This window comes from Corynebacterium sp. LK2510 (assembly GCF_040946405.1).
GTDB lineage: Bacteria > Actinomycetota > Actinomycetes > Mycobacteriales > Mycobacteriaceae > Corynebacterium.
On sequence record NZ_JAYWLR010000015.1, the window covers coordinates 1 to 53,974 of the forward strand.

At 65.4% G+C, this 53,974-nt stretch carries 47 protein-coding genes and 1 tRNA gene; 27 read left to right on the forward strand and 21 right to left on the reverse strand.

The features are described 5' to 3' along the window. The first annotated feature begins 206 nt into the window (after nt 1–206). Nucleotides 207–956 (forward strand): NAD-dependent deacylase, encoded by a 750-nt coding sequence (locus tag VVR41_RS08345; protein ID WP_368524369.1) that lies wholly within the window; start codon nt 207–209, stop codon nt 954–956. A 44-nt stretch (nt 957–1,000) separates the two neighbouring features. Then, entirely contained in the window at nt 1,001–2,092 is a 1,092-nt protein-coding gene (locus tag VVR41_RS08350) for an ROK family protein (RefSeq protein WP_368524370.1), read from the forward strand. Here VVR41_RS08350 and VVR41_RS08355 read toward each other — a convergent pair. Beyond that, nucleotides 2,048–2,572 (reverse strand): gamma carbonic anhydrase family protein, encoded by a 525-nt coding sequence (locus tag VVR41_RS08355; protein WP_368524371.1) that lies wholly within the window; start codon nt 2,570–2,572, stop codon nt 2,048–2,050. The two genes, VVR41_RS08350 and VVR41_RS08355, sit on opposite strands and share 45 nt — an antisense overlap. 199 nt (nt 2,573–2,771) lie before the next feature. Here VVR41_RS08355 and VVR41_RS08360 point away from each other — a divergent pair, with 199 nt between their 5' ends. After that, nucleotides 2,772–4,070, forward strand: coding sequence for a dicarboxylate/amino acid:cation symporter (locus tag VVR41_RS08360; protein ID WP_368524372.1), 1,299 nt, complete (start codon nt 2,772–2,774; stop codon nt 4,068–4,070). Nucleotides 4,071–4,079: 9 nt separating this feature from the next. Here VVR41_RS08360 and VVR41_RS08365 read toward each other — a convergent pair whose 3' ends face one another. Together VVR41_RS08365 and amn are read right to left on the reverse strand one after the other, a co-directional pair. Beyond that, complete coding sequence (locus VVR41_RS08365) at nt 4,080–5,024, reverse strand: Sir2 family NAD-dependent protein deacetylase (RefSeq protein WP_321101771.1); 945 nt, start codon at nt 5,022–5,024, stop codon at nt 4,080–4,082. 144 nt (nt 5,025–5,168) lie between these two features. Beyond that, nucleotides 5,169–6,572 (reverse strand): AMP nucleosidase, encoded by a 1,404-nt coding sequence (amn, locus tag VVR41_RS08370; protein WP_368524373.1) that lies wholly within the window; start codon nt 6,570–6,572, stop codon nt 5,169–5,171. A gap of 46 nt (nt 6,573–6,618) precedes the next feature. Here amn and VVR41_RS08375 point away from each other — a divergent pair, with 46 nt between their 5' ends. Further along, nucleotides 6,619–7,611, forward strand: a complete 993-nt coding sequence (locus VVR41_RS08375; RefSeq protein WP_368524374.1) for an App1 family protein — start codon at nt 6,619–6,621, stop codon at nt 7,609–7,611. Between the two features lie 12 nt (nt 7,612–7,623). On the opposite strand, the gene VVR41_RS08380 is transcribed toward VVR41_RS08375, so the two are convergent. From VVR41_RS08380 to VVR41_RS08410, 7 genes are all read right to left on the reverse strand, one after another. After that, nucleotides 7,624–8,430 (reverse strand): pilin N-terminal domain-containing protein, encoded by an 807-nt coding sequence (locus tag VVR41_RS08380; RefSeq protein WP_368524375.1) that lies wholly within the window; start codon nt 8,428–8,430, stop codon nt 7,624–7,626. Beyond that, nucleotides 8,417–9,331 carry a class C sortase gene (locus VVR41_RS08385; protein WP_368524376.1) on the reverse strand — a complete coding sequence of 305 codons (915 nt, stop codon included), beginning with the start codon at nt 9,329–9,331 and terminating at the stop codon, nt 8,417–8,419. The genes VVR41_RS08380 and VVR41_RS08385 overlap by 14 nt, the downstream gene beginning before the upstream one ends. A gap of 119 nt (nt 9,332–9,450) precedes the next feature. Then, a complete protein-coding gene (locus tag VVR41_RS08390) occupies nt 9,451–10,986 on the reverse strand; it encodes a SpaH/EbpB family LPXTG-anchored major pilin (protein ID WP_368524377.1) in 1,536 nt (511 codons plus the stop codon). A gap of 155 nt (nt 10,987–11,141) precedes the next feature. Beyond that, the gene (locus VVR41_RS08395; RefSeq protein WP_368524378.1) at nt 11,142–14,585 is read right to left on the reverse strand and encodes a DUF6923 family protein; all 3,444 of its coding nucleotides are present in this window, start codon (nt 14,583–14,585) and stop codon (nt 11,142–11,144) included. A gap of 939 nt (nt 14,586–15,524) precedes the next feature. Next, on the reverse strand, nt 15,525–15,728 hold the full coding sequence (locus VVR41_RS08400; protein WP_321103541.1) for a hypothetical protein: 204 nt from the start codon (nt 15,726–15,728) through the stop codon (nt 15,525–15,527). 2 nt (nt 15,729–15,730) lie between these two features. Beyond that, complete coding sequence (bioB, locus tag VVR41_RS08405) at nt 15,731–16,771, reverse strand: biotin synthase BioB (protein WP_368524379.1); 1,041 nt, start codon at nt 16,769–16,771, stop codon at nt 15,731–15,733. Between the two features lie 231 nt (nt 16,772–17,002). Next, nucleotides 17,003–17,587 carry a TetR/AcrR family transcriptional regulator gene (locus VVR41_RS08410; protein WP_368524380.1) on the reverse strand — a complete coding sequence of 195 codons (585 nt, stop codon included), beginning with the start codon at nt 17,585–17,587 and terminating at the stop codon, nt 17,003–17,005. Nucleotides 17,588–17,719: 132 nt separating this feature from the next. On the opposite strand from VVR41_RS08410, the gene VVR41_RS08415 reads away from it, so the two are divergent. Continuing rightward, entirely contained in the window at nt 17,720–19,057 is a 1,338-nt protein-coding gene (locus tag VVR41_RS08415; RefSeq protein ID WP_368524381.1) for a M20/M25/M40 family metallo-hydrolase, read from the forward strand. A gap of 5 nt (nt 19,058–19,062) precedes the next feature. Here the strand turns inward: VVR41_RS08415 and VVR41_RS08420 are convergent, their stop codons facing one another. Then, nucleotides 19,063–20,235, reverse strand: coding sequence for an alpha-amylase family protein (locus VVR41_RS08420; RefSeq protein WP_368524382.1), 1,173 nt, complete (start codon nt 20,233–20,235; stop codon nt 19,063–19,065). A 221-nt stretch (nt 20,236–20,456) separates the two neighbouring features. Between VVR41_RS08420 and VVR41_RS08425 the strand changes: the two genes are divergently transcribed. Both VVR41_RS08425 and VVR41_RS08430 read left to right on the forward strand, forming a co-directional pair. Then, nucleotides 20,457–20,648 carry a helix-turn-helix transcriptional regulator gene (locus VVR41_RS08425; protein ID WP_409338301.1) on the forward strand — a complete coding sequence of 64 codons (192 nt, stop codon included), beginning with the start codon at nt 20,457–20,459 and terminating at the stop codon, nt 20,646–20,648. 4 nt (nt 20,649–20,652) lie between these two features. After that, nucleotides 20,653–21,141, forward strand: coding sequence for a hypothetical protein (locus VVR41_RS08430; RefSeq protein WP_368524384.1), 489 nt, complete (start codon nt 20,653–20,655; stop codon nt 21,139–21,141). A 343-nt stretch (nt 21,142–21,484) separates the two neighbouring features. On the opposite strand, the gene VVR41_RS08440 is transcribed toward VVR41_RS08430, so the two are convergent. Continuing rightward, nucleotides 21,485–23,134: a glutaminase gene (locus VVR41_RS08440; protein WP_409338299.1), complete on the reverse strand. Its 1,650-nt coding sequence runs from the start codon at nt 23,132–23,134 to the stop codon at nt 21,485–21,487. Between the two features lie 57 nt (nt 23,135–23,191). Here VVR41_RS08440 and VVR41_RS08445 point away from each other — a divergent pair, with 57 nt between their 5' ends. Both VVR41_RS08445 and VVR41_RS08450 read left to right on the forward strand, forming a co-directional pair. Continuing rightward, nucleotides 23,192–24,775: a hypothetical protein gene (locus VVR41_RS08445; protein ID WP_368524385.1), complete on the forward strand. Its 1,584-nt coding sequence runs from the start codon at nt 23,192–23,194 to the stop codon at nt 24,773–24,775. Between the two features lie 75 nt (nt 24,776–24,850). Next, nucleotides 24,851–25,861, forward strand: coding sequence for a hypothetical protein (locus VVR41_RS08450; protein ID WP_368524386.1), 1,011 nt, complete (start codon nt 24,851–24,853; stop codon nt 25,859–25,861). Here the strand turns inward: VVR41_RS08450 and VVR41_RS08455 are convergent. Continuing rightward, nucleotides 25,830–26,486: a helix-turn-helix transcriptional regulator gene (locus VVR41_RS08455; protein WP_368524387.1), complete on the reverse strand. Its 657-nt coding sequence runs from the start codon at nt 26,484–26,486 to the stop codon at nt 25,830–25,832. The genes VVR41_RS08450 and VVR41_RS08455 overlap by 32 nt on opposite strands. Nucleotides 26,487–26,589: 103 nt before the next feature. Here VVR41_RS08455 and VVR41_RS08460 point away from each other — a divergent pair, with 103 nt between their 5' ends. After that, entirely contained in the window at nt 26,590–26,985 is a 396-nt protein-coding gene (locus VVR41_RS08460; protein WP_368524388.1) for a cupredoxin domain-containing protein, read from the forward strand. Here the strand turns inward: VVR41_RS08460 and VVR41_RS08465 are convergent. Continuing rightward, nucleotides 26,982–28,313 carry a copper oxidase gene (locus VVR41_RS08465; RefSeq protein ID WP_368524389.1) on the reverse strand — a complete coding sequence of 444 codons (1,332 nt, stop codon included), beginning with the start codon at nt 28,311–28,313 and terminating at the stop codon, nt 26,982–26,984. The genes VVR41_RS08460 and VVR41_RS08465 overlap by 4 nt on opposite strands. A gap of 330 nt (nt 28,314–28,643) precedes the next feature. Between VVR41_RS08465 and VVR41_RS08470 the strand changes: the two genes are divergently transcribed. The 5 genes from VVR41_RS08470 (at nt 28,644) to VVR41_RS08490 (ending at nt 32,387) form a co-directional block, all read left to right on the forward strand. After that, nucleotides 28,644–28,766: a hypothetical protein gene (locus VVR41_RS08470; RefSeq protein ID WP_321102209.1), complete on the forward strand. Its 123-nt coding sequence runs from the start codon at nt 28,644–28,646 to the stop codon at nt 28,764–28,766. 369 nt (nt 28,767–29,135) lie between these two features. Next, nucleotides 29,136–29,969, forward strand: a complete 834-nt coding sequence (locus VVR41_RS08475; protein WP_368524390.1) for an ABC transporter ATP-binding protein — start codon at nt 29,136–29,138, stop codon at nt 29,967–29,969. Then, nucleotides 29,966–30,697, forward strand: coding sequence for an ABC transporter permease (locus tag VVR41_RS08480; protein WP_368524391.1), 732 nt, complete (start codon nt 29,966–29,968; stop codon nt 30,695–30,697). Before VVR41_RS08475 ends, VVR41_RS08480 begins: the two co-directional genes overlap by 4 nt. An 11-nt stretch (nt 30,698–30,708) precedes the next feature. Continuing rightward, nucleotides 30,709–31,803 (forward strand): sensor histidine kinase, encoded by a 1,095-nt coding sequence (locus VVR41_RS08485; RefSeq protein ID WP_368524392.1) that lies wholly within the window; start codon nt 30,709–30,711, stop codon nt 31,801–31,803. After that, nucleotides 31,800–32,387: a response regulator transcription factor gene (locus VVR41_RS08490; RefSeq protein ID WP_321102202.1), complete on the forward strand. Its 588-nt coding sequence runs from the start codon at nt 31,800–31,802 to the stop codon at nt 32,385–32,387. The genes VVR41_RS08485 and VVR41_RS08490 overlap by 4 nt, the downstream gene beginning before the upstream one ends. A 74-nt stretch (nt 32,388–32,461) precedes the next feature. On the opposite strand, the gene VVR41_RS08495 is transcribed toward VVR41_RS08490, so the two are convergent. Further along, nucleotides 32,462–32,545, reverse strand: a tRNA-Leu gene (locus VVR41_RS08495). A gap of 187 nt (nt 32,546–32,732) precedes the next feature. Here VVR41_RS08495 and VVR41_RS08500 point away from each other — a divergent pair. The 8 genes from VVR41_RS08500 to crgA all read left to right on the forward strand — a co-directional run bounded on the left by VVR41_RS08500 (nt 32,733) and on the right by crgA (nt 42,209). Then, entirely contained in the window at nt 32,733–33,632 is a 900-nt protein-coding gene (locus VVR41_RS08500; protein ID WP_368524393.1) for a DUF3662 and FHA domain-containing protein, read from the forward strand. A gap of 21 nt (nt 33,633–33,653) precedes the next feature. Next, nucleotides 33,654–34,100, forward strand: coding sequence for an FHA domain-containing protein (locus VVR41_RS08505; RefSeq protein WP_321102198.1), 447 nt, complete (start codon nt 33,654–33,656; stop codon nt 34,098–34,100). Continuing rightward, a complete protein-coding gene (locus tag VVR41_RS08510; protein ID WP_368524394.1) occupies nt 34,097–35,533 on the forward strand; it encodes a protein phosphatase 2C domain-containing protein in 1,437 nt (478 codons plus the stop codon). Before VVR41_RS08505 ends, VVR41_RS08510 begins: the two co-directional genes overlap by 4 nt. A 1-nt stretch (nt 35,534) precedes the next feature. Next, nucleotides 35,535–36,878: an FtsW/RodA/SpoVE family cell cycle protein gene (locus VVR41_RS08515; protein WP_368524395.1), complete on the forward strand. Its 1,344-nt coding sequence runs from the start codon at nt 35,535–35,537 to the stop codon at nt 36,876–36,878. Beyond that, nucleotides 36,875–38,305: a penicillin-binding transpeptidase domain-containing protein gene (locus tag VVR41_RS08520; RefSeq protein ID WP_368524396.1), complete on the forward strand. Its 1,431-nt coding sequence runs from the start codon at nt 36,875–36,877 to the stop codon at nt 38,303–38,305. Before VVR41_RS08515 ends, VVR41_RS08520 begins: the two co-directional genes overlap by 4 nt. Beyond that, nucleotides 38,305–39,855 carry a protein kinase domain-containing protein gene (locus tag VVR41_RS08525; protein ID WP_368524397.1) on the forward strand — a complete coding sequence of 517 codons (1,551 nt, stop codon included), beginning with the start codon at nt 38,305–38,307 and terminating at the stop codon, nt 39,853–39,855. Before VVR41_RS08520 ends, VVR41_RS08525 begins: the two co-directional genes overlap by 1 nt. Next, nucleotides 39,852–41,858 carry a Stk1 family PASTA domain-containing Ser/Thr kinase gene (gene pknB, locus VVR41_RS08530; RefSeq protein ID WP_368524398.1) on the forward strand — a complete coding sequence of 669 codons (2,007 nt, stop codon included), beginning with the start codon at nt 39,852–39,854 and terminating at the stop codon, nt 41,856–41,858. The genes VVR41_RS08525 and pknB overlap by 4 nt, the downstream gene beginning before the upstream one ends. Nucleotides 41,859–41,936: 78 nt before the next feature. Beyond that, nucleotides 41,937–42,209: a cell division protein CrgA gene (crgA, locus tag VVR41_RS08535; RefSeq protein WP_321102567.1), complete on the forward strand. Its 273-nt coding sequence runs from the start codon at nt 41,937–41,939 to the stop codon at nt 42,207–42,209. A gap of 316 nt (nt 42,210–42,525) precedes the next feature. Here the strand turns inward: crgA and VVR41_RS08540 are convergent, their stop codons facing one another. From VVR41_RS08540 to VVR41_RS08555, 4 genes are all read right to left on the reverse strand, one after another. Further along, the gene (locus tag VVR41_RS08540; protein WP_368524399.1) at nt 42,526–43,251 is read right to left on the reverse strand and encodes a rhomboid family intramembrane serine protease; all 726 of its coding nucleotides are present in this window, start codon (nt 43,249–43,251) and stop codon (nt 42,526–42,528) included. A gap of 78 nt (nt 43,252–43,329) precedes the next feature. Beyond that, nucleotides 43,330–43,854: a peptidylprolyl isomerase gene (locus VVR41_RS08545; RefSeq protein WP_321102564.1), complete on the reverse strand. Its 525-nt coding sequence runs from the start codon at nt 43,852–43,854 to the stop codon at nt 43,330–43,332. Between the two features lie 627 nt (nt 43,855–44,481). Continuing rightward, entirely contained in the window at nt 44,482–46,752 is a 2,271-nt protein-coding gene (gene metE, locus VVR41_RS08550) for a 5-methyltetrahydropteroyltriglutamate--homocysteine S-methyltransferase (protein WP_368524400.1), read from the reverse strand. Nucleotides 46,753–46,785: 33 nt separating this feature from the next. Beyond that, nucleotides 46,786–47,805 carry a methylenetetrahydrofolate reductase gene (locus VVR41_RS08555; protein ID WP_368524401.1) on the reverse strand — a complete coding sequence of 340 codons (1,020 nt, stop codon included), beginning with the start codon at nt 47,803–47,805 and terminating at the stop codon, nt 46,786–46,788. 272 nt (nt 47,806–48,077) lie between these two features. Here VVR41_RS08555 and VVR41_RS08560 point away from each other — a divergent pair, with 272 nt between their 5' ends. The 3 genes from VVR41_RS08560 (at nt 48,078) to VVR41_RS08570 (ending at nt 50,049) form a co-directional block, all read left to right on the forward strand. Beyond that, a complete protein-coding gene (locus VVR41_RS08560) occupies nt 48,078–48,740 on the forward strand; it encodes a hypothetical protein (protein ID WP_368524402.1) in 663 nt (220 codons plus the stop codon). Nucleotides 48,741–48,889: 149 nt separating this feature from the next. Continuing rightward, complete coding sequence (locus VVR41_RS08565; RefSeq protein WP_368524403.1) at nt 48,890–49,492, forward strand: YdhK family protein; 603 nt, start codon at nt 48,890–48,892, stop codon at nt 49,490–49,492. 95 nt (nt 49,493–49,587) lie between these two features. Further along, nucleotides 49,588–50,049, forward strand: coding sequence for a hypothetical protein (locus VVR41_RS08570; protein WP_368524404.1), 462 nt, complete (start codon nt 49,588–49,590; stop codon nt 50,047–50,049). A gap of 523 nt (nt 50,050–50,572) precedes the next feature. Here VVR41_RS08570 and VVR41_RS08575 read toward each other — a convergent pair. Further along, a complete protein-coding gene (locus tag VVR41_RS08575) occupies nt 50,573–51,172 on the reverse strand; it encodes a cation transporter (RefSeq protein ID WP_368524405.1) in 600 nt (199 codons plus the stop codon). A gap of 596 nt (nt 51,173–51,768) precedes the next feature. Between VVR41_RS08575 and VVR41_RS08580 the strand changes: the two genes are divergently transcribed. Next, nucleotides 51,769–53,223, forward strand: coding sequence for a YPDG domain-containing protein (locus VVR41_RS08580; protein WP_368524406.1), 1,455 nt, complete (start codon nt 51,769–51,771; stop codon nt 53,221–53,223). A 349-nt stretch (nt 53,224–53,572) separates the two neighbouring features. On the opposite strand, the gene VVR41_RS08585 is transcribed toward VVR41_RS08580, so the two are convergent. Then, on the reverse strand, nt 53,573–53,974 hold a 402-nt coding region (locus VVR41_RS08585; RefSeq protein WP_409338300.1), incomplete at its 5' end, for a type I restriction endonuclease subunit R, EcoR124 family.

Genomic DNA, 53,974 nt, shown 5'->3' on the forward strand with positions numbered 1-53,974 from the left:
CTAGGCGATCCTCGTCGACGATGAGGATGCCCAAGCGCTAGCGCGGGAGAATGACGCTTCTCAGGTAGCGGGCACCAATCTCGTCAAAACAATGGGTCTGGGGTGATCGTCACTGCGGCCCGCATGTCCGAGGAGGTCATTGAGGCAGTTTCCGCGGATCCGGCCAACCCCGTCGACATGTCACCGCAACCTTATATGTTGGAGCTATGTCTGCGACCCAGTTGGAAAAGGCCCGCGAGATCCTCGGTAGCGCTCAGCACATCGAGGTGTTCACGGGTGCCGGCATGTCGGCGGACAGCGGCATCGCCACCTACCGCGACGCGGAGACCGGGGTGTGGGAGAATGTCGACCCTACGGCGATGGCGTCGATAGATGCGTGGGCGCGCCGGCCCGAGGAGATGTACGCCTGGTACCTGTGGCGCGCCAGCCTGGTCAACCGGGCGGAGCCAAACGCGGGCCACCGGGCGTTGGCGCTGTGGCAGCGCCGGGAGGATAAAAAGGTCACCATCACCACGCAGAACATCGACAACCTGCACGAGCGCGCCGGCTCGACCAACGTGGTACACCTGCACGGTTCCTTGTTCGAGTTCCGCTGCGCAATCTGCTCGCGGCCGTGGCGCGGTGAGGTCGATTTCCCCACCGAGCCCGTCGCGGAAATTACTCCGCCCGAGTGCCCGCTGTGCGGCAACCTGATCCGCCCGGGCGTGGTGTGGTTCGGCGAGGCGCTGCCGCACCGTGAGTGGGAAGAAGCGGAGGCGCGCATGGCGACGGCGGATGCCGTGGTGGTTGTGGGGACCTCGGGCGTCGTGTTCCCGGCGGCCGGGCTGCCGCTGATGGCACACGAGCTCGGCACCCCGATCGTGGAAGTGACCCCGCAGCGGACTGATCTGTCTTCCATTGCGGCCGCTGTTGTCGAGGACACCGCGGCAAATGCCCTGCCGAACATGCTTTTGTGACGATTCCGTACAAAGCGGTCTAGTTTGGCGCTAGAGTGTGTGCCATGTATTCACACGCAGCGTTTTCCCGACCGCAGACCCCCGCGGCGAAATGCATGCATGTGATGCGGTTGCGCGAGTTGACGTCGAGAAGCGAGCTCGTAGAGGCGACCGGGCTGTCGCAGCCCACCATCACCCGCGCGGTCGCCGCACTGACCGAGGCCGGCCTGGTCACCGAGCGCACCGACCTGGCGCAGCCGCAGGGCCGCGGCCGGCCGATCATCCCCCTCGGACTTGGCGAGCCGAACACGATCCACGCGGGCGTGTCCGTGGGCACGATGTCTACCTACGTCGCCCTGTTCGACCTGCGCGGGCGCTGCCTGAGCAGCGTCGACATCGACATTCCGGTCTCCGACCTCACCGAGGACGACTTCATCCAACACGTCATGGCCGGGCTGAACCGTCTCACCGCCGGGATCGGGCGCGGGCTGTCCACCATCGGCGTGACCACCTCCGGCACCGTGACCACCTCCGGCACGGTCTACGCCCCGAACCTCGGCTGGCGTGGAGTCGACATCGAAAAGCAGATGCGCGAGCAGTTCGGCGTGCCCGTGGTGGTCACCTCCGCCGCCTCCGCGATCGTGGGCAGCGAGGTCCAATCGCGCGACGACCTGGACACCCGGCGCGTGATGGCACTGTTCGCGGATGACTCCATCGGCTGCGCCATCGCCGACGGCACTACGGTGCGCCCGCTCGCCATCGACCGCGAGGACCTCACCACGCAGGGGCTTATCGACGCGCTCGCCTCACCCGGGGTGGGCACGCTTCACGACGCCGTCGCGACCGCCGCGCGCAACCCCCACACCCGCGAGGTCCTCAACGCCCGCGCCCATGACCTGGGGGTTCTCGCCGCGGAGCTGATCGCCTCGCACAGCCCAGACACTGTGGTGGTGGCCGGCTCGGCGTTTATTGACGACCCAGCCGCACCCGCCGTGTTCGCTCGCGCGGTGCGCTCGTTGCTTCCCGCGCAAACCCCTGCTCAAACTAAGGTCGAGCTGCGCATGATCCCGACCCACCGCGAGGTCGTGCGCGACATCGCCCGCGCGGTCGCCCTAGACCTCGTGCTGCGTGAGCCCCTCGCGGTGGCGTCGGCCTAGCTCAACGTAGGAGGCGGCGTGGGCGATGCGCTCGCTGCGCGTTTCCTCGTCGAGCTCCTTGCGTACCTTCGCCGGTACGCCCGCAGCAACGCTGAAGCGGGGAACCTCCTGGCCCTCCAACACGACGGCGCCGCCGCCGACGATGGAGCCCTCGCCGATACGGGAGCGCGACAGCACGGTCGCGCTCATGCCGATCAGGCAGGCGGATTCGATGTGGCAGCTGTGGATCATGGCCAGGTGGCCAACGGTGACATCGTCCTCGAGCACGGTCTGCCCGCCGGTGTCGACGTGGACGACGGCCCCGTCCTGGATGTTGGTGCGCGCGCCGATGCGGATGCTCCCGACGTCGCCACGGATGACGGCTCCGGGCCAGACGGTTACCTCGGGCCCGATCTCGACATCGCCGATGATGGTGGCCTCCGGCGCGATGTAGGCGCTGGGGTGGATGCGCGGCGCGGTTGACTCGAATGCGTAGATCATGTGTCGGTCCTCCCGTTGTGGTGCCGGTATGTGGGGTCTACTCTAGGCGCGCCGGTGTGACGTGGTAGGACACTGGACTACCCTGTCTATTCTCCTATCCGGGGGTGGATGGGGTTTCTCAAGCCCGTGCGCTGTAGTGTCCTAGTGGAAAGCATTATCAAGTAGACCGCTCGGTCTATCGTTCGATTGAGGAGTCAGCATGACCCTACCTAAGTGGGCAACCGGATTCGGCGCCCAAGTTATCGCCGGTCTCATCGTCGGCCTGATCCTGGGGCTCATCGCCCGCGGCGGCGACATCGAGTGGCTCTCCGCCACCCTTACCTGGATCGGTTCCACCTACGTGCAGCTGCTCAAACTGCTCGTCCCGCCGCTGGTCTTCGCCGCCGTGGTGACGTCTGTGGCCAACCTGCGCCAGGTGACCAACGCCGCGCGCCTGGCCGTCAACACGCTCATCTGGTTCGCGATCACCGCGTTCTTCTCCGTCGTCATCGGCATCCTCGTCGGCGTCGTCATGCAGCCCGGCGTCAACGCTAACGTCGACCAGTCCGCAGCCGCAGAGCCGTCCACCACCGGCTCCTGGATGGCGTTCCTCCAGTCCGTCGTGCCCGCCAACATCCTCGGCCTCAGCGCCGGCACCGGATCCGACGGCTCGGTCTCACTGTCCTTCAACGTCTTGCAGATCCTGGTCATCTCCCTGCTGTTCGGCATCGCGGCCGTCAAGGCTGGTCGCACGGCAGAACCGTTCATCGACTTCACCGCCTCGCTGCTCTCCGTCATCCAGGTCGTGCTGTGGTGGGTCATCCGCCTCGCCCCCATCGGTACCGCCGCGCTCATCGGCCGCGCCGTGGCCAATTACGGCTGGGAAGCACTCGGCTCGCTGGGCAAGTTCGTCGCCGCGATCTACATCGGCCTCGCCCTGGTCATCTTCGTGCTCTACCCGCTGGTGCTGATTGCCAACCGCATCTCCGTGCCCGGCTTCTTCCGCCGCGTCTGGCCGGTGACCACCCTCGGCTTCGCCACCCGCTCCTCCCTCGGCGTGCTGCCGGTCAACCAGCGCACCGTTGAGGAGTCCATGGGCGTGCCGCGCGAGTACGCCTCCTTTGCCATGCCGCTGGGCGCGACTACCAAGATGGACGGCTGCGCCTCGGTCTTCCCGGCGATCGCCGCCATCTTCGTCGCCCAGTTCTACGGCTTGCCGCTGAACATGACCGACTACATCCTTATCGTGCTGGTCTCCGTCCTCGGCTCCGCCGCCACCGCGGGCACCACGGGTGCGACCGTCATGCTCACCCTGACCCTGTCCACTCTCGGTCTGCCGCTGGCCGGCGTGGGTCTGCTCCTCGCCGTCGAGCCGATCGTGGATATGGGCCGCACCGCCGTCAACGTCACCGGCCAAGCGCTCGTCGCCGCCGTTGTGGCCAAGCGCGAGCGCATCATCGACGAGTCCGCGTGGGACGACACCCGCGAGGACACCCCGCACCGCGTGGCAGCGCTGTAAGCCTCCCGCTTACAGCTCGAGGGCGTCGAGCACCGCGTCGAGGGCGTCACCGACGCGGGTGCGCCACAGCGTCGTCGCCTTCGGGTCGCCGCGCCCCGGCCCGCCGTTGATCACAGCGACGGGCTTTTCCTGTTTGACGGCATCGAGCACGAACTTGTATCCACTCATCACCGCCAGCGAGGTTCCCACCGCAATCACGCTTGTCGACGCCCCCAGCCACCGATCCGCCTCAGCCCGGCGCTCCTTCGGCACCGCCTCGCCGAAATACACCACGTCGGGTTTCAGCCTCTCCCCGCCGCAGCGCACGCACTGGATCATGCGGAAGCGCGCCACATCCCCGGAGCGCAGCTCCACGTCACCGTCCGGGTTGATCATCGAACCCTGCACCTGCACCGATTCGAGGTACTCGGGGTTGGCGGCGGTGAGGCGGGCGTCGAAAAGCTCGCGCTTTTCCTCGAACCCGCAGTCCAGGCACACCACGTGCTCCATGTCGCCGTGCAGGGCTATGACCCGCTTCGACCCGGCCGCGGTGTGGAGCCCGTCGACGTTCTGGGTGATGATTCCCGTGACAAGGCCCGCGCGCTCCAACTCCGCGAGCGCAAAGTGCGCCCGGTTCGGCGCCGCGGCGCGCATGAAACGGATGCCAACAAACGCACGCGCCCAGTAACGCCGCACCTGCGCCGGTGAATGCGCGAACTCCTGGTACGTCATCGGGCGGCCCGTGGCCAGGCGCCCGCCCTTCGACCGGTAGTCCGGGATCCCCGACTCCGTGGACACCCCCGCGCCGGTGATCACCAGCACTTTCGGGTTCTTCAGCTGATCGACGACGTTGCGCAACGCCTCCGCCGGTTGCGTCGGAGTGGTCGTCTCCTCAACGACGCGCTGGATCGAGCGCACAGCGCTTTGGTGCGCCAGCGCGATCGCCGGGTTTGAGAAATCGGTTCTGTCCTCCATTGCTGGCGAGAGTAGTGCGTTGGCGGGTCGACTGGTCGCCTGCAGTGACAAATCTGTCCGGCTGGAAAATCTGACCTGGGGAAAGTGACAAATCTCGCGCCTGTGCGGCCACATTTGTCACTGGGTCGCGCTACCTGGGTCGCCCTACCTGAACGGCACCTCGCCGATGGTGCGCCGCAGCTTCCTAGTGCGCAGCCGCTGCGGGTTCTCCGCCAGGCGCTCCATCGCCCGCACCGCGCACATGACGTGCGCCTGCTTAGAGTTGGCGTAGAACGCCTGGGCCCCCGCCGGCAGCTTCGGCACGGCGTGTAGCGGCAGGTCAGACACCGCGAGCAGGGTGCCGTATGGAACCCGGTAGCGATACCCGTTGGCGGCGAGGGTGCACGATTCCATATCGACGGCCACGGCGGTGGACCCGCGGAGCCATTCCCACAGGTCACGCGGTGTCTTCCATTCCCAGTTGCGGTCGTCGGTGGACAGCACGGTGCCGGTGCGCATGAGATCGGACTCCGAACCGTAAATCTCCTCCACCGCTTTCTCCAGGGTGCGCTGGATCTCGGGGACGGCGGGGATGGGCGAGTCGGGGCGGATGTGGTTGTTCAGGACGTGGTCGTGGCGCTCGTAGGCGTTGCCGAGGATGAGATCGCCAATGCGCATGCGCCCGTCGAGGCCGGCGCAGTGGCCGATCATGATCCAGGCTTCGGGGCGCAGCACGGCGAGCGAGTCGGTGATAGTCTTGGCGTTGGAGGGCCCGACGCCGATGTTGATCATGGTGATGCCGTCGCCGTCGGGGGTGATGAGGTCGTAGCGCGGCATTTGGTAGCGCGAGGCGAGGTCGAGGTCCTCGATGGCGACGGTGTCAGAGACGGTTTCGCCGTTGGGCAGGCGCAGCGCGCTGTAACGAGACGCCTCGCGGGCGAGTTCGCGCAGGCCGAACTGGACGAACTCGGTGACGTGCATGGCGTAGTTGGTAAACAGGATGTACTTCTGCAGCGAGTCGACCTCGATGCCGGTGTAGTGCTCGAGGCGCGCGCACGCGAGGTCGAAGCGCTGCGGTGTGAAGTGCAGCAGGGGGCGCTCGGTGGCGTGGAAGGCGTCCCAGGAGCCGTCGACAATTGCGTCGTGGACGGTGTCGAGGGTGGGTCTGGGCACGGCGTCGGTGCGCGCGGCGCCGGCGTCGCTCGGGGCGGGGATGCCGCGGATGTACTCGGGCGGGATGCGCTCGTCGGAGTAGCCGACGGTGATAGTGGCATCGTAGTTGGAACACAGCGCGGCGAGTTGGGTACGCAGGTAGTCGGCCATCAGGTCGGGGCGCGACACCACTGCAGAGTAGGTGCCGGCCTCGTCGACGTAGCCGAAGGGCGCGGTGCGGTCGACGGGGCGCCAGGAGGTGATCTCCACGCTGATCTTCGGGTAGAGCACCCGGGCGTAGTCGGAGTGGTCGCCGGAAGCCATGGCCCTGCGCGCGAGGTCGCAGGAGGCGCGGTAGAGCTCAATGAGCTTGTCCACTGCCCGTTCAACATCCAGTCCTGTCGCTGCACCCTTCATACTCGCCCACCCTACTGATATCGGGCGCTGGCTAAGCTTGATCATCATGGGAATGAACGACGTGGCCCGGTGGGCCGAGCGAAGGATTCGGCGTGCGGGAGTGCGTCGTAAAGCGCAGGCCGGGTGGACCCCCAGCGTGACCGGGTTCACCGGCTACGGCTGCAGCAAAAAGGCGCGCGTGATCGGGCGCGTCCTCATGGAGGACCCCACCGCGCGCGAACCGGCGAACAACCTCGAGCGCGGCTACCGCCAATTCCTCACCACCCCGGTGCCGGACCTGCCCGTGACCGTCACCTTCGGCGATCGCACGGTGGAAACCCGCGCGAACGAGGAGGGCTACATCGAGGTCCTCATCGAGGGCCACGGTTGCGAGCCCGGGTGGCACGAAGCGCTTCTCGACGTCTCCCTCAGCACCGCCACCGCCACCGCACCCGTGCAGATCATCTCTGACGACGTCACCCACGGCGTCATCTCGGATATCGACGACACCATCATGGTGACCAACCTGCCGCGCGCCCTCCTCGCAGCCTGGAACTCCTGGGTGATCCGCTCCGCTAATCGACGCCCCGTCGAGGGCATGGCTCAGTTCCTCAATGAGGTGCGCGGCGCGGACGAGCCAGTGTTCTACCTCTCCACCGGCGCGTGGAACACCTACGAAACGCTGGCGGATTTCCAGCAGCGTCACGGCTTCCCGCGTGGCCCGATGCTGTTGACCGACTGGGGCCCGACCCAGACCGCCCTGTTCCGCAGCGGCCCCGAGCACAAGCGCGTCCAGCTGCGCAACCTAATGATCGACTTCCCCAACATCGCCTGGACGCTCGTCGGCGACGACGGCCAACACGACCCGATGATCTACTCCGACGTTGTATTCGAACACCCCAACCGGGTCGACCTGGTGGCGATCCGCGAGCTCACGCCGTCCGAACACATCCTCGCCCACGGCACCGCCACCACGATCGAGCAGCCCGGTGACTATCGGGAGGCGCCGTCAATCTTCGGCGCCGACGGCCACGAGCTGAGCAACAGGCTGGGGTCCTAGACTCCAGCGCTCCTAAAAGTCGCGTTCGTCGCCCCGGCGCCTACGCGCGAGGAACAAACCACCAACGACGAGTGCGAGGCCCATCAGCACGAGACCAATGACTCCCGCGCCTGTGCTTGCCAGCTCGCTGGCGCGCTCTCGGATCCTTGTGCCGGGGGCGTCCTTGTCAGGGGTGCTCCCCGGGGTCGGAGTAGGTGTCACGTGGCTGGAGGGAGTGGGCTTTGGCGTCGGGGGCGGTGCCGGCACCGTCGTCTCACTGGTGGGCGGCGTGGGCGGGGTAGACGGCGTGGGCGGGTCTGCCTTCGCGATGAGCTGGACGTTGTACTCCCATTGCTCACCCGATACGTCGCCGATGGGCAGGGTGAGCAAGAACGGCGCGCCGGACGCCCACGAGTAGCCGGGGGTCTCGGGAGGAGTTTCCACGACGTAGTAGAGGCCTATGGGCAGGCCCTCGAAGCGGGCGGCACCGGATGCGTCGGTGGTGGCGGAGTAAGTCGGGCCGGTGGTAGCAGCGCGAGCATCGGTGATCCCGATGCTGCGAGCCTTCTCCCACCCCTCGGCTGTGGTCAGGTCCACCCCACCCACGCGCTGCAGGGTGAAGGTGAACCCGGCGGGGCCACCGTCGGGAAGCGAGCCCGGGGCCGGCTCGTCGAAGGGGTTGCCGGTGGATTTGTGGATGATCAGGTTGACCGATCTGGTGGCGTCGAGCATCTCCACAGCCACGTTGCCGGTATTGCCCGTCACTGTGCGGGCATCGGCCACTGGTGCCACTGCGATGGCCGTTGCGAGCACGAGCGCAGCCAAACTAGTTGACCTCATTGCGTTCCTCCTTCGCCATACGGCGGATCCACCAGACCAGCGCCGCGATGATCACGGCCGCGACGACGAGGACTAGCCACATCCACCACTGCATGGTGAAGCCACCGGTGGACTCCATGATCTTCTCGTCCTCCGCGTCCATAGGCACCCGCTCCGCGTGGACGAGGAGGCGGTGGGTGTTGATGCCGTAGGGGGTACAGGTAATCAACGTGATCAGATCGCGGCCATCCTGCGCCTTCAGGGAATCGGTTTCATCAGGCAGTACCGTCTCGATGTCGTAGACCTGGTACTTCATCTTCTCACCGAAGGTGTTGATGTAGATCGCATCGCCCTTCTTCACATCGATGAGGTTGTCCCACAGCGTCGCGTTGGTGATGCCGGTGTGTCCTGTAATGACGGCGTGCATGCCCTCACCACCAACGGGCAGCGCGCTGCCGTAGAGGTGACCCAGGCCCTTTTGCAGAGTGGCTGCGTCCGTGCCGTGGTAGACCGGCAGCTTCGAATCGATTGACGGGATGGACAGCTGGCTCATCGCGTCCTGGCCCGACAGTTGCTGGAGGTAGTCCTGGTAGTCCTGATTGTCCTTGCTCACGCGGGCCAGCCAGGGGTCGAGGATGGGCCCGTCGGTGTGCTCTTGGTTGTACGCGTGGGCGTCGACAAGCGTGCGCTGAATGAGCTCAGGGCTGTTCGCCTTCTGCTCCTCCATGATCTGCTCGTACCGCTTCGCCACGCCATCCTGCACGTAGTTGTTCCACTGCGATGCCACCACGGGATAGAGCATGACTGCGAGGCCAATAAGGACCAGCAGCGCGGGCACCACGACGCGGCGCACGACGGATCGCTGCGCGGGCGCGGTGTGGTCTGTGCCTCGGGCGGGGCCGCTAGGCAGTGTGGTGGTCATGGTGTCTCCTGGGTACAGGTAGTGATTTCTTCAGTTGTGCCAAAAGTGCCGGGGGTACCTCCCCCGGGGAGGGAGGGGCTCGCTTATCGACGCCCCTCAGACCGACTCAGCGTCAAGCCCTAGGCCTGAGCGGAGTTGCGGCGTGCAGCGTAGACACCGCCGCCGATGATGCCCGCACCGAGCAGCAGCAGCAGGGTCACACCCATGCCACCGGTGGAGGGAAGCCTCGGCGTGGTGGACTGAGTGTTGGCCACATTCACGCTCTTCAGCGGAGCAACTTGAGCCTCTCGGGTGAGGTCTGCTCTGGAGAAGGTCACTGCAATCGGGTTAGTGAGAAGCTCGTAGCCGGTCGGAGCCTTGGTCTCAACGAGGCAGTAGTTGTCCAGGGTGGCGTCAGCGTTGTTGGCGAAATCGGTGACGTGCAGGCCATCGATGGTCAGGGTGCCGTCGTTGCCAGTCGTCCAGGTGCTGGTGCCGTCGACGGTAAGGGCATCTCCCTTGTCGCCTGCGGCGGTGCAGTTCGCGGTCTGGTACAGCTGGAACTCAGCGCCCTTCAGGGTGCGCGCTACGTCGCCCTCAGCGTGCTTGAGCACCTTCAGCTTGGCCAGGTACGTGGTGACCTCGTCCTCGTTGGTCCTGAACCCGTGCTCAACGCCACCCTCGCGGGTGAAACCGGTCGTCTGGGTCTCGTTGACGATCACGCCGTCGCCGCTCTCCCCAAGGGCAAGCAGGGTCGCGTCGAGCTCGACAACAACCTTCGCGCCCGGGTGAGCGGAGAGCTTGGACAGGCTGGTCTCGTTGACCGACACGGTCCTCTCGGTGCGGCCGTCCGCCATGGTGGAATCGTTTACCGTGTACTCGGATGCGGCGAGGGTCTCCAGTACGTTTGCCTCGTTGGCAGCATCTACGACCTTCACGGACTTCACCGTGACATCGCGCAGCTCCGTCGGGTTGAAACGGTCGTGGATCTGGTACTGGCCAAGGGTCTGGCCCTGCGGAACCGTCGGGACGGTGGACTTGATGGTGTAGTTGACGACATCCCCAACGTTGTCACCCTTGGTGCCCTCGGAGTCCACGACGGTCTTCTCGGTGCTCAGTGAGGTGTTCTTCGGGTAGACCACCGGGTTGTAGTTCCACTGGCCGTTGGAACCAGGCACGGTCATCGGGACGAAGACAATGAAGGCCGAGGCCGGGACCAGGTCTGGGTTGGCCGCGCTCGGCTGCTCTTCAACCAGGTAGGCACCGAGAGGCAGGTTCGCCTCAGTGACCGAGCCATCTGCCCCAGTCGTGGGGGTGCGGACGGTGGTGGTGTCCTGGTTTGCAGGCTGCTTTGCCTGCTCAGCAGTCATCTGCGACAACGCGGCAAAACCCTCGTTGGTAGTGATGTCACCTTTGAGCTTGGTGATCTTGAAGGTGATGCCGCCCAGCGGCTCACCCGGCGCGTTGGTGACCGGCTGGCCGGTGCCCTCGGAAAGCGTGCCCGTAGGGTTCAGGCGCTTGTTGATGGTGATCGAGCCCGACTGCGTGGCGTCGATGTTGGCCGCGCTCAAAGGGGCCTGCGCAAACGCGATGGGGGCGGTGCCTGCGGTGGTGGCGAGGGCGATTCCGACTGCGGCGCAGGCGGCAACGGTACGGGGTGCGACAGTGATTCGCATGTGAAACTCTCTTTCAAAACTGGTGCGCAACGAGGCGCTCGAAGTGTGGCCCGGGGTTCGGGTATGGGTGGGTGCCTTATCTGCAGGTATGCAGGGTCCGGCCGCAGTCTGGGCCAGCTCGGGACCAGCGGGATTGGGAACGAATAGTCATGGTCTTAGTAGCTCTTCCGACGCGCTGTCACTGCACCAAGCAGCATGAGGATGGTGGCGCCAAGCGCCCACGGCATGTAACCGAGCCCGCCGGTTCTTGGCAGGTCACCCTGCCTGAAGTCGGCGATGGTGATAAAGGCTTCGCTTGGCGACGCCTGAACCCCACTCGACCCTTCGACCACGCCGATCACGGCCGTGTTCTCCGCCGAGACCACCTGCGCGTTGCCATTGGCGCCGTTCGTAATGGTGAACTCAACACGCTGCGGGAGCAGGGAGTAACCCACAGGCGATTGCGTCTCAACAAGGAAGTACGTGGTGTCCTTCTTCAGCGAAGATGCCGAGTAGAAATTGCCGTTGGCAGGATCTGGAGCGGACATGTCCGCGACAACGTTGCCCTTTTCGTCTAGGACCGCGAACCTCGCCCCGGTCAGCGGGATGGTCCGATTGTCCGCTCCGACCTTACGAAGGAACAAGGTCACGGACTCATCTTCCACAATGGGGGCGCACCCGTCATCGGTCTCCTCGCCGCCTGTGAACGTGATCTTGGCCTCGTTGAATAGGCCTGCACCCGGCGTATTTTCCCTGCACTCCGCTGTTTCCATGCTCGACCCAGCCGCAGGCGGGGTGTAGTAGACGGTGATCTGGTACTTCTCCGTCGCTCCTGCCTTAATCTGCTTGTCGGTGGCCAACGTGTAGGGGCCGCCGCCGGACAGGTTGACCTCAGTGCCGTCTGGCCGGGTAACCTGCCCACCGGTAACGGTGACGAGGTTGCTGAACTGCGGAGTATCGGTCAGCGTGTAGGTGTTCGCGTTCTTAGTGTCAGGATTGGTCACGGTAATGGAGTACTGAATCTGGCGGGTGCCAGATGTCGGTCCGGGCTGCATCCCGTCGGCGCCATCAATGACACCGTCGCGGTTGACGTCCACAACATCCTTGACGATTCTCAGCGCACAGGCACCGTCCGAATCAGAATTCGACTCGAGGTTCGGATCCTTTTCGTTTCCGAAGACAGAAGCCGTGTTCTCGACGCACCTGGAGGTCGAAGCATCAAACTTGGCCGTCAGGCGCAGGGTCGCTTTCTGTCCGTTCTCCAGCGGACCATGCAAGGCGACGAGAGTGTTGCCGTTGGTCACGTTATTGGATACCCATCCGTTTGTGAGGAAGTCGAAGCGGACATCGCTGTACTTGTCAGACGGCACCAAGTCAGTGACGCTGAATCCGGACGAACCACACGGGCCGAGGTTCGAGACGGTGATCTCCCAGGTGGCCTGACCGTTTTCCATCGAAACGAGCTTCTTCTCGATCGCCAGGTTTGCATCTCCTACGACCAACGCATTAGACGCGGCGTCATTTGACTGTGACGTCGGTGCCGGCGCCACCGATACCAGGCGAGCCCGGAAGCTTGTAGCCGTCGAGTCATACACCTCGATCTGGTAGGACAGGTTGGTACCGTTACGCCCGAAACCAAGATTGCCGTTCGGGTATGTCCAGGCAGTACCGTAGATTGCGCTGTTCATTACGTTTCCCAGCGGATCCCGCACACCAGACATATCAAATTCAGTAACCCTGCCGGTGGCGATTTCGATTCGCTCGAGGATGGTCGAGCTGTTGCGCATTCCGTAGATGTAACCGTCGGAACTATCGCCGAAGAACGAGTAGTCGTTCGATTGCAAGTTCGCAGTAATACTAGTCGCCCTCAACTGGGTCGCCGTCGGCCTCGTACCGATGCCGTTGAGATTCAGTACGTACTGGTCTTTTGTGCCGGACTTCGAGGAGTTTGAGAAAATGAAATCCCCAGTAGCAGTAATCACGCCGGAGGTGATTCCGCCCCACAGGTCATTCGGCCACCGGCCGGGAGATTGCCGTTGGATGTTGCCGATAAGGCCAAGGTCCGTCACTGACCCGTTCTCGGGCGAGACGCGGAGCAGGTGCCCCGCTGGGTAGTTTCGGTCTTCATCGTAGGTAGGCGTCCCAGTTTGCGCGGAGCGCGGGGTCTTAAGGCGTCCCTGGCTGATTGCGTAGAGGTACCCGTCGTTGGGGTTGTACGCCAAAGCATTGTAGACCCAGTTCGCGGCGGCACCCACCTTTTCAAACGTGGTGTTTCCGTAGACCTGGCGGTAGAGCTGGGTCGTGTTGCGGTCGTTGAATGTGCTCGAAGGGTTGGTGTGCGCTGACACGCCGACCCACACAGTTCCGCCGGATGTAGTGCATACCCCGTTATTAGGGTCAGTAATGGGATCGGAACCACCAGGCTCGGTGGGCTCGTTCACTCCGGTGGAAGAGCCATTAACGGTGAGCGTCGCTGTTTCCGGTCTCGGGTTTGTCGGCGCCTTTCCCCATGTGTACGTCATCGTCACAGGAGTGTGTGCGGGGACCTCCAAATTCACGGGATTGAGTTTGAGATCTCGGAAAATAAAGTCGACGCCCTTAGGTATCGTCGGGAAACCATAGCTGTTGTGCGGAATCACGACATCGAGGTACATAACGGTTGTTCCACCGTCCAAGATCGGATAGCGGTTTCCCACCAACTCTGGATTAGATCCCCCATATAGCCTAGTAGGGGTACCTGTTTGAGCCGTATCGATAATTCCATCGATCTTGAGCGAGAAGTTCCTCGCCGCCATAGTGATCGACTGCGTACTATCGCCCGTGTAGCGATAGGAGAGCTTCGAAATCGACGCGCCGGTCTCGCCTCCCAGTGCAAATCTTTCGGTCCAGGCGTTCTTGTTCGTGGTCAATGTGTGCGTGCTCGTTGCTAGAGGACCTGGATTGTTTGCCCACGGCGAGCTGTAGATCGGAGCGGTGGCCGCGAGGGGCGCCATGAGGGAGAACGGCATGACGGCGCGTTCAAGCATGCCTAGCGGTGTTTCCTCGGAGTCGTTATCGGACTCGCGGATCGACTCCTCCGGCACAACGGAGTCTGCGGTCTCCTCGTCGGCACCCTTGGAGTCGACAGCGTCATCCTGGGCCTCAGTTGCGTCCTTGTAGAACCCGTACACCTCGTAGTCATAGCGGGAGTAGTCTTCCGCGATGTCGTCGTTGAAGTGCACCTCGACGGTGCTCCCGCTGTTGAGAGCCATCTCCTGGCCGCCAGTTTCCGAGTCCGCGAGCACGACGCTCAGGGACTGGCCACCGTCACACTCAATACACTGGCGGACTCCCGCGCCGGAGGTGGCGCCGTCGCGAACCACTGCCCACCAGCCGTTGAACTCGGCGAGGCCGAATGCTGAGATTTCGACGCGCGTGATCACAAGCTGCTGGCCCGGCTGCGGATCTAGAGCGGTGAAAGAGACCGTCTGCTCGACGGGGCCGATGAGCCTGTTCTCGGTAGTGTCCTCGTAATCAATCCCTTCCGTGAGCTGTTGCTCTGCGGGGGTTGCCGCGTTGACTTCGGGCTCGCCTTGAACAAAGACGACAAGAGTCGCGATGAGGACGGCAAGGACGAGCAAGAGCGCTCGCCCCGTCCGAGACAGGGTCGACGCTGCACGCGATGTGCTCACGAGGTGGTGCACAGGGGACCTTTCCGCGTCCTTTTGCGAAGACGCCAAACCATTTCTGCGCGCCCCCACAAAAGGGCGAACAAGGGCCAAAAGCTTGGAGTTCCAGAGGATTCTTTTGGAGGATCGCGGGGAACAGACCTGGCTAGCCAGTCTCGCCCTTCATCAATCCGCACCCGTCTGAAGAGTGCCTAAGAAATTCCTTGACTCAATATTCGTATCACCTGGTATCGCAGTACTTCTAGGCACTGAAACCCGCCCCCCCCCCCCCCCGCCTTTACTAGTCACCTGGCAGGTTTGAGGCAATTTTCCCAGGTAAACCACATGAGAAGGCCATGAAACGCATAAGTGTTCAGCTTATTGATAAATACCCCCAGTAACCGCGCTGGGCTGGGCTGGCTTGGGCTGACCACGCTCTCGCTAGCCTAACCGCAGTCGTTGGGTGCACTTACTCGGAAGGTTGTAAACGGTGTGAGCGAAGCACGGAAGAGCCTTCAGTAGTGGAGTAGGTGATGACACCACCACCGATTCTTCCCCCTCAATCGAGGCCACCACCCGAGAATCCCCCACTATCTACCGCCATAGTCCGGACTTGTCCCCGACAAGCCCCTTGCCCCGAGTTCGTGGGTCGTCCAGTGCTGCTACCTCGTGCAGAAGCTTGCTGATCCTCTTCTGCATAGGTCATTCCAATTTCCGAAAGGCCTTTGCGGCACGAGGCGTGAACTCAATCGTCCAAACCGGGCTCAGCCTCTAGGTCCGCTAGCGAAATAGTCTCCAGCTTTCCCTGACGGGCAGCTTCCGCCTCCGCTTCGAGCACGTCAACGTATTCCATGCGCCCCAATCTGCGCATCCAAGGGTTCCCGAGTTCAGGAACTGCCTAGGCAGGGATTGTTAACGCTCCAGCCACTCCGAGCGGAACAGGCCGTGGCGCGAGCACGCGGCCTCCCACCCGAACGGATTGATCTTCACCACCATGCGGCGCCCGCACAGCGGGCAGATGCGCGGGGCGTCGAAGCGGCGGTCCGCGCGGGTGGCGAAGGTCGCTTCGCCGGCGAGGATGGCGTCGGCAAGCGCGGTGCTATCCGGGATCCTCACGGCTAGATGTTCTTGATTGCCCGCTCGATGGGGCGGGCGTCCTCGGCCACCGGGGTGAGGCCGAGGTTGCGGCCCGGCGCGATGCGGTCGACCAGGTCGCGGTCCTGCTCCATGGGACGGCCGAGGGTGGTCAGGTAGTTGCCGCCGATGATGGCGTTGGCGCCGCCAAGTAGGCCGGCTTCGGTGCCGTCGTCCCCAAGCACGAGCTCCGTGCCGCCCGCGAAGCGCAGCTGGACAGTGGGCATGGCCAGGCGGAACGCAGCGACCGCGCGCAGCGCGTCACTCTGCGGGACCGGCGGGCTGCCGGCGAACGGGGTGCCGGGGCGCGGGTCGAGGAAGTTCATCGGGACCTCGCACGGCTCCACCTCGGCGAGCTGGACCGCGAACTCGGCGCGCTGCTCAAGCGTCTCGCCGAGGCCAATGATGCCACCGCAGCAGGTCTCCATGCCCTCGGCGCGCACGTAGTCAAGGGTGTTCTTGCGCTCCTCCCAGGTGTGGGTGGTGACCACGTTGGGGAAGAACGAGCGGGCCGTCTCGAAGTTGTGGTTGTAGCGGCTGATGCCCATCTCGCGCAGCTGACGTGCCTGGTCGCGGGTGAGGATGCCCAGAGACGCGGACAGGGAGATCTCCACCTCCTCGTTGATGGCGGTGACGGCCTCGCGCACCTGGTCGAGGAGGTTCTGGGTCGGGCCCTTCACGGCGGCGACGATGCAGAACTCAGTCGCGCCCATTTTCCTGGTCTGCTTCGCGGCCTCGACCAGCTCAGCGATGTCGAGGGTCACGGCGCGCACCGGAGACTCGAACAGCGCGGACTGGGAACAGAAGTGGCAGTCCTCCGGGCAGCCGCCTGTCTTCAGAGAGATGATGCCTTCCATGCTCACTTCCACGCCGCAGTGGCGGACGCGCACCTCGTGGGCAAGTTCGAGCAGTTCTTCAAGGTGCTCGTCGGGAAGCGTGAGCACCTCGAGCAGCTCCTGCTGGTTGAGGCCTTCGCCGTTTTCGAGGACTTTCTCGCGGGCGATTTCTAGAATGGGGGCAGTCATCATTGAACTCCGTTCAGTTTGGGTGCGATCACTATATCGCACTTCTTGAACGGTGTTCATCAAATGGGGGGGTTGTGGCGATTCTGGCGGGCCTTATGGGCGCATCGCAGTGACAAATGTTGTCGGTCAGGAAATCTGACCTGGGGAAAGTGACAAATGTCGCGCCGCCGGAGCCACATTTGTCACTGGGCCGCCCAAGCAAGGCAGCCCCGCCCAGGCAAGGCCACCCGATCAGGCCTCGTCGCACATGTCGAGCGTCCGCGCCACGGCGCAGAAGCGCTGGGAGGCAATCTCGCCGCTTTCCGAGTTCCGCAGCACCGACACCAGCACTCCCAACGCCCCAGCGATGACGAAGTCGGTCGTCCACCCGAGAGCATCCTCGGCAACTTCCTTGCCGCGGGCCCCCACTCGCTCCTGAATCACCTCGCGCGTCACCGGCACCATGGCCTGACGGCACTGGTCGTAGATGAGGGCGCCGGCTGGGCCGCTGAGGAGGTTGAGCACAACCTCCCGGTTCTCGGCGATTGCGTCGACGCAGCCGGAAATCAATGTCCCGTCGCCGGAGCCCGAGCGAAACGTGGAGATGCAGTTGACCAGCGGTTCGAAAAGAACCGGCTCCGCGACCGCGAGGAGGAGGCTCTCGCGGGAGGTGAAGTGCTCGTAGAACGCCTGGCGGCTCACCCCGGCAGCCTTCACGATGCCCGAGACGGACAGGTCCTCCGAGCTGTTGTTTTGGAGAAGATCACGGGCGGCGTCGATAAGCTGAGCTCGCGTGCGTAACGCCCGTGGGTCGGTGCTGTCACCGCGTCGTATCACTATCACTTCCTGTTCATAAGTAATAAAACTCAATAGATGCGCGATTTCTTATTTTCGGGAGTTTACACGGGGCGCGCCCCAGGTCCAGTGCCCGGGCGATTCCGGAAAAACAGTGTGAGTAACGTGTGCACCATGTCCAGCCTGCACTCGTCCGACCTCACCCGCGCCACCGTCGACTTGCTTACCGAGATGATCCGCAACGCCTGCGTCAACGACGGCACCCCGGATTCCGGTTTCGAGCACCGCAACGCCGACACCCTGGAGAAGTTCTTCGCAGGTGCACCCGTTTCCGTGCGGCGCTTCGAGTCCCACCCGGGCCGAGTCTCCATCGCGTTCACGGTCGAAGGCTCCGACCCGGAGGCCGAGCCGTTGACCCTGCTTGGACACACGGACGTCGTACCCGTCGACAGGCCCAAGTGGACGAAGGATCCCTTCGGAGCCGAGCTTATCGACGGCCGGATCTACGGCCGCGGCGCCACCGACATGCTCTATATCACCGCCGCCATGGCCGCGGTGACCCGCGAGGTCGCCCTGTCCGGAACCGCTCCGCGCGGCACCCTGACCTTTGTCGGCCTCGCCGACGAGGAGGCCCGTGGCGGGCTCGGCGCGAAGTGGATCGCAGAGAACGAGCCGGACGCGTTCAGCTGGAAAAACTGCCTGTCGGAAGAGGGCGGGTCCCACCTGCCCGTTCACGACGGCTCCGACGCTCTGGTTGTCGTCGTCGGCGAAAAGGGCGCGGCCCAGCGCCGGCTCGTGGTGCACGGCGACGCCGGCCACGGCTCCGCTCCTTACGGGCGCGCCTCCGCCGTCGCGCTGATTGCCGAGGCAGCCCGGCGCGTCGCCGCGGCGGCACCCGGCATCCGCTCCGACGAGCTGTGGGAAGGTTACGTCCGCTCCTTCCGCTTCGACGCGGACACCGAGGCGCAGCTGCTGCGCGGCGAGGGCTATGAGGCACTCGGCGACCTCGCCGGCTACTCCCACGCGATGAGCCACCTGACCATCGCCTCGACGGTCCTGCGCGCGGGCTCGGCCATCAACGTGCTTCCCTCCACGGCGTACCTCGAACTGGACATCCGCCCGCTGCCGGGTCAGACCCAGGACGACATCGACGCGCTGCTTCGCGAGGCCCTCGGCGACATCGCCGACCAGGTGGAGATCCAGCACCTCATCACCGAAGACGCCAGCGTCTCCCCGACCTCGGGCCCGCTCTACAGCGCCATCGTGGACACCTTCGCGGAGTTCTTTCCCGACGCCCCGGTTGTGCCCACCATCGCCGCCGGCGGCTCCGACCTGCGCTTCGCCCGCTTCCGCGGCGGGGTGGGCTACGGCTTCGCCCTGCACCGGCCCGGCCAGACCCTCGGCGGGGTGCTCAACCAGCTGCACGGCCACGACGAGTACGTCGAGCTTGACGACGTCTCCCTCACAGCCCACGCCTACCGCTCGCTAGTGCGCCGCTTCCTCGGCGCGTGACCTGGCTACTGCCCGCTCCACTCGTAGAGCGTCTCGCCGCCTGAGTGGATGCGGACGCCGGGGGCGGGGGTCAGGTGGGCGTCGATAAGCAATTGCTCGTTGCTCGTGAACGAGCGCAACGTGATTGCTTCGTTGGTCTTGTCCACGACCTCGACCTGCGCGCGCGTGAGCCACGGGTGGCGGCGGCGCAGGCCGATGAGCGCCTGATGCTGCTCGAAGACCCAGCCGCCCAGGGGCGAGAGCTCGGCCGGGGTGGCGGGAAGGGCGGGCCGGACCGCGTCGTCGGCCGCGAAGCCCTCGGTGCGCAGGCCCTCGAAGCCCTGCTCGTCGCCGTAATAGATGCTCGGCATCCCGGGGAGCGTCATAAGGATCGCCAGCGCAACGACCTCCCCGGCCTGGCCGACGGTGCTGGCGATGCGGTCGACGTCGTGGTTGCCGATGAACGTATTCGGCAGCACCCGCGCGCAGATCTCATTGTGGCGGCCGATGGCGTGGTCGAGCTCCCAGAAGTTCACGTCCTTGATAGACGACCAGATCGCCTTCCACAGCTCGTACTGCGTCACCGCATCCAACGTGCTGGCGTTGGCGATCTCCGCGTAGTCGCCGTGGATCACCTCCCCGAGGAACAGCGCGTCAGGGAACTCCTCGCGCACCCGGCCGAGCACGTCGCTCCAGAACTCCGCCGACACGGAATACGCCACGTCGAGGCGCCAGCCCGCGATGCCACGGCGCAGCCAGTGCAGCATGATGTCCGTGACCATGTCGCGGACTCGCTCGTCGCCGTGGTGCAGCGTGGCGAGCTCCGCGTGGCCCTCCCAGTCAGTGTCGCCGGCGAGCCCCTGCGCCACCGCGGGGTGGGTGCGCGCCACGTGGTTGAACACCCCGTCGAGCATGACCTTGATGCCGCGGGCGGAGCACTCGGCGATCAGCCAGTCGAAGTCTGCGTCGTCGCCGAGCCTGGCGTCGATGGCGTAGTGATCGAGCGTGTCGTAACCGTGGCCGACGGACTCAAAGATCGGGCCGAGTAGCAGCCCGTCGCAGCCTAGGTCAGTGAGGTAGTCGAGCCACGGCCCGAGGTGGCGCAGACGGTGCCCGCTGTCGTCAGCGGCGCGCTCGCGCACGGGCGCCCCGGTCGCCCCGAGCGGGTAGACGTGCCACCAAATGGTGTCGGCGATCATGTCAGGCTCCTTCCCCGTGCGCCGGAATCGACTATCGCGCGGTTGCCGCGTACCCCGCCAGGCTACGTGGAGTTGCGGGTTGGGGCTTCTGCGGTGGTGCGCTGCGACATGATGGGTAATTTTCTTCACCGCGGAGGTAAGTATTCTTTACATTTAGTCGTCTTTGTTTTAGGGTATGCCTAGGAACGTTGAAAGGATTCCACGTGACTGAACAGCACAACATGGTGCGCCGGTGGCGGCGCTGGCGGGAGATGTCGCAACAGGAACTCGCCGAGAAGGTGGGCGTGACGCGGCAGACCATCGCGAACATCGAGAAAGGCAACTACTCCCCCTCGGTCCACCTGGCGCTCGCTATCTGCAAGGTGCTCGGAAAGACCGTCGAAGAAGTCTTCGGCGACGAACAGGAAAGTTAGGACAATGCAGGCAATCAAGAACTTCGGCGACTACGCGGTGCGCGCCACCGAGGCCACAGGCGACGACGAATACCAGCGCGACATGCTGCACAAAGCCAACACCGTGGCCGTGGAGGCGTCGCCGGTAATCCTGGCGTTGGTCTTCGCAATCCTGGCCTGGGTGCTCGACGGCACCTACTCGGTCTACGCGGTGCTGGCTATTCTGCCTCTGACAGCTGCCCAGGCCATTTCGCTGATGTGGCTGCGCAACTACGCCCCCCGCCCGCGACCGCGGCGCTTCTTCACTACCCGCAACATCCCGTTCTTCATCCTCTGGGCGGTCGGCATGGCGGGCATCGCCTACAACACCTTCGGCCTGGACGGAGGGGGCGCGTCCGGAATGATCATCGGCGGCGTCGTCGGCGCCGTCACGGTGGCGGTTCTTGCCCCGAAAATAGTCATGCGCAAGCGGCTCAAGGACTCACGACGCCTGGACCAGCAGCTCGAGGACTAGGCGGGATTGCCCAGGCTACGGGGGCGGGGGTTGGGGTCGGGCTTGGGCGGGCCTGAGCCGGAAATAACGAGCATCTAGGCCGAAAACCGCCCCGAAACCGGGCCAAAACCGCCTAGATGCTCGTCCCGTCACACACGTAACACCCACCCGCGACACCCGGAGCCTGAAAAGTCCGCACTGCGGACACCCCAACCGGCGCGGTGCCGGAAATAACGAGCATCTAGGCCGAAAACGGCCCCAAAACCGCGCCAAAACCGCCTAAATGCTCGTCCCGTCACACACGACACACGCGTAACACACACGACACACGCGTCACGCCCACACACGCACCCACCCGACGCGCCTACCCCTTCCTCTCCGCGGAGCGCTTCTTCAAACCGTCGAGGCGGTCGCGCCACCCCTCGGTGAGCTCCTGGTAACGGGCATTGTGCGGCAGCAGTCCGCGGTGGGTCAGCTTCACCCGCGTGTCCCCGGATTCGCTGTCCTCGAGTTCGAAGATGACGTCGGTGTCGCGCCAGGTGGAGTCGTCCTTGTCCCGGTCGTCGGTGGGTTCGACGTGCCACACGAGGCGGTCGCCGTCGGTGGCTTCGTTGACGGTGAACTCGGCGTAGTCGTCGCCGCCTTCGACGTGGAACTCGTCGCCCGGTTCGCACGCGGAGCCGCCCACGACGTCGCTCCACCAGTCCTTGGGGTTCTGGATTGCCTTGTAGACGTCCTTGCGCGGGGCGGCAACGTCGAAGGATGTGGAGAAGTCCTCGACGGATTCGACATGCGTCCCGTCCGAGAATTCGTAGTCCGGCATCGCGCCCTCCGGGTCGTAGATGCGTACTTCGCACCCGTTGTCCCGGAACTCCTTGAAGCCTTCCTTGATCAGCATGCGCCCGGCCTTGTTGAAGCTGGTGACCCGGGAGACGTCGAGGACCAGGTAGGAGGTGTCGAGGTGCATGTCGGACAGGTCGTGGATGATTTTCTCGGCGGCGGTGAAGTTGATCATTCCTTGCAGCGCCACCACGGTGCGGTCGCGGCCGCGGTCGACAGATTTGATGCCCGGCGCGGCGTAGTAGTCCGCAGACATGAGGTTTAGGCCGAGGGAGTGCGACAGTTCGCGGAAGATCTTCACGCCGCGCACGGAGTTGCCTTCCTTGTTGAGCCGCGGGCTTAGCGACGCAATCCCCAACTGCCCCGGCATCGTCCCGATCAGACCTCCGGCAACACCGGACTTGGCCGGGATGCCTACGTTGACCATCCAGCGCCCGGAGCCGTCGTACATGCCGGCGGAGGTCATCACGGCTTGGGTGACGCGGCACGCCTCGGCGGAGAGTACCCGCTCGCCGGTGATCGGTTGGACTCCCCCGTTGGCCAGCGTGGCGGCCATGACCGCGAGGTCTTTGATGGTCACCATGATCGAGCATTGCTGCGTGTAGCTGTTGACGGCGTCGTGGGCGCCGTCGTTGATCATCCCCACTTCCCGCAGCAGGTGCGCGATGCCCATGTTGCGGTGCGCGGAGTTCAGCTCGATCTGCACGATTTTGTCGTAGACGCGCAGTTCGCGCCCGGCGAGGCGGGACAGGAAGTCGCGGATCTTTTCCACGCGTTCTTCGACAGACGAGTTGGAGCCGTTGATCAGCTGGTTGACGGTGATGGCACCGGCGTTGATCATCGGGTTCGCGGGGCGGTTGGTCTCTTCGTCGAGAGATATTGCGTTGAATGCCTCGCCGGACGGTTCGACGCCGACGTATTTGTGCACTTCCTCCGCGCCGAGCTCTTCGAGGGCGAGGGCGTAGACGAACGGCTTGGAGATGGACTGGATGGAGAACTCGCAGTCGTCGTCGCCGACGGAGTAGAGGTGCCCCGACGCGGTACAGACCGCCAGGCCCAGTTTGTCTGGGTCGGCATTTTTCAGCTCATCGATGTAGTCCGCCACTTCACCACCGTCTTCGTCGCGGACGGATTCGAGGATGCGGTTTAAGTACTCAGGCACGGGAGTAGGCATGTTTTTCATGGTACGGGGCTGCGCGATCGCTTATCGACGCCCAACTACCCTCAAACCATGACGGATAAGCGCCTCGCCCTATGTACCCTCACCGTCGCGGTCGTCGGCGTCGCGTTGCGCAGCCTCGTTGCCGCGGGCGGCTGGCTGTACTGGGACGACCTGATCCTGCAGTCGAAGGCCCGCGAGCTCGGCCTCGGCGCGGCCCTGTTCACCCCGCACGACGGCCACCTCATGCCCGCCGCGTGGCTCATCGAATGGCTGCTGGCCACTGTCGCGCCGCTGAGCTGGCCCGCCGCCCTCGCCGTGCTCGTCTGCCTGCAGGCGCTGGCGGCTGCCGCGGTGGCGTGGTCCGCCCGCCAGTTCGCCGGCCGGTGGGCGCCGCTTCCCCTCGCGGTGTATCTGGCCACCCCGCTCACGCTGCCGGTAACGACGTGGCTCGCTGCCGGAATCAACGCCCTGCCCATGCACGCGGCGATGGCGATGGTGCTCGGCCACGCCGCGCGCAACAGGCGCGGCGACATGGCCAAGGCTGCCGGGTGGCTTGTCCTCGGGCTGGCGTTTAACGAGCGCGCGCTGCTCATCACCCCGCTCGCACTCGTCGCCCTGGCGTGCTGGGGCTACCGTGACCGCGTCCGGCCGCTGGCCACGGTGTTGGCCGCCCCGACGCTGGCGTGGGCGATGGTCTACGCTGCGCTGGCGCGGCCCGACGGAACCGCCGACGAGCGAGTCTCCCTCACCGCGCTGCTGTGGCGCGGATACGTCGAGGGGCTCATTCCCACCGCCGCCGGCGGCCCGTGGGTGTGGGGGCGCTGGCACCCTTCGCCGCCGTTCGCGCAGGCCCCGCTGCCACTCATTCTGCTCGGGGTGCTGGTGGTGGGTGTGGTGCTGTGGTGGGGGCGTCGACAAGCGATCGTGTGGCTCCCGGCGGCGGTGTACCCGGTCGTGCCGATCCTCGGGCTGTGGTGGCTGCGCTCCAGCGGCGAGACGGCGGTGGAGATCGTGCTGACGCTGCGCCATCTCTCCGAGGTCGCGGTGCCCGTCGCCCTGGCGCTGGCGGTGCTGCAGTCGCGGTTGCGCATCCCGCCTGTGGCCGTCGCCGCCTTCGTAGTGTCCTCGCTGGTCAGCGCATTCACGCTTGCGCAGTCCTGGGCACAGCAGCCGGCGCGCGAGTACTTCGCCGCCCTGGACCAGCCCGGGCTGAACCAGGAGGTGCCCGCGGAGGTGCTGCTGCCCGTCGCGCACCCGCACAACCGCCTCGACCACCTCGCCCCCTGGCTCGTAACCCCCTCCACTACGCAGCCCTCGCTTATCGACGCCCACGGCACCCGCCACCGCGCCACCCTCCTGCCCTCCCGCACGGGCGCGGACACCTGCACTCGCGGCGGCGAGGCCACGATCGCGCTCGACGGGCCGCTGTACGACCTCGAGTGGACCGTTCTGCTGAACTACAACGCGTCCGCCGACGGCACCGCGGCTGTGTCGCTAGGCGGTGACCCCGTCGAGGTGCCCGTCGCGCAGGGCCTCAACCAGGTCTGGGTCCGGGTCGCCGGCGCGGCGCCCGAGATCACGGTGCGCTCGGATGTGGATCTGTGCTTCGGCCGCAGCGAGGTCGGGCAGCTGATCCTTACCGACGGAAACTAGATGTCGCACGGTTGGACTACAGTACACACCAGTACTAACCGTTGCCTTTCACATTCCTTACAAGGAGTTTCTGTCATGCGCGAGTGGAGTCTGCCCGCCGTCGTCGCCGTATCCGCCCTCGCCCTGACGGGCTGCTCCCTTAGTGGTGACAGCGGGCGCCCAACAGTGACCCAGACGGCCTACACCACCGTCGACGCCGCGCCCGGCGCGGAGGCAGACGCTGGCACCGACCCGGCGCCCGCCTCGGATGCGGCGGCCACCTTCGCGGATGTGCTCGCGAACCCGGGCAAGATCCCGGTGAGCCCGGCCGCGCGCTACGAGCCCAAGGGCACGTACTCCTACACGTTTACGGACATCAACGCCGACGGCATCGAGGACATGCTGCTGCGCGTGGATAGCACGGAGTTCGCCCCGGTCATCGCGCTGCGCGCCGACGGCAAGGGCGGTTACGTCGCCTCGAAGGACGTGCTTATCGACGGCGCCGCCGGCGCCGGCGGCTCCCGCGCCTGGGTCCACGCCACCGCCGACGGTGACGGGATCATCCAGGAAGACGGCGGCTCCACCAGCCCGACTAAGAAGGCGACCCGTTTCCGGATGGAGGGCGACTCCCTTGTCGCAGGTGAGGAATCGACCCACGACTCCCTCCAGCCCATCCCGAACGCCAAGCAGATCGACTGGCTCGACACCGCGACCGCGCAGTCGCGCAACCCGGGCCTCGTGCAGCAGGCCGCACCGGCTGTACCGGCCGGGGCGACGCTGTCCGGGACCATCAAGGTGTTGACCAACGCCGAGCTGCTGCGGGGACGTGCGACCGCCAACGGCGAGCCGGCAGACCAGACGCATCTGGTCTTCGTCTACGACTCCCCACAAAACCTCGAAGGAAGCAAGCCCGGCTCAGACCCTGTCACCCAGGAAAGCTGGTTCGCCGCCCTGGAAGGCGAGGCGGAGAACGCCTTCGATTGGTACTCCTACGTGGACAAGCACGTGACCATCACGTACGACCCGTCGTCGGTCACCCACCGATCGGATACGTCGTTGCCGCCGGGCACGCAGATCAAGCGCGTGTACGACGTTCAGGAGAGCTAGGAACGCGGGCGCCGCACTCGCCCGGCCGGTCGAACGGCATGACGTCGACCTCCTCGGAACCGGTCACCTCGCGCAAGAACCCCTCGTGCATCGCGCAGATCAAGGGGGTCGGGCGCTGGCCCGCCTCCGTAACGAAGGGGCAGGCGGTCAGGCCGATCTCGCCCGGAGCCTCGCGCTCGTAGGGCGCGAACCCCATGTCCCGCAGGTGAGCGCCCAGCTCCTGTTCGCCAGGAACGGCGCCAGTGGCGCGGGCCCAGTTGCGCCCGATCTCACGGGCGGCGTCGATATCGCCCTCCGGCAGGGACTGCGTGAGAACCTCGACGAGCGAGACGTATTCGCTCGTCACGCTGCTGCGGCGCGGCACGCGGACGACGTACTTGTGGCGCGGGCGGCCACGGCCGGTACCCGGCACGGTCATCACGGCGATGACTCCCTCGGCAAGCAAGGCGTCGAGGTGGCCCCGGACGGTGTTGGGATGCATGGCGAGTGCGGAGCTGAGGTCGTCGATAAGCGCGCCCCCGTCGAAACTGCGAACGGCGGCGAGAACCTCGCGCTGCTTGGTGCTCAGCGTCGCGGCGGCGCGCAGCAAATCCTCGGTGGGGCGCGGCGTGCGCTCGGTGTCCATGGGGTCCTCCGCTCTGGCCCGCGGGGCCACGATCACCCCGAATTGTACGATAAGGTTCAGCGCCACTTCGACGCTGAACTGACCTGGAAAAGGATGGCCTGGCATGCAACGCACCGACTCCATCGCCTGGGGCATCGTCGCGGTGTTCCTCGCCGCCGTCGTCGCCGTAACGCTCGCGTTCGGCGCGTCAGACGCGCGCTCTAACGCAGCGCTGCCCACGGGCGACGACATCGTGACCGCGGAGGTCACCATCGAAGGCATGCACTTCGTGCCAAATAGCGTCGAGGTCCCCGCCGGAAAGAGGCTGGTGCTGAAGGTGACCAACCCGGACACCCAGCAGCACGATTTGAAGATCGGCTCCGGCTACACCGGGCGCATCAACCCGGGCGAGTCCGTGGTGTACGACTTCGGCGAGTTCACCGAGGACGCCCAGGGCTGGTGCACCATCGCCGGGCACAAGGCGATGGGCATGGTCTTTACAGTGAAGGCGACGGGCTAAAGCGCCAGCAGGATCGCCGCGCTCAGCGCGCCGACGACGCCGAGAGCGGCGAGCGTCTGCCGCCCCGCCTTCGGGTCGTACGCCACGCCGGGCCCCTCTTGCTTACCCTCCATCACCGCGCGCTGCGTCTTCACCGCGGAGATCATCAGCGGCACAAACGCTACGAGGACGACGAAAACGAGCATACTCATCACCACGCGCAGCCACGACGAGTCGGTGACCAGCCACACGATCAGCGCGAGGTTGTACACGACGAAGCGGAACACCCCGGCTGTGTCGAAGCGGCGCATCCCGGCGCGCACCGCGGCCGGCCCGCCGCCCATGTTGGTGGGCAGCAGGAAGCTCATCGTGCCGAAGAGCAGCTGGGCGGCAAACCCGAGCAGCAGCATCAGCGTGGGCGGAACCATCTCGCGGCCCGCCACGAGTTGGACTCCCCACGCGACCTGCGCGGCCACCAGCCACGCCGCGGAGGCCAGGGCAGACAGCGCCGGGTAGGTCGGGGTGCGGCGCGCGCCGAGCAGGGTGGCCAGCCAGCCCTGCAGGGACCACGCCCACCCCGCGACATAGACGAACAGCCCGAGGGCCTCCAGGGGCGGCAGCGCGAGCAGGGCGCCGGCCGCGGCGGTGACAACACCCGTCGCGCACAGCGCCACGCTTGTCGACGCCCGATTCCTCACCCCGCGCGCCCTCCACATCGCCGGGAGAAGAACAGTAAGCGCACTCAGCGCTGTCAGCCCCACGAAGCCGCCGACGTTGATGTAGACGTGCGCCGCCAACACCCGGCTTTGCCACTGACCCGGCAGCCCGGCCGCCAGCGCCGCGCCGAACAGGGCGCCGAGGGGAAGCGCCAAGGACGCGCAGATGAAGCCCAGCGCCGCGGGGTAGAAGCGCTTGGTGTGATCCACTGTCACGATCTGGCTGGCCAGGGCGACGGCGTGCCAGGCCATCACAGCCGCGACTCCCGTCGCGCCCACCGCGGTGACTACCCAGTGCCACTCCCATAACCCGGCGAGCAGCTGCCCGGTGACCACGAAGACGATGGCGAGGTTGAGCAAGCGGATGCGCAGGAGCTGCGGGGGCCGGTCGGCGTCGCGAAGCCGCGCCTGCAGGAAGCGTTCGGTGAGGTTTTGCGACCACACCACGATCGAGTTGGTGAGGATGCCGAGGGTGAAGATGTGCACCATCACCCAGCGCGCCTCGGGGATGAAGGTGTGAGTCAGTCCGACCGCGATGAAGACGGCCATCCACACCGTCACTGGGCGCGATGCCTTGCGGTGCCACGCCCGCGGGCTCCACTTGTTTTCCTGTTTACGCTGGTCGGAGGTCATATCGAATACTCTACGCCCGCGTGTCGGGGCGGCGCTGGAGGGGCGCGTGATACCTACATCACCCCCACATAGGGGTGTTTTTGCCGCGTGTCAACCTGTGAACGTTGCGGTGGGGCCCGCACGAGGGTGTCGGCGAGGCCTGAATCGGCCGGATCATCGTCACCTGCACGGACGCCTGCGCACCGCGTGTTGCGGGCGTTACAAATTTCAGAGTATTCCTACGTTCTTATGCGTTGCACCCCAAAAGTACCCAGGTGGGGGTCTTGGCCTGCGCCCACGGCCTCCGTACCGTCGTCGGGGCAAGCGAAAAACAAACGAAAGGAACACACCATGTTCGACGTCATCACCGATTTCTTCCAGCTCGTCATCAACTACACCACCGCCGCTGTGAAGATGCCGTTCGACTTCCTCAACGAGGTTTCCTCCCTGTCCTCTAACGGTTCCTCCAAGTAAGGAACTCTCGAGGCTCTAGGAGCTTCACCGCCCTTCCCTTCTCGGGGAGGGCGGTTTTTCGTGTGCGGGGGGGCGGTTGGGTGGAAATAACGAGCATGTAGACCGAAAACGGCCCCAGACGGGCCGCGAAACCGCCTAGATGCTCGTTATTTCCGCCAGGCTCCCTTCAGTCCAAGAACGCAAGGCTAAGAATCCACCGTGTAGCCCGCAAAGGGCGGATTCTTAGCCGTGTGTTCTTAGCCGGCACCGGAACCGGACGCTACACGGACCATGACAAATGTCATCCCAAACGATGACAAACGGCTCTACCAGCAGCTTCTCTTGTCCGCGAAACTGTCAGTCATGGACACAGTGATTGAAGTACATGAGATGACAAGGCGGTACGGCGGCTATGTGGCCGTCGATAAGCTGAACCTGACCGTGCGTGCCGGTGAGATCTACGGCCTGCTGGGGACGAACGGCGCCGGCAAGACCTCCACCCTCGAGGTGATGGAGGGCCTGGCACGGCCGAGTGAGGGGACGGTGCGCATCAGCGGGATGGATCCTGTGCGTGAACGCGCGAAGGTGCGTCCGCACCTGGGGATCATGCTGCAGTCGGGGGGCCTGCCCCAGGCGCTGACCGTGGCAGAGTCCCTGGAGATGTGGGCCGGAACCTGTTCGACGCCGCGACCCATCGCCGAGGTGCTCGAGGAGGTCCAGCTGTCCCACCGCGCTGACGTGAAGGTCGGCGCGCTCTCCGGCGGGGAGCAGCGCCGACTCGACTTGGCCTGCGCCGTCGTCGGCGACCCGGCTGTGCTCTTCCTCGATGAGCCGACGACGGGTCTGGACCCGGAGTCCCGGCACCGCGTGTGGGGCATGCTGGAGGAAATGAAGCGGCGGGGTGTGACGATGATGCTCACCACCCACTACCTCGATGAGGCGGAGCAGCTGTGCGACCGGCTGTCCATTATGGACGGCGGGCGTATCGAGTGCGAGGGAACCGTCGCGGAGCTCACGGCGCGCGAGCCCGCGCACCTGAGCTACCTCCGCGACGGCGAACTGGTGAACATACCCACTTTCGACCTGCAGGGCGAGGCGCACGCGCTGCTGACCTGGGCGCACGACAACAACGTGGTGCTGGACAGCTTCGCTGCTCAACCCGCCACGCTGGAACATGTCTTTCTCCGCATCGCAGGAGACAACGCCAAGGAGGTCACCCGATGAACCGCATCACCGCTCTAGCCCGCGCTGAAGGACGGCAGTTCTTCCGCAACCCGCTCCTCGTTTCCATGATGCCCCTGCCCGTCGCCCTGGCGGTGTTCATGGCGAAGATGATCGACAGCCCTCTAGGAATCGCTCTTGCCGCGGGCATGTTCGTGCTGTTTAGCCTGGGTTTTGTCGTGTACTACTCAGCCCTGTCGATGGCGACAACCCGGCGCGACGAGCGAGTGCTCAAACGCCTGCGCACCGGCGAGGCCCACGATTGGGAGATCCTCACCGCCATTGCGTTGCCGCTTGGCCTCATGGTCATCGTGCTAACTCCGATCACCGTGGTGCTGATGAGTCTGATCGCCGGCGCGGATCTTCCTGCCAACCCGCTCTACATGGCAGCCTCGGTCCTGTTGGGTGTGCCCTTCTCCTACGGTCTGGCCCTGTTGACCAGTCGCTTCACCAAGAACGCCGAAGCCGCGGCGATCACGTCCTTCCCGGTGCTCCTCGTTTCGATGGCCTCTCTTCCCGGCGGGATACGCGAGCTTCTCCGCGCCCAGTCTGAGCTGGTAGCGGCGCTCGTTGACTGGAATCCCTTCGCCTTGGCCATCGATTTGTTCGTGCACGGGTGGATCGGTGAGACCGTGGACCGCCCGTTGCTGACCCTGGCCGCGCTGACCGCCTGGACACTTGTGCTCACGGGAGCCGGGATCCGTTGGATGCGGTGGGACACTCACCGCTAGGCTCGAGCGTGATGCGCAGCATATACAGCCCCGCGGCTTCGTGGCGTGACCTTGATTCCGCCGGCAAGTTCCTGGCCTACAACAAGTGGTCGATGCAAGGTGGCATCGTCCTGTACGCGGTGCTTCTCGCGGCCTTTTCCGGTTCCGCCTGGGTGATCGCGGCGATTGTAGCCTCCGCCGCCGTCTCGGTGTGGGCGCTGCAGGTCCAACCCGCGCTGCGTCTCAAGGCGGCGCCGGAGCGGCCGAGAACGCTCATCGCCGGCTCCGCGTTCCTCGTCGCCCTCACCGCCGCCGGGTGGCTCAGCGGTTCTCCCACCTTGGTAACTGCGAGCCTGATCGGCTTGGTCAGCGCTTTCACCCCGTTTGTGCCGCGTTGGCGGTGGTGGACGTTCGCGGTCGTTGTCGCGGGCGCGGCACTCCTCGCGTTCGGACTCGAGGCGGCTCAGCTGGCCGTACTGCCCCTGGCCTGCGCTTTATACACCCCACTTATCTTGTGGACAGTGCGCCTGATGAACGAGGCCCACCGCGCCCGCGTCCTCGAATCGCGCCTGCGCGTCAGCGAGGAGCGCCTCCGATTCGCCCAGGATCTCCACGACACTCTCGGCCAGCATCTCGCAGCAATGTCCATCAAGACCCAACTGGCCGCGAAGTTCGCCGCGCTTAACGACGCCCGCCTGACAGGCGAGCTCTCCGAGCTCCAATCGCTTATCGAAGCCACCGTTTCCGACATGCACGGAGTCGTGGACAACTACCGCTCCCGCGACCTCGACCAGGAAATCACCGCCGCGGTCTCCTTGCTGGAGCAGGCGGGAATCTCCGTTGCAACGAGCGGATCCGCCACCGCGCTTCCCACTACTGCGCACGACACCGCCGCCTGGTTCATCCGGGAAACCGCGACCAATGTACTGCGCCACTCGCAGGCCACCCACGTGAAGGTAACGATCGAACCGCGCCGCATCGCCGTGACCAACAACGCCCCGCACCCGGCCGACGGCTCCGCCGGGACAGGCCTGGATAATTTGGCACGTCGCGCGGCCGCGATCGGAGCCCGCGTCGACACCGACCACTCGCCCATCGCATTCACCGCCGCTCTGGAGTTGCCATGATCCGCTTCGCCTTGGTTGACGACGAAAGGCTCGTCGCCGACTCCCTGTCCACACTGCTCAGTCTGGAAGACGACCTCGTTTCTGCCGGTGTCTATTACTCCGGGGAAGACTTCCTCGCTTCCGGATGCCAGGCCGATGTCGTGGTCACCGATCTCGAGCTCGGAGGCGGCATGGACGGGGTGGAGTTGGCGCAGCGCACCGAGGCACCCGTCGTCTTGGTGTCCAGTCACGCGCGCCCCGCCGTGCTGAAACGCGCCCTGGCCGCCGGCATTCAGGCCGTGCTGCCGAAGACCGCAAGCTCGGATGCGTTCGCCGATGCGATCCGGGCGGCCGACAGCGGCAAACGGTGGATCGACCCGAATCTTGCCGCGGCAGCGCTTGCCGACGACGCCTCCCCCCTCACCGAGCGCGAAGCCGAACTTGTGGTTTTGGCCGGCCGCGGGCTGTCCATCGCCGACATCGCCCGATCGGCGCACGTCGCCGAGGGCACCGCACGCAACTATCTGTCCTCCGCCATGGGCAAGGTCGGTGCGGCCAACCGCTTTGAGGCGTACACCCTGGCCCGGGAAAAGGGGTGGGTGTAGCGCCTGGGTGCCCGGTCGCACCCCCGCACGGCGAAACCCCGGGACCGCTTCGGTCTCGGGGTTTCATCCATCTGTGCCCGGGGGGGGACTTGAACCCCCACGTTCTTGCGAACACTGGCACCTGAAGCCAGCGCGTCTGCCAATTCCGCCACCCGGGCGGGCGACTTGCTTAATATAGCACCGCGGAGCGGAAAACCACCAAATCCGGCGCGGGGGCAGCGGAAACGGAATCTGGCAACGGCCTGTCGTGCTCGCGCCTATACGTCGAAAACCGATACTTACCTATACTGTCAGGGTTAACATCCGCACGTGCTACTAATTCCGACTGGAGGGAGGTGCGGGTCAATGGGCCTCATGGACCGCCTCGCCAAGCTGGATAGTTCGCTGCAGCGCGGCTTGGACAACAGCATGGCCGCGATTTTTGGCGGCAAGGTTGTGCCGGCCGAGATCGAGGAGCTGTTGAAGCAGGAGGCACAGGACAGCATCGCCATGTCCGACCGGGACGAAGTTGTCGTGCCGAACGTCTACGCCGTGGGCGTGTCCTCGAAGGATCTGGAGAATCTCTCGCGCGACCGCGACCTGCCGGTCCAGCTTGCGGACCAGCTGGCGCGGTTCATTCGCAACCAGGGCTGGTTCCTCGAAGGCCCGGTGGCGGTGCGCGTCGCCGAGGAGTCCGGGCTGCGCACGGGCCAGCTGCGGGCGTCGTCTTATGCCGATTCCGCACCGGAGATCGGCAGCGGCTTCGACGCGATTCTCGCCGAACCACGTAGGGAAACACGTACGGATCAACCTAACCACTACACCGTCGCGGACACCCGCGACCAGGAGGATCAGATGTCCGAGCCACTCTCGACGAGCGAGCCCAAAGTGAGCCTGCTGCTGCAGGACGGGTCCTCGCGCACCTACCTCGTGCATGAGGGATCCAACATCCTCGGCCGCTCCAACGACGCGGACTTCCGCCTGCCGGACACGGGTGTGTCCCGCCAGCACGCGGAGATCACGTGGGACGGCGAATCCGCGGTGCTGGTCGATCTGCAGTCGACCAACGGCACCACCGTCAACGATGAACCTGTGGAGAACTGGTTGCTTGCCGACGGCGACGTCATCACCGTCGGCCATTCGCACATCGAGGTCCGCATCGTCGAGCCGCGTTCGGGCTTGTCCTCGGACGCAGGCGTCAACCCGGACGATGTCGCCCACCCCAAGACAGAGTTCTTCCCGGGCCAGCGCCTGGGCGAGAAGTAAACCGCGACGTTAAGGAGCCCCATGGATTCCGCCATCATCCTCGGTGCGCGCTTTGGTCTGCTCATCCTGCTGTGGCTGTTCATCCTCCTGGTGCTGTGGGTGCTGCGTAAGGATGTTGTGGCGGCGGCGGGTGTGCGTCGACAAGCGAGCGCCTCGACCCCCATCATGCGTGAGAAGGCGCGCCAGATCGTCGTCGTGGAGGGCCCGCTGCAGGGCTCGCACATGGAAATCGCCAGCGTGGAGGACCTCACGTTAGGCCGCGCCGACACCAATGACTTCGTGCTGGGCGACGACTACGCGTCCTCGCGCCACGCGCGGCTGTTCCGCCGCGGCAGCGAGTGGTTCGTCGAGGACCTCGACTCGCGCAACGGCACGTTTGTGCAGGGCAGCAGAATCGACCAACCCGAACGCGTCAGCGTCGGGTCCGACATCAAAATGGGCCGGACGATCGTGAGGTTGATGCCATGACCCTGAAACTGAACTTCGTCGCCGCCTCCGACTGCGGCCTAGTGCGCAACAACAACGAAGACTCCGCCTACGCGGGCCCGCACCTACTCGTGCTTGCCGACGGCATGGGGGGCCACGCCGCGGGCGAAATCGCGTCGCAGCTCATGGTCGCCCACATGGCGCACCTGGACAAGACACCTGGCGACGCCGACATGCTCGCCCTCTTAGGCGCGGCCGCCGACGACGCCAACGCGTCGATCCAGGCCTCCGTCAACGACAATCCCGAGCAAGAAGGCATGGGCACCACGCTCACCGCGCTCATGTTCAACGGCGACTCCATGGGCTTGATCCACGTCGGCGACTCCCGCGGTTACATGCTGCGCGGCGGCACGCTGACCCAGATCACCGAGGACGACACCTTTGTCCAGTCCCTGGTCAACGAAGGCAAGCTCGCCGCGGAGGACGTCTCCTCCCACCCGCAGAAGTCGCTCATCCTCAAGGCGTACACCGGCCGGCCCGTCGAGCCGCGCCTGGAGATGCTCGAGATCCAGCCGGGCGATCGTTTCCTGCTGTGCTCCGACGGCCTGTCCGACCCGGTCACGGCCTCGACAATTGAGGAAGCCCTGCGCCAGGGCACACCCGAGCTCGCCGCCCAGCGCCTCATTGAGTTGGCGCTGCGCTCGGGTGGCCCGGACAACATCACCGTGGTCGTTGCCGACGTCGTCGCCTCCGACGGTTCCGAGGCGCCGAGCTTGCCGACGTCACCCGTCATCGCCGGTGCCCTCGTGCCCGACCACGAGTCGACCCACCCCGACTCCGCCGCGAGCCGGGCGGCCGCGCTGATGCGCGCGGCAGAAGTTCCCGAGCCGCTCGCCGAGGCCAACACCGCCCAGCTGAAAGGGATGAAAGCCCAGCGCGACCGCGGCAACGCTGTGGCCGCCCCGGTCGCTGCCGAGATCCCCGCCGACGACGAGGAACCCCTCCGAAAGCGCACCGTCTGGCCGTGGGTCGCCGGTGCGCTCGCCCTGGTGCTCGCCGGGGCCGGCGTCGTCGCCTGGCTAAACAGCCGCGCCGAGGACACCTACACCGTGGCCGCCAACGGCAACAACGAGATTGCAATCCAGCGCGTCTCCGGTTCACTGTTCAGCTCCTCTGAGCCGACTGACTTCCAGCTCGCGTGCATCAACAGCCACAACGAGCTGCGCATCGCCGCCGCCGGTGACATGCCCCAAGACTGCACCGTCTTTACTGTCGACGACCTCCCGCCCGCCCAGCAGTCCGCGCTCGAGAACTTCTCGGGCGGCAGCTACGACGAAGCCGTCGGGTTGATGAACCGCCTCGCCGACGCGGCGTTGCCGGTCTGTGTGGAGGAAAAGGCCGAGGAGAAAGCCACGGAAAAGGCCGACAAGGAATCTTCCGCCTCCGAGACGACTACCTGCAGGACGGAGAGCTAGCATGCACCGATTGCTCTCCCGCACCCGCGAGCTGTTCCTCCTGATCTGCTCCGCGCTGCTGTTGCTTCTCATGCTCTTCGGGTTGGAAATGTCGCAGGGCCGCACCCTGTCAACCGAGCTGTTCTACCTCGTCGGCGGCTTCGTCGGCGTCTACGCCGTCGCCCACCTGGCCATTTGCTACGCCGCGCCGTACGCCGACCAGGTACTGCTGCCGGTCGTGGCCACGCTCAACGCGATCGGCCTGGTCATCATCTACCGCCTCGACCTTGCCGAGCGCCCCGGTTACGGCGCACTCGCCGACAGGCAGATCCTGTGGTCCGCGGCCGGCATCGTCCTGCTCGTGGCCACGCTGCTCATCCTGCGCGACCACAAGTCGTTGCAGCGCTACTCCTACCTGCTGGGCCTGGCCGGCCTGATCTTCCTGGCCCTGCCGCTGGTCTGGCCGCAGCCGCCGGACTTCGCCGATGCGCGGATCTGGATCTGGCTTGGTCCGTTCTCGATCCAGCCGGGTGAGTTCTCGAAGATCCTTTTGCTGATCTTCTTCGCCCAGCTGCTGGCGCAGAAGCGCTCTCTGTTTACCGTGGCCGGCAAGCGCTTTCTGGGCCTGAGCTTCCCGCGCCTGCGCGACCTCGCCCCGATCATGGTGGTCTGGGCCATCGCAATCCTCATCATGGGCATCTCGAACGACTTCGGCCCAGCGCTGCTGTTGTTCGCCACCGTGCTGAGCATGGTGTACTTCGCCACCAGCCGCACCTCCTGGCTGATCATCGGCGTCGGCTTGGTCGCCGCCGGCGGTTACGCCGTCTACCAGGTCTCCGCCAAGATTCAGGAGCGCGTGAACAACTTCATTGATCCGCTGGCGCACTACGACACCACGGGCTACCAGCCGGCCCAGGCCCTGTTCGGTCTGAGCTGGGGCGGGGTGACCGGCACCGGGCTCGGCTACGGCCACCCGGACATGGTGCCGGTGGCGCACTCCGACTACATCCTCGCCGCCGTCGGTGAGGAACTCGGCCTCGTCGGCCTGGCAGCGGTGCTGCTCCTCTTCGCCGTCTTCACCACCCGCGGCTTCCACGCTGCGCTGCAGGTGCGCGATTCCTACGGCACGCTGCTCGCCGCGGGCCTTTCCACCACGATCGTCATCCAGATCTTCGTGGTCGCCGCCGGCATCTCTGCGCTGATGCCCATGACGGGCCTGACCACGCCGTTCATGTCGGCCGGCGGATCGTCCATCATGGCGAACTACATCCTGCTGGGCATTCTGCTGCGCATCTCCAACAGCGCGAATCGCCCTGCGGACTACGACGCGGTCTCCCCCGACGCGATGGCGGAGGTGGCCCGATGAACAAGTCCATTCGCCTCGGCGCGCTCGTCTCCCTGTTGCTCACCGTCGTGCTGCTGGTGAATTTCACCGTCGTGCAGGGTTTCCGGGAGCAGCGTTACGCCCAGAACCCGCTCAACGCGCGCACGTTCGTGGAACTCAAGCAGATCAACCGCGGCAACATCAACGCTGGCGGACAGGTGCTCGCCGAGTCCTACCAGGATGAGAACGCCTTCTACCAGCGCGCCTACCCGAACATGCCGTACTCCTTCGCCCCGATCCTCGGCTACGTCTCCGACCAGTACGGCATGGCCGGGCTCGAAGCCGGGTACAACGCCGAGCTGACCGGCGAGAGTGGTCTGCGCAGCCGCTTCACCCGCACCGGCGCGGAGAAGTCCACCCCCGGCAACTCGCTCGAGTTAAGCATCGACCCGAACCTGCAGGCGCTCGGCTTCGATCTGCTGTCCAACCCGGGGTACGAGGGTGCGATTGTGGCCATGCGGCCGTCGACAGGCGCTGTGCTCGCGATGGCCTCGAGCCCCTCGTTCGACCCGAATGCCGTGGCCAACTCCGCGACGGCCGGCCCGGCGTGGGCCGAGCTCACCTCGAACCCGGCGAACCCGCTGCTCAACCACGCAACCCAGGAGCAGCTGCCCCCGGGGTCGATCTTCAAGATCATCACCACCACCGCCGCCCTGCGCCAGGGCTTCACGCCCGAGTCCCCGGTGACAGGCCAGTCCGAAATCACGCTGCCGGGCACCGACGCGGCGCTGACCAACTACGGGGGCCAGGCCTGCGCCGGCGGCGGCACCGTCACCCTGCGCACCGCGTTCGCCCTGTCGTGCAACACCGCATTCGTGCAAACCGCGCTGGACATCGGGGCCGACCCGCTGCGCGAGGCCGCCGCGGCCTTCGGCGTAGGTGAGACCTACGACCTCGGCATCCCCGCCGCCGCCGGTTCCCTCGGAGAGATCCCGGGCGCCGCGGAACTGGGCCAGTCCGCGATCGGCCAGCGCGACGTCACCATGACCGCACTGCAGGCGGCCGTGATGGCCTCGACCGTGGCCAACGAGGGACGCCGCATGCAGCCGTTCATCGTCTCGCGCGTGGTGCGGCCCAACCTGACCACCGCCAGCGAGACGCGGCCGACAGAGCTCAACGAGGCCATCACCCCCGAGGAGGCCGCCGCGCTGCGCGACCTGATGTTCGCCTCCGAGCGCTCAACGTTCGGCTACGACGGCAACGGGTTTGCCTCCAAGACAGGCACCGCGGAGCACGGCGAGGGCGCCGCCCCGCACGTCTGGTACGTCGCCTTCGACCCGGCCAAGGACGTCGCCGTCGCCGTCGTTGTCAAAAACGGCGGTAACCTGGGCCAAGGTGCCACCGGCGGTCAGGTGTCCGCACCCATCGGCCGGACTATTCTCAACGCCGCCCCCGGAGGAGGTAACTAGTGAACGCCGACAACAGGGACGAACTCCAGCAACTCGTCGGGGCCGACTACCGGCTGCAGTGGATCATCGGCCACGGTGGCATGTCCACCGTGTGGCTTGCCGACGACCGCGTCAACGACCGCGAAGTAGCCATCAAGGTGCTGCGCCCCGAGTTCTCCTCCAACGAGGAATTCCTCACCCGCTTCCGCAACGAAGCACTCGCCGCCGAGGGCATCAACTCCCCCAACGTGGTGGCCACCTACGACTACCGCGAGGTGCAGACCAGCGCGGGCTACTCCATGTGCTTCATCGTCATGGAGTACATCCGCGGTGAATCCCTCGCCGACCTCATCGCCCGCGAGGGCAAGCTCGACGAGGCGCTCGCCCTCGACGTCCTGGAACAAGCTGCGCACGGCCTCGCGGTGATCCACCGCATGGGCCTGGTGCACCGCGACATCAAGCCGGGCAACCTCATGATCACCCAGAACGGGCAGGTCAAGATCACCGACTTCGGCATCGCCAAGGCGGCCGCCGCGGTGCCTTTGACCCGCACCGGCATGGTGGTGGGCACCGCCCAGTACGTCTCCCCGGAGCAAGCGCAGGGCATGCGCGTGACCTCCGCCAGCGACGTCTACTCCCTCGGCGTGGTCGGCTACGAGATGCTCTCCGGCGCCCGGCCGTTCACCGGCGACTCCTCGGTCTCGGTGGCGCTCGCGCACGTGTCGGCGGCGCCGCCGGCGATGTCGACGTCGATAAGCGCCCCGGCCCGCGAGCTCGTCGAGATCGCCCTGCGTAAGGACCCGCAGGTGCGCTTCCACGACGGCAACGAGATGCAGCTCGCCGTCGCCCAGGTGCGCAAGGGGCTGCGGCCCGCGCAGCCGAGGGGCGGGGCGACCACCCAGGTCGCCGTCGAGCCGTCTGCGACAGCCTCGACTCAGATGCTGGCGTCGGTAGCGCAGCCGACGACGATGCAGCCCGCCGACTGGCGCGACGGCCGCACGCGCGCGGCGGCCCCGACCGCCCACGTGGCGCAGCGCCAGCGGCCGGCGGTGGAGCCGGAGGACGAGAAGCGGGGCGGTTTCGCCCTCGGCCTCGGCCTTGCCGCGGTGATTCTCGCCGCTGGCGGCGCACTCGTGTGGGCGTTCACGGCCGGCCCCCTCGGCGGGAATACGCAGGTGACGTCGACGACTCCGACCATCATCACCGAAACCGAGACGGTCACGCCCACTGAGCGGCCTGCGGCACCCACGACCGAGCGAACCGCGGAGCCGAGCACGCCGCGCGAGAGCCGACCCAGTTCGGAGCCGAGCTCACCGCGCGAGAACCCCGGCACCCTCACCATCTCCGATGAGCCGCCGACACCCGTGCCAGAGCCGGACCCCCAGGAACCGCCGACGCAGCCTCTTCCGGAGGACGACACGATCGCTCCCCCCGAGGCATCTACGGCACCGGCGCCGTCCAACCCCGCCCCCGGCGGGGCCGACGCACCCGCGGAAACCGTGGCCAACGGGCCGGTTGCCGCACCCGAGATTCAGCTCCCCCCGATTCCCCAGATTGGCGGTACCCCATGACACTGATCGCTGACCGTTACGAACTCGGCGAGTCCATCGGCACCGGCGGCATGTCCGACGTCTACGCCGCGACCGACACCGCGCTCGGCCGCACCGTGGCCATCAAGATGCTCAAGCTGGACATGGCGCGCGATGAAAGCTTCCGAGAGCGGTTCCGCCGGGAGGCGCAGAACTCCGCGCGCCTGAACCACCCGAACATCGTCGCCGTGTTCGACACCGGCGAAACCACCATCGACGGCCTCGAAGTGCCCTACATCGTCATGGAGATCGTCCACGGCCGGAACCTGCGTGACATCGTGCGCGAGGACGGCCCGCTCACGCCGCACGCCGCGGCGGAGTTCATGCTGCCGGTCACCACTGCGCTCCAGGCCAGCCACGACGCTGGCATCATCCACCGCGACATCAAGCCGGCGAACATCATGGTCACCAACATGGGCGAGGTCAAGGTGATGGACTTCGGCATCGCCCGCGCGCTTGACGACGCCACCTCGGCCATGACCCAGACCTCAGCGGTCATCGGCACAGCCCAGTACCTCTCCCCGGAGCAGGCACGCGGCAAACCCGCCGACGGACGCAGCGACATCTACGCACTCGGCTGCGTCATGTACGAGGCCGTCACGGGCACCCCGCCGTTCGAGGGCGAGTCCCCGTTCGCCGTGGCCTACCAGCACGTCCAGGAGGATCCGGTCCCGCCGAGCGAGCACATCTCCGGCCTGGCGGAAAACGAGGCGGTCAACATCGACGCGGTGATCCTCACCGCGATGGCGAAGCACCCGGCGGATCGCTACCAGACGGCCACCGAGATGGCCGAGGACCTGCGGCGCCTCATGCGCGGCTCGGTCACCCAGGCCGCGCGCACGCACCTCGCGTACAACCAGCCGGCCCAGGACCGGGGCACTTACCAGGACGCCACGATCGTGTCTGGTTCTGCCGTCGCCGCCCGCCCGGTTGAGGTGCTTCCGGAAGAAGACGATGCCTGGTACGCGGACGAACCCGCTGCCAGCCGCTACGCCGAGCACCGCCGCGCCAATGAGAAGACTTCCGGTGCCAGCTGGATGCAGTGGGTTGCGGCCCTGCTCGGCCTCGTCCTGGCCGGAACGATGGCGTACATGGCGTACAACTTCTTCACCGACAGCGGTGGGCGCGGCTTCGGCCTGCAGGAGACACTGGTGGAGGTACCGGAGCTTGCGGGCATGACCCGCGCCGAGGCCGTCAGCACGCTCGAGGGCATGGGCCTGCAGGTCGCGCTGAGCGACACCCCCAGCCCCGACGTACCGCGCGGCGAGGTCCTGGGCACGAACCCGACCGCCGGCTCGCAGCTGCGCCCCGGCACCCTGGTTACCGTGTCAGTCTCCTCGGGCCGCGAGCTGACCGATGTCCCCGACGTCACCGGCCTCAACCCGCAGGACGCCGCCGCCGCGCTTGCCGACGCCGACCTCGAGCTCAACACCCAGTTGCGCAGCGAGTTCAGCGAGGACGTGCCTGAGGGCGAGATCATCTCGCAGAATCCCGTGGCCGGCGCGCAGCTGTCCAAGGGCTCACAGGTCTCCGTAGTCGTGTCCAAGGGCCACGAGAGGGTCACCGTGCCGTCGCTCGTGGGCATGGACGTCAACCAGGCCAGCGCGATGTTGACCTCGATGGACCTGCGTGCCGCGATCACAGAGGTCGACTCCGAAAAGCCCGAGGGCGAGGTCGTCGCCGCCGCCGGTGAGAACACCGATGTCGAGACCGGCACCGCCATCGAGCTGCGCGTATCCAACGGCATGCTTATGCGCATGGTGGACATCGGGCGGATGAACCCGCGCGAGGCCGACGACGCTCTGCGCCGCGCCGGCTGGCGCGGCCGCCTCATCGCGGGACCGACCGTGCCCACAGGTGCGGCGGTGGACCAGGGCCTGATCGGCCACCAGTCCGTCGAGCCAGGCCAGACGATCCGCAGGGACCAGGAAATCCGCTACAACCTGTGGGAGTTCGATCCGCTCGCGCTCCTGCCCCGCGGGTAAGCACGCAACGGGTGGTAAAGTTCCGCCCAGGACAAGCCCGCCGGTGCGCGGCGGGCTGAAGAAGTGAAGGGTATGTAGATGCCAAAGGCAAAAGTCACGAAGGACACCCACGCAGCGCCGAGCTCGCCCGCAGGCGTGTCCCGCACCCCGGTGAAGATCAACACCGGCGGAACGCCGCTGTGGTACAAGATCATCATGTTCGGCCTGATGATCCTGGGCCTGGCATGGCTCATCGTGTTCTACGTCGCGGGCGACCAGATCGCGTTCCTGCGCGAGCTCGGCCCCTGGAACTACCTCATCGGGTTCAGCGGGCTCATTGCCGGGCTGTTGATGACGATGGGTTGGCGCTAAAAGTCGGGCGTCGATAAGCGTCTTCCGCGTTGTGCGGGAGGCGCTTTTTTCGTGCCTGGGGGTCTGGCCAAATCGAACAGAATACAACCGCCGCAGTAGGTGTTCGCGGAGACACGCCGGGGTTGCGGCTTGTTAGTTTCCCACCCCCCAAAGTTATCCACAGGCTGTGTAATCTTTTGTGGAAAGAGCAGTTATCCCCACCTGTGGATAAACCTGTGCACTACTTGCGCACATACGAAAGGTGAGCGAGGATGACCAGCGCAGATGCAGGTAGAGGTGCTGAGCACACGCGCGGTTCGCCCCCCTGTTCTAGGAATTACACGATTGTATCTATCCACATTGTGGGCAAAGCCTGTGGAATTATCCCCGTGGGTACAACCTGGGGATAACCCGTGGACAACTCCACAACCACCCACGCGGCCGCGGCAAGCAGGGCCACAACCGCGCCTGCGGACCGGGTCGCCGCGCGCGGCGAGGTCACCGGCCACGCGGCTGCCGCCCCCACCAACAACCCGCCCAGGTGGCCCCACAGGCTCACCCCGGACGTCACCAGGGAAAACACCACATTGAGTACGACCAAGGCGAGGGGTGCGCGCAGGTCGGTCCGGCGCCGGTACGCGACCGCCACCAGCACCCCCATCAGCGCATACATCGCCCCGGACGCCCCCGCCGTCGGCGTATCGAAATTCATCGCCAGCACGCTTGCCGACGACCCCAGCACCCCCGCCCCGTACACAAGCACATACGGGCCCGAGCCCACGAAGCGCTCCACCTCCGTGCCGATCAGCGCGAGCATGAACAGGTTCACGAAGATGTGCGTGGGGTCAACATGGAGGAAGCCCGCCGCAACCGTGCGCAGCCAGCCCCACTCCTCGCCGCTGGCGAGCGGACCGTACAGCACCATCCGCGTGCCCAGCGTGGAACCCCACACAGGGTTGGTCAACGACTTCGCCTGCATCGACGTGAGCGCATAGACAGCAAGGCACGCTAAGGCGATGGCGGCGGAAACAGGGGTGCGGTGGAAAAGACGGGAAACGTTCATGTTTAGGCGTGGTGCTCCAGGGTCGCGAAAGGCCCCTCGCCGCCAATCAAAAGCGAACGAGGGGCCGAACGGTGTGACTTAGTTCTCGATGTCGATGGACTCGATCACGACATCCTCGACCGGGCGATCCATGCGGCCCGTGCGGACCTTCGAGATCTCCTCGACAACCTTCTGGGACTCCGGATCAGTGACCTCGCCGAAGATCGTGTGGCGGTTGTTCAGATGCGGGGTCGGCACAACCGTGATGAAGAACTGGGAGCCATTCGTGCCCGGGCCAGCATTCGCCATGGCCAGCAGGAACGGGCGGTCGAACTGCAGCTCCGGGTGGAACTCGTCCGCGAACTGGTAACCCGGGCCACCGGTGCCTGTGCCGGTCGGGTCGCCGCCCTGGATCATGAAGTCCGGGATGATGCGGTGGAAGATCGCGCCGTTGTAGAACGGGCCCTCCGTGGTGCCGCCGGCATTCTTCGTGGAGTAGTCGCCCTCGCCGTTGGCCAGGCCGACGAAGTTCTCGACGGTCTGCGGCGCGTGGTTGCCGAACAGGTCGATGCGGATGTCGCCGTGGTTGGTGTGCATTACTGCAGTCTGAGTCTTCATAGTCATGCTGACCAGGATACGCGGGAGTGCGCGAGGTGGTGGTGTGTGGGTTTGTGGGCGGGTTGCGTGGGGGTTGTGGGTGGGTTGTGTGTGAGCGGGCGTGGGCGTGCGCGGCGCAGGGCGAGCGAGTACGACCTCAGCGACAGCTTTCCTGGAGTTTTGCTCGCGGAACGCGCTTGAGGACGTGCACGGGGCGAGCGTGGCACACGACGAGCGTGGCACACGACGAGCGTGGCACACGACGAGCGTGCACGACCTCAGCGACAACGCTCCTGGGGTTTCGCGCGCGGAACATGCTTGAGGACGTGCACAGGACGAGCGTGCACGACCTCAGCGACAACGCTCCTGGGGTTTCGCGCGCGGAACATGCTTGAGGACGTGCACAGGGCGAGCGTGGCACACGACGAGCGTGGCACACGACGAGCGTGCACGACCTCAGCGACAACGCTCCTGGGGTTTCGCGCGCGGAACATGCTTGAGGACGTGCACGGGACGAGCGTGCACGACCTCAGCGACAACGCTCCTGGGGTTTTGCGCGCGGAACATGCTTGAGGACGTGCACAGGGCGAGCGTGGCACAGGGCGAGCGTGCACGACTTCAGCGACAACGCACCCAACGCTCCCCAGGCGCTATCTAACTGCCATACTTCCCTGCCACGACCGCGTCGCGGGCGGCGACCAGGTTGCGCAGGGAGGGCTCGACTTCGGCGTAACCGCGGGTCTTCAAACCACAGTCGGGATTGACCCACAGTCGTCCGGACGGCACGTGCGCAAGCGCGGCGCGCAGCAGGTCAGCGACCTCGTCTTGGGAGGGCACGCGCGGGGAGTGGATGTCCCACACGCCCGGGCCGATCTCGGAGTGGAAGCTCGAGTCGATGTCCTCGAGCAGCTCCATGCGGGAGCGGGCGGCTTCGATGGAGGTGACGTCGGCGTCGAGGCCGGCGACGGCGTCGATGATCTGGCCGAATTCGGAGTAGCAGAGGTGGGTGTGGATCTGCGTGCCCGGGCGCGCCTCGAGGGCGACGAGGCGGAAGGCGCGCACTGCCCAGTCGAGGTAGGCGGGGCGTTCGTCGGCGCGCAGCGGCAGGAGTTCACGCAGGGCGGGCTCGTCGATCTGGATGACTTTGATGCCGGCGGTTTCGAGGTCGCGGACTTCGTCGGCAAGCGCGAGCGCGATTTGGTCGGCGGAGACGGCGAGCGGGACGTCGTCGCGCTTGAAGGACCAGGCCAGGATGGTGACGGGGCCGGTGAGCATGCCTTTGACGGGCTTGGTCGAGAGTGATTGGGCGTAGGTGGCCCAGTCGACGGTCATAGGGGCGGGACGGGAGACGTCGCCGACGACGATGGGTGGGCGGGTGCAGCGGGAGCCGTAGGATTGGACCCAGCCGTTGTCGGTGACGACGAAGCCGTCGAGAAGCTCGGCGAAGTACTGCACCATGTCGTTGCGCTCGGCCTCGCCGTGGACGAGGACGTCGATGCCGATCTGTTCCTGCAGCTCGATGACGTTTTTGATTTCGGCTTTGAGGGCGTCGTTGTAGTGGGCGTCGGAAAGCTCGCCGGCCTTGTGGTCGGCGCGGGCCTTGCGGATCTCGGGCGTTTGCGGGAACGAGCCGATGGTCGTCGTGGGCAGGTCCGGCAGGCTGAGTTCCTCGCGCTGGATGCGCTGGCGCTCCTCGAAGGCGGGGGCACGCTTGACCTCGCCCGCGGGAAGCTTATCGACGCGCCCCGCAACCGCCTCGCTGTGAATCGTCGCCGACTCCCGGCGCGTGCGCACCGCGCGGTCGGACTGGGCGAAGGCCTCGACCGCGGCGTCGGGGCCCGCGGCGAGGGCGGCGACTTCGGCGATCTTCTCGTCGGCAAACGACAGCCAGGGGGCGACCTCGACCGGCAGGTTGCGCTCGGCGTTGAGCGTGTGCGGCACGTGCTGCAGGGAGGTCGAGGTGGAGATGGAGACCCGCTCCCGGCCCAGGGACTTTAAGACCTCGGTGCGTTCGCGGAGGTTGGCGGCCCAGACGTTGCGGCCGTCGATAAGCCCTGCAACGAGGTGGATATTCACCGGGAGCTTGGCGACGCTCCCCGGGTACCCACCGTCGGACTCGAGCGCCCACGGCGCGAGGTCCACGTGAAGTGCCTCGGGGGCGAGCTCGGCGAGCACAGGCAGCGCCTCGCGGGCGGCGCCGTACGGGGTGGTCAGGTAGACATTCGGGCGGTTGTCGCTGGCCAGGAGGGTGCTCCATGCCTCGCGCAGGTGCCCGGCGATCTCGGCGTCGGGCGTGGACAGGTCGGCGACGACGGCCGGCTCGGCAACCTGGACCCACTCCACGCCGGCGTCCTTGAGCGCGGCGAAAATCGCGCCGTATGCTGCGGTGACTTTGTCCAGCAGGGACCACTCGGCGGGCTTGGACAGCGCGAGCAGAGTGACCGGGCCGACGAGGTAGGGGCGCACAGTGTGTCCGGCCTCGCGGGCCTCCTCGACAATGCGGACGATGCGCTCCGGCACCGGGGTGATGTCCTGGCCGGCGGCGACCTCGGGCACCAGATAGTGGTAGTTGGTGTCGAACCACTTCGTCATCTCGAGCGGCACACGGGAATCGTTGCCTCGTGCAAGGGCGAACTCCTCGTCGAGGTCAGTACCGCCCGGGACAAGGCCTACGGTCAGGGCGGTCTCGAGCACCTGGTCGTAATGGGCGACGTCCGCCGGGATGGCGTAATCCTCGGTCAGCCCGAGGTCGCGCAGGTGGTTGTACGTGTCAATGCGCAGGGCGCGCGCCGTGGAGCGGAACGTCTCGGCATCGATGCGCCCGGCCCAGTACGACTCAAGCGCGCGCTTGAGCTCGCGGTTGGCTCCGATACGTGGGTAACCCTCGATGGTGATTGTTGGGAATGTCGTCGCTGTTGTTGTCACTGTTGTTGTCCTTTAAGTCAAGAGAGTGTGTGGTCAGGGTTGGGGAATGCCCACGCGGTCGAGCAGGTCGCGGGTGACGCGGATGTCGTTGTGGGTGTAGATGTGCAGCCCGCCGGCGCCGGCGTCGAGGATCGCGCGGGCGAGCTCGGCGGTCATCTGCATGCCCACCTCGTATTCCTCCTCCGGGGTGGCCGCGGCGGCGAGGCGCGCCGTCACCCGCTCGGGGACAGTGATCCCGGACAGCACGCCCATGCGTTCAACCCGCTTCAGGCTGGTCATGGGCATGATGCCCGGGATCAACGGGATCTTTACCCCGGCGAGGCGGGAGGTTTCGGCGAACGTGGTGTAGTCCTGCGGGTCGAAGAACAGCTGGGTGATGGCGAAGTCGGCACCGAGGCGCTGCTTAGCCAGGAGTACATCGAGGTCCTCGTCGAGGTTGCGCGATTCCGCGTGCCCCGAGGGGTAGCAGGCAACTGACAGGGCGAGCTTGCCGGCGGCCAGGCGAAATGCCTGCTCCTCCTCGACGTCGCGGATCAGGTTGAGCAGGTCCGTGGCGTGCTGCAGGTAGCCCTCCGGCAGGCTGGTCTGGCCGGGCGGCAGGTCGCCGCGCAGGGCGAGGAAGCCGCGCACGCCGGCGTCGAGAAGCGCGCGGATCCAGTCCACGAGCTCGTCTTTCGTGCCCGCGGTGCAGGCGAGGTGGGCGATCGGGCGCAGCGTGGTGGTGCGCGCGATGCGGGCGATGAGCTCCGCGGTGCCGGTCAGCCAATCGGAGCGGCGTGACGAGGTGACCGCGACGTAGTCGGGTTCATAGGCGGCGAGCCCTGCGATGAGCTCGTCGAGGCGGGCGAGGTCGGTGGTGGCGGTGTTGGTTTCAGTGCCGGCGAGGCGCGGCGGGATGAGCTCGAAGCTCAGCGCCGTTTTTGCCCGGCGCCTCGGGGCGGCGGGTGTTTCGTCGGGGCGGTCCAACGGTGCCGAGGCGGAGACCAGCGGAAACGCTGTGCACACGCGCGGGGCAGGGGTGGACAACCGCGACGAAGGGAGATTCTCACGCATGAGAAATGACCTTTCGTAAGCGGTGTTGTGTCGCCGGGCCCGGCGCTGGAGAAGCAACGTTGTTAGACAACATAAGGAGGCCGAAAACCTGAAACAATCAGCTCTGTCTACTTTTTGCTATCCACGCAGGTCATGACGTGTGCAGAATTGAATATTAATGCCCAGTGAACGGCCCATAATGGACAGCTCTGTTCACTTTTTCGCGCCCCCGGAAACGTGCGGGCGGCTAGGATTGCACCCAGTTAGGCAGTGATAAGTAACAAGGAGACACCATGAACCTCATGACCGCACGCCTGGCGCTGAGCGCCGCCGGCTCCGCCCTGGGCTACTTCCGCTCGCTGGACGACAAGAAGCAGCGCGAGGTTTACGACGCCATCGTCGATGCCATCAAGAACGACGACATCGACAGCATCGAGGACCTGGCCGACGTGCCGGAGCTCGAGGGCGTGTACAACGCCGCGCGCGCCGAGGCCGGCGACATCACCCGTTCCTCCCGGGCCCGCCTTGCGCGCCGCCGCACCGAGTTCGACGCCTCCGCCCCGCTGCGCGAGGCACGCATTGAGCAGCTCAAGGCCGAGGCCAAAGCGAACCGCGGAAACTCGGGCGCCGCAAAGGCCGCCGCCATCCTCGCTGGCGCCGCGGCACTCGGCGGCATCGGCTGGGCCGTGTACACCTTCCTGGTCAAGGACCGCTTGGGCACGAACGACGACATCACGTTCCGCCCGATGGCTCCGCGCACGGAGACCGACGAGCGCGGCAACGCGACGCTGGTTTACTCCACCACCACCGAGGACGACCGCGAGGCGCGCGTCGGGTCCGCCGGCCCGCTCGGCGAGGAGCCGGCGGAGCGCGACGAGGAGCTTCTGAGCTCCATCGATGCGCAGCTGTCCACGCTGGACACGCTTGACGACGACCAGCGCCGAGGCACCCGCTAACCCTCCTTTCGCCCCCAGGCTGGTGGGCTGCGGTTGTGATTCTTTCCACGCTCCTGGCGTTTGATACCCCGTGGGGGTACGGCCGGGGTACGGTGGGCACCACAGTTGCCATTGTTGGCAATGGTTTCCGTCTAGCAAAGGAGCGTTCCATGAACCGCACCCTCACCGCCGCCGTCGCGGCCTCGGCCCTCGCCCTCGCCGCCTGCTCGCCCGCGGGAGAGACGGCCTCGACACAGGTCTCCTCGAGCGCTGAGACGAGCACAGCGACGAGCACGCAAACCAGCTCGAGCGCTGCTGCTGAAGCGGGCCACGTCCACGACCACGGGGACCACCCGTCCGACGGCGGCCCCGCCCCCGCCGGCATGGTCGAGGCCACCAACCCGACCTACCCCGTTGGCACCGAGGTCACCCTGACCGGCGATCACATGCCCGGCATGGAAGGCGCTGACGCCACCATCGTCGGGGCCTACTCCACGAACACCTTCGCCGTGAGCTACGACCCCACCGACGGCAGCCCGCGCGTGACTAACCACAAATGGGTTGTGCAGGAAGAGGTCGTCGGTGACGGCGAGCTTTCCGAGGGTTCCGTTGTCACGCTCAACGCAGACCACATGCCCGGCATGGCGGGTGCGACGGCGACGATCGACTCAGTGACCGATCAGACTGTGTACATGGTCGATTTCGCAACCGACGGCATGACCATGAAGAACCACAAGTGGGTTGTGGAGGACGAAATCGCGCCGCGCGCATAGCGGTATTCACGCGTAGCGTTGGTGTAGGAGCGGTTGCGCCGTCCGCGTAACCGCCTTATCATGTTGATACGTCACCAATTAATCCAGGAGGAACCATGTTCAACCCGCTGAAGCTCATCCCGACCGGCATCAACACTGCTCAGGACTCCGCCAGCTGCAAGGTTGCATCCGCAGCGCTGCGCGCCCCCATCGGCCTTTTCATCCTCAACTCCGGCGTAGGCAAGTTCAGCGCCGACCGGGAGACCGCCGAAGGCCTCCAGGGCATGGCTGCCACGGGCTTGCCGTTTGTCAAGGAGATGGACGCCGAGAACTTTGCCAAGCTGCTCGCTACGGCTGAGACCTCCCTCGGCGCCGCGCTGCTTCTCCCCTTCATCCCGAACCGCCTCGTCGGGCTCGGGCTTACGGCTTTCTCCGCGGGCTTGCTGTCGATGTACTTCGGCAACCCGGACATGACCCGCGAGGACGGCATCCGCCCCTCCCAGAGTGGTACGGCACTGGCCAAGGACTCCTGGCTTGCCGCTGCGGGTGTCGCACTCGCCACGCTGCCGCGCCGCTAGTTAACACCCCACGCCGCACCCTGTCCGCGACCCCGCGGGCGGGGTTTTCGCGTACGTTGCGGTCGGTGTGAGCACGCTTATCGACGCCTCCCCAGCCCCCCCTCCGCTCGAGCTAAAAACACAAGGCTAAGAATCCACGAATAGTCCGGAAAAACCCGCATTCTTAGCCTTGCGTTCTTAACCGGAACCGGAACCAGCGCCGGGAGTTAGTGGACAGCACCTCGGTGGTAGCCCAAGGGACTGAAGTTGGCATATCTAGCGGTTTTCGGGCCGAGGTAGGAGTGCAAGGCTTGTTTTGGCCCGATACTAAATGTTCTGAGCAGTGGGTATGTGGGAAAGGGACAAACTCTCTGTGTCTAACCCGCACGTAACTCAATTAGAAACCACCTACGCGGGGTCAAAAATGTGCGAACCACTGCTCACTAGGTCTACCAACCGAGCTCACGCCATCCAAAGGTTCTGAAGCGCTCCTATCTGACCCTGCCGGAGCGCTGCCGATTTTGAATACACCCACGTACTACCGCTAGTCGTCCATCTCCGCGAACGCTTCCTCGACGGAGTCATGCTCCTCACGGGATTCGCGCCACACCTCGATGAACGCTCCGATGTTGATGGCAGCGATGATGAGTCCCGCCACGATGTCGAACCACGCAGTCGGCCAGACGAAGGTAAGAACTCCCGCGACGATGATCAGCACGTTGGCGAGCGCGTCGTTGCGCGCCGCCAGCCACGCCCCCGTCGCCAACGACGTACCAGCATTGCGCACGCGCAGAAGGATAAAAGCGCACACAGCGTTGACCGCAAGTGCGCCGATAGCAACGAGGGTTAGCGAGCCCGGCTCGGGTGGGACAGGATTTGCGATCTTGCCTGCGACAGTCACCAACGCGGCAATCGCCGGGATCAGAATGAGGAAAGCCAGCACCGCCCCCATCACGCGGCGGCCACGGGCCGACATCGCCACAGCGAAGAAGACCAGCAGGTTGATTGCGGTGTCCTCGAGGAAGTCCGCCGAGTCCGCGAACAGGGCCGCAGATCCAATCGCCACCGCCGCCACAAACTCGACGAAGAAGTACGTGAGGTTGAGCAGCGCTACTACAAGCACTGCGCGGCGAATAGTGTTCATTGTTTCGTAGAGGTTCCTTCTCGATACACGGTGTCTCTAATGCGTGCACAGTCCAAACGCAGAGTGCCTCGAGGCTCGAACACCTACGAAGCCAGGCTCGCTTTCCAGCATCCCCACGTACGGGGCTACTTCACCACATTCCCGGGTCACGCCGCTTGGGCCGCCAGGAAATCTATAAAGGCAAATTTCGATCCACGTCCCGGGTCATATATGGATGCCTTTTCCGTGACACTGGCTTAGCTTCATTGAAGCTGCGGGGCAGCTTAACCTAAGGTAAACGTATGCTTGTAAAACGTCTTATCTCGCCAAGTATCGCAGTCGCGCTTGCGCTCACGACGGCAACTGCTGTTCCCGCGGCCAACGCGCTTCCTGCTAACCCTGTTTCTCCTCCCGTCGAGACCAACGGTTCGTGCACCGCATCTCTATCCACCTCCTCGAAGGTCACGGTTGAGGGAGATCCAACTGGTTCTCACGGTGCGCAGAACAACAAAGGACTTTTGGGCACCGTATCCATCGGAGTGCAGAACTGGAGGGGAAGCGATGGGTCCCCGAATTTCCGTCCCTGGGTTCGTACGTACGGCATCGCAGAACGATGGATGACAAACACCAGCATTGACTTCACTACGAGTGGCATTCCGGGTGACTACAGCGTCAGCGCTCACACTGACCCGATCCCCGTCGACATTCATACCGTTCCCATCACCAAGTCCTTCGAGCCGGCCCCCGGAGAGAACGGCAGTTTCACCGCGCACCTCGGCGATCTCAACGCCAACAGCAAAGGATGGGGGCCATCGGCCACAAATGCCGCCATGTGGTACGCCCTTGGACCGCAAGGTACGGTCGTAGGCAACAACAGTGCCACCGGAGCTCTGACGCTGAACACCACCGTTCTTCCCTGGCCGCAGGAAAACATCGACTGCCAGCCGCTCGGTGTCAGCGCATCCGCAGCACGCGTTATCGCTACAAATAATTCCCTGCAGAACACCGGTGCCTTTGTCACGAATGGTGACACGAACGACCACGCTCGTATGTACGGTGTGGCCTACGTACCCCGCACTAACGACAAGGTTGAGGGCGTCGAGGTAGAGGTCGCTCCCGATGGAACTGTTTTCATTAAGGCCGACCCGAGTGTGCGCGCGTTAACGGACAAGTTGGAGATCCAGCTGAAGGCTCGGCCACGCGACGACGAAGCCACCTGGGAGGCTTACAACGTTGACGGGAATGTCGGCGACCGATTCGTCGTGTTGCTGGATCACAAGCCCGGCTACTTCCACGCCATCACTAACCCCAGCGTTTCGGTTACCCTCAAGCAGAACCAGGACACCACGCTGCCCGAGGGCACCACATACACGCTGAACGGCGATCCAATCACCGACCCGGCTCTCGAGGGTTGGGAGTACGAACTCAATGAGTCCACAGGTGACCTCACCGTTACCCCGCCCGCAGATGCGAAGACGGGCAACTACATCGCCGTTCCGGTACGGGTTGACTACCCGAATGGGTATTTCAACGAGATCACCGGGCTTGTGACAGTCGTAGAGCGTGACTCGATCACTATCGTCAACCAGATTGAGAATGAAGATGGCAGCGTAACCATCGAGTTCTCCGACGGAACCGAGGTCACCGTTCCCGTGGGCAAACCAGGACCGCAGGGCCCCGAAGGTCCGCAGGGCCCTCCCGGTGAGCCCGGTGAGCCCGGTGAGCCCGGCCTAAACGGTCGCTGCGTTGCCACCGTCTCCGCGTTCGCAATCCCGCTGGTTCTGCTGGTCCCGTTGGGAATGGGAAGCCAGATGAACATCCCTGGTCTGACTCCTCTGGCACAGCAGGTGCAGCAAGCGCTGAAGGACGGCAATACTCAGCTGCAAAATGCCCTCAGCATCCACAACCCCGAGATTGCTCGCGCTGTGAATGATTTCAGCAAGGGTATGGGTGCAGATGCAGGACGTATCTTCGGCGGAGCAGCAGCCGTAGCGATCGGTCTCGCCGCCCTCAGCATTATTGCTGATTCGTGCACCCCAGGCGACAGCATGTCCTCTGGATCCAGTGAGTAAGTCTCACTCGCTGTGATTGATCCCAACGGAAGGGACCATTAGCAGCCAAAGGCACTTGTGGCCCATCGATTCTGAATCGGTGGGCCACTTTCGATGTGCGCCTTCGGAGTAAGTGCTTGAGAGCTGAATGTGGGGGGTAATGAACAAAATGTGTGCCTGTCCCGCGATACGCCCGAGCCAGTCACACATTTTCTCCATTGACCCGCGCCGGAGCCAGCCGGCAGCTCCACCTCCAAAAAGCCCCGGCGGGCACGGACGAACTCGTCGAAGGCGATGTCCTGGTGTTGGAGGTTCTCGATGTCGTGCACGCAACCTACCTTGCCTCCATCCGGGAAAACCCCCAAGGCCACTACTGTTCCTCCGCCTTAACTAGGCCGTAAAACCTGTCAAAGAATGCCTGGAGTTGCTGAATCACGCGCTGCTTCTTCTCACTGTGGCCACCTTTGGCCGCAAACCGTGACACGGGCGGCAGCACCTTCGTGAGCGAGGTGCCTGAGGTGCGCAGTATGCCTTCGCGAAACGCCGACTGCATAAAGTCGCGCGCGGGACCCGGGTGAAGGCTTTCAGCGTTGATGATCGCGTCGAGCTCCTCGCCGCACTTTTTGGCGACGAATGCCTGCCATTCCTCATCCACCGCACTGTCAACAGACACGTCGTCGACGAAGGCGTCGATAAGGTCTTTCTTGTTGCGCAGGCTCGGGCTCGCGTCGACAGCGCGGGAAATCTCGGAGCGGATCTCTTTGTCCTTTCC

Coding starts and splice junctions, on each gene's coding strand:
- VVR41_RS08345 (WP_368524369.1), top strand. CDS start 207: ATGTCTGCGACCCAGTTGGAAAAGGCCCGCGAGATCCTCGGTAGCGCT.
- VVR41_RS08350 (WP_368524370.1), top strand. CDS start 1,001: ATGTATTCACACGCAGCGTTTTCCCGACCGCAGACCCCCGCGGCGAAA.
- VVR41_RS08355 (WP_368524371.1), bottom strand. CDS start 2,572: ATGATCTACGCATTCGAGTCAACCGCGCCGCGCATCCACCCCAGCGCC.
- VVR41_RS08360 (WP_368524372.1), top strand. CDS start 2,772: ATGACCCTACCTAAGTGGGCAACCGGATTCGGCGCCCAAGTTATCGCC.
- VVR41_RS08365 (WP_321101771.1), bottom strand. CDS start 5,024: ATGGAGGACAGAACCGATTTCTCAAACCCGGCGATCGCGCTGGCGCAC.
- amn (WP_368524373.1), bottom strand. CDS start 6,572: ATGAAGGGTGCAGCGACAGGACTGGATGTTGAACGGGCAGTGGACAAG.
- VVR41_RS08375 (WP_368524374.1), top strand. CDS start 6,619: ATGGGAATGAACGACGTGGCCCGGTGGGCCGAGCGAAGGATTCGGCGT.
- VVR41_RS08380 (WP_368524375.1), bottom strand. CDS start 8,430: ATGAGGTCAACTAGTTTGGCTGCGCTCGTGCTCGCAACGGCCATCGCA.
- VVR41_RS08385 (WP_368524376.1), bottom strand. CDS start 9,331: ATGACCACCACACTGCCTAGCGGCCCCGCCCGAGGCACAGACCACACC.
- VVR41_RS08390 (WP_368524377.1), bottom strand. CDS start 10,986: ATGCGAATCACTGTCGCACCCCGTACCGTTGCCGCCTGCGCCGCAGTC.
- bioB (WP_368524379.1), bottom strand. CDS start 16,771: ATGACTGCCCCCATTCTAGAAATCGCCCGCGAGAAAGTCCTCGAAAAC.
- VVR41_RS08415 (WP_368524381.1), top strand. CDS start 17,720: ATGTCCAGCCTGCACTCGTCCGACCTCACCCGCGCCACCGTCGACTTG.
- VVR41_RS08420 (WP_368524382.1), bottom strand. CDS start 20,235: ATGATCGCCGACACCATTTGGTGGCACGTCTACCCGCTCGGGGCGACC.
- VVR41_RS08425 (WP_409338301.1), top strand. CDS start 20,457: ATGGTGCGCCGGTGGCGGCGCTGGCGGGAGATGTCGCAACAGGAACTC.
- VVR41_RS08430 (WP_368524384.1), top strand. CDS start 20,653: ATGCAGGCAATCAAGAACTTCGGCGACTACGCGGTGCGCGCCACCGAG.
- VVR41_RS08440 (WP_409338299.1), bottom strand. CDS start 23,134: ATGCCTACTCCCGTGCCTGAGTACTTAAACCGCATCCTCGAATCCGTC.
- VVR41_RS08445 (WP_368524385.1), top strand. CDS start 23,192: ATGACGGATAAGCGCCTCGCCCTATGTACCCTCACCGTCGCGGTCGTC.
- VVR41_RS08450 (WP_368524386.1), top strand. CDS start 24,851: ATGCGCGAGTGGAGTCTGCCCGCCGTCGTCGCCGTATCCGCCCTCGCC.
- VVR41_RS08455 (WP_368524387.1), bottom strand. CDS start 26,486: ATGGACACCGAGCGCACGCCGCGCCCCACCGAGGATTTGCTGCGCGCC.
- VVR41_RS08460 (WP_368524388.1), top strand. CDS start 26,590: ATGCAACGCACCGACTCCATCGCCTGGGGCATCGTCGCGGTGTTCCTC.
- VVR41_RS08465 (WP_368524389.1), bottom strand. CDS start 28,313: ATGACCTCCGACCAGCGTAAACAGGAAAACAAGTGGAGCCCGCGGGCG.
- VVR41_RS08470 (WP_321102209.1), top strand. CDS start 28,644: ATGTTCGACGTCATCACCGATTTCTTCCAGCTCGTCATCAACTACACC.
- VVR41_RS08475 (WP_368524390.1), top strand. CDS start 29,136: ATGACAAGGCGGTACGGCGGCTATGTGGCCGTCGATAAGCTGAACCTG.
- VVR41_RS08480 (WP_368524391.1), top strand. CDS start 29,966: ATGAACCGCATCACCGCTCTAGCCCGCGCTGAAGGACGGCAGTTCTTC.
- VVR41_RS08485 (WP_368524392.1), top strand. CDS start 30,709: ATGCGCAGCATATACAGCCCCGCGGCTTCGTGGCGTGACCTTGATTCC.
- VVR41_RS08490 (WP_321102202.1), top strand. CDS start 31,800: ATGATCCGCTTCGCCTTGGTTGACGACGAAAGGCTCGTCGCCGACTCC.
- VVR41_RS08500 (WP_368524393.1), top strand. CDS start 32,733: ATGGGCCTCATGGACCGCCTCGCCAAGCTGGATAGTTCGCTGCAGCGC.
- VVR41_RS08505 (WP_321102198.1), top strand. CDS start 33,654: ATGGATTCCGCCATCATCCTCGGTGCGCGCTTTGGTCTGCTCATCCTG.
- VVR41_RS08510 (WP_368524394.1), top strand. CDS start 34,097: ATGACCCTGAAACTGAACTTCGTCGCCGCCTCCGACTGCGGCCTAGTG.
- VVR41_RS08515 (WP_368524395.1), top strand. CDS start 35,535: ATGCACCGATTGCTCTCCCGCACCCGCGAGCTGTTCCTCCTGATCTGC.
- VVR41_RS08520 (WP_368524396.1), top strand. CDS start 36,875: ATGAACAAGTCCATTCGCCTCGGCGCGCTCGTCTCCCTGTTGCTCACC.
- pknB (WP_368524398.1), top strand. CDS start 39,852: ATGACACTGATCGCTGACCGTTACGAACTCGGCGAGTCCATCGGCACC.
- crgA (WP_321102567.1), top strand. CDS start 41,937: ATGCCAAAGGCAAAAGTCACGAAGGACACCCACGCAGCGCCGAGCTCG.
- VVR41_RS08540 (WP_368524399.1), bottom strand. CDS start 43,251: ATGAACGTTTCCCGTCTTTTCCACCGCACCCCTGTTTCCGCCGCCATC.
- VVR41_RS08545 (WP_321102564.1), bottom strand. CDS start 43,854: ATGACTATGAAGACTCAGACTGCAGTAATGCACACCAACCACGGCGAC.
- VVR41_RS08555 (WP_368524401.1), bottom strand. CDS start 47,805: ATGCGTGAGAATCTCCCTTCGTCGCGGTTGTCCACCCCTGCCCCGCGC.
- VVR41_RS08560 (WP_368524402.1), top strand. CDS start 48,078: ATGAACCTCATGACCGCACGCCTGGCGCTGAGCGCCGCCGGCTCCGCC.
- VVR41_RS08565 (WP_368524403.1), top strand. CDS start 48,890: ATGAACCGCACCCTCACCGCCGCCGTCGCGGCCTCGGCCCTCGCCCTC.
- VVR41_RS08570 (WP_368524404.1), top strand. CDS start 49,588: ATGTTCAACCCGCTGAAGCTCATCCCGACCGGCATCAACACTGCTCAG.
- VVR41_RS08575 (WP_368524405.1), bottom strand. CDS start 51,172: ATGAACACTATTCGCCGCGCAGTGCTTGTAGTAGCGCTGCTCAACCTC.
- VVR41_RS08580 (WP_368524406.1), top strand. CDS start 51,769: ATGACAAACACCAGCATTGACTTCACTACGAGTGGCATTCCGGGTGAC.